The organism is Longimycelium tulufanense, assembly GCF_014645795.1.
Classification (GTDB): domain Bacteria; phylum Actinomycetota; class Actinomycetes; order Mycobacteriales; family Pseudonocardiaceae; genus Longimycelium; species Longimycelium tulufanense.
The window spans coordinates 103975-161645 of record NZ_BMMK01000011.1; the positions used below are offsets into that span (position 1 = coordinate 103975).

Annotated in this window: 53 protein-coding genes (1 of these 53 running past the window's edge); 17 read left to right on the forward strand and 36 right to left on the reverse strand. The window is 65.8% G+C overall.

Annotation, left to right across the window (positions count from 1 at the left end; translation table 11 throughout):
* Positions 1 to 15 precede the first annotated feature (15 nt).
* Together IEY55_RS13570 and IEY55_RS13575 are read right to left on the reverse strand one after the other, a co-directional pair.
* Positions 16 to 207 (reverse strand): DUF397 domain-containing protein, encoded by a 192-nt coding sequence (locus tag IEY55_RS13570; protein WP_229686337.1) that lies wholly within the window; start codon positions 205 to 207, stop codon positions 16 to 18.
* 53 nt (positions 208 to 260) lie between these two features.
* Complete coding sequence (locus IEY55_RS13575; RefSeq protein WP_189057682.1) at positions 261 to 1100, reverse strand: helix-turn-helix domain-containing protein; 840 nt, start codon at positions 1098 to 1100, stop codon at positions 261 to 263.
* Positions 1101 to 1227: 127 nt separating this feature from the next.
* Here IEY55_RS13575 and IEY55_RS13580 point away from each other — a divergent pair, with 127 nt between their 5' ends.
* Complete coding sequence (locus tag IEY55_RS13580; RefSeq protein ID WP_189057684.1) at positions 1228 to 1617, forward strand: hypothetical protein; 390 nt, start codon at positions 1228 to 1230, stop codon at positions 1615 to 1617.
* Here IEY55_RS13580 and IEY55_RS13585 read toward each other — a convergent pair.
* Positions 1596 to 2621 (reverse strand): AraC family transcriptional regulator, encoded by a 1026-nt coding sequence (locus tag IEY55_RS13585; RefSeq protein ID WP_189057686.1) that lies wholly within the window; start codon positions 2619 to 2621, stop codon positions 1596 to 1598. The genes IEY55_RS13580 and IEY55_RS13585 overlap by 22 nt on opposite strands.
* A 178-nt stretch (positions 2622 to 2799) precedes the next feature.
* Here IEY55_RS13585 and IEY55_RS13590 point away from each other — a divergent pair, with 178 nt between their 5' ends.
* From IEY55_RS13590 to IEY55_RS13605, 4 genes are all read left to right on the forward strand, one after another.
* Positions 2800 to 3939: an acyl-CoA dehydrogenase family protein gene (locus IEY55_RS13590; protein WP_189057688.1), complete on the forward strand. Its 1140-nt coding sequence runs from the start codon at positions 2800 to 2802 to the stop codon at positions 3937 to 3939.
* Positions 3940 to 4093: 154 nt separating this feature from the next.
* On the forward strand, positions 4094 to 5236 hold the full coding sequence (locus tag IEY55_RS13595; RefSeq protein ID WP_229686339.1) for a CaiB/BaiF CoA transferase family protein: 1143 nt from the start codon (positions 4094 to 4096) through the stop codon (positions 5234 to 5236).
* 323 nt (positions 5237 to 5559) lie between these two features.
* A complete protein-coding gene (gene dxs / locus IEY55_RS13600) occupies positions 5560 to 7482 on the forward strand; it encodes a 1-deoxy-D-xylulose-5-phosphate synthase (RefSeq protein ID WP_189057692.1) in 1923 nt (640 codons plus the stop codon).
* Between the two features lie 340 nt (positions 7483 to 7822).
* Complete coding sequence (locus IEY55_RS13605) at positions 7823 to 8467, forward strand: slipin family protein (protein ID WP_189057694.1); 645 nt, start codon at positions 7823 to 7825, stop codon at positions 8465 to 8467.
* 95 nt (positions 8468 to 8562) lie between these two features.
* On the opposite strand, the gene IEY55_RS13610 is transcribed toward IEY55_RS13605, so the two are convergent.
* Positions 8563 to 8973, reverse strand: a complete 411-nt coding sequence (locus IEY55_RS13610) for a hypothetical protein (RefSeq protein WP_189057696.1) — start codon at positions 8971 to 8973, stop codon at positions 8563 to 8565.
* A 217-nt stretch (positions 8974 to 9190) separates the two neighbouring features.
* On the opposite strand from IEY55_RS13610, the gene IEY55_RS13615 reads away from it, so the two are divergent.
* The gene (locus IEY55_RS13615; protein ID WP_189057698.1) at positions 9191 to 9871 is read left to right on the forward strand and encodes a response regulator transcription factor; all 681 of its coding nucleotides are present in this window, start codon (positions 9191 to 9193) and stop codon (positions 9869 to 9871) included.
* A 34-nt stretch (positions 9872 to 9905) separates the two neighbouring features.
* Entirely contained in the window at positions 9906 to 11033 is a 1128-nt protein-coding gene (locus tag IEY55_RS13620) for a sensor histidine kinase (protein ID WP_229686363.1), read from the forward strand.
* Positions 11034 to 11145: 112 nt separating this feature from the next.
* Here the strand turns inward: IEY55_RS13620 and IEY55_RS13625 are convergent, their stop codons facing one another.
* The 6 genes from IEY55_RS13625 to IEY55_RS13650 all read right to left on the reverse strand — a co-directional run bounded on the left by IEY55_RS13625 (position 11146) and on the right by IEY55_RS13650 (position 18898).
* The gene (locus tag IEY55_RS13625; protein WP_189057700.1) at positions 11146 to 12213 is read right to left on the reverse strand and encodes a DUF72 domain-containing protein; all 1068 of its coding nucleotides are present in this window, start codon (positions 12211 to 12213) and stop codon (positions 11146 to 11148) included.
* Positions 12161 to 12877, reverse strand: a complete 717-nt coding sequence (locus IEY55_RS13630) for a hypothetical protein (protein ID WP_189057702.1) — start codon at positions 12875 to 12877, stop codon at positions 12161 to 12163. The genes IEY55_RS13625 and IEY55_RS13630 overlap by 53 nt, the downstream gene beginning before the upstream one ends.
* A gap of 297 nt (positions 12878 to 13174) precedes the next feature.
* Complete coding sequence (locus tag IEY55_RS13635; protein ID WP_229686341.1) at positions 13175 to 15292, reverse strand: 3-hydroxyacyl-CoA dehydrogenase NAD-binding domain-containing protein; 2118 nt, start codon at positions 15290 to 15292, stop codon at positions 13175 to 13177.
* On the reverse strand, positions 15289 to 16530 hold the full coding sequence (locus IEY55_RS13640) for a thiolase family protein (RefSeq protein ID WP_189057704.1): 1242 nt from the start codon (positions 16528 to 16530) through the stop codon (positions 15289 to 15291). The genes IEY55_RS13635 and IEY55_RS13640 overlap by 4 nt, the downstream gene beginning before the upstream one ends.
* 258 nt (positions 16531 to 16788) lie before the next feature.
* The gene (locus tag IEY55_RS13645) at positions 16789 to 18033 is read right to left on the reverse strand and encodes an HRDC domain-containing protein (protein WP_229686343.1); all 1245 of its coding nucleotides are present in this window, start codon (positions 18031 to 18033) and stop codon (positions 16789 to 16791) included.
* Positions 18034 to 18181: 148 nt separating this feature from the next.
* The gene (locus IEY55_RS13650; protein WP_073485702.1) at positions 18182 to 18898 is read right to left on the reverse strand and encodes a response regulator; all 717 of its coding nucleotides are present in this window, start codon (positions 18896 to 18898) and stop codon (positions 18182 to 18184) included.
* A gap of 255 nt (positions 18899 to 19153) precedes the next feature.
* Here IEY55_RS13650 and IEY55_RS13655 point away from each other — a divergent pair, with 255 nt between their 5' ends.
* The gene (locus IEY55_RS13655) at positions 19154 to 20296 is read left to right on the forward strand and encodes a dipeptidase (RefSeq protein ID WP_189057705.1); all 1143 of its coding nucleotides are present in this window, start codon (positions 19154 to 19156) and stop codon (positions 20294 to 20296) included.
* A gap of 283 nt (positions 20297 to 20579) precedes the next feature.
* The gene (locus IEY55_RS13660) at positions 20580 to 21035 is read left to right on the forward strand and encodes a hypothetical protein (RefSeq protein WP_189057707.1); all 456 of its coding nucleotides are present in this window, start codon (positions 20580 to 20582) and stop codon (positions 21033 to 21035) included.
* Positions 21036 to 21325: 290 nt separating this feature from the next.
* On the opposite strand, the gene IEY55_RS13665 is transcribed toward IEY55_RS13660, so the two are convergent.
* Positions 21326 to 21889, reverse strand: coding sequence for a DUF3000 domain-containing protein (locus IEY55_RS13665; protein ID WP_189057709.1), 564 nt, complete (start codon positions 21887 to 21889; stop codon positions 21326 to 21328).
* A 112-nt stretch (positions 21890 to 22001) separates the two neighbouring features.
* On the opposite strand from IEY55_RS13665, the gene hemE reads away from it, so the two are divergent.
* From hemE to hemQ, 3 genes are read left to right on the forward strand one after another with little or no spacing between them, the layout of a single operon-like run.
* The gene (gene hemE / locus IEY55_RS13670) at positions 22002 to 23087 is read left to right on the forward strand and encodes a uroporphyrinogen decarboxylase (RefSeq protein WP_373290009.1); all 1086 of its coding nucleotides are present in this window, start codon (positions 22002 to 22004) and stop codon (positions 23085 to 23087) included.
* Positions 23087 to 24520, forward strand: coding sequence for a protoporphyrinogen oxidase (hemG, locus tag IEY55_RS13675; RefSeq protein ID WP_189057711.1), 1434 nt, complete (start codon positions 23087 to 23089; stop codon positions 24518 to 24520). Before hemE ends, hemG begins: the two co-directional genes overlap by 1 nt.
* Before the next feature lie 17 nt (positions 24521 to 24537).
* Entirely contained in the window at positions 24538 to 25230 is a 693-nt protein-coding gene (gene hemQ / locus IEY55_RS13680; protein ID WP_189057713.1) for a hydrogen peroxide-dependent heme synthase, read from the forward strand.
* Positions 25231 to 25353: 123 nt separating this feature from the next.
* Here the strand turns inward: hemQ and IEY55_RS13685 are convergent, their stop codons facing one another.
* From IEY55_RS13685 to IEY55_RS13705, 5 genes are all read right to left on the reverse strand, one after another.
* Positions 25354 to 25707: an SCO6045 C-terminal-like domain-containing protein gene (locus IEY55_RS13685; RefSeq protein ID WP_189057715.1), complete on the reverse strand. Its 354-nt coding sequence runs from the start codon at positions 25705 to 25707 to the stop codon at positions 25354 to 25356.
* Positions 25704 to 26510 carry an MbnB/TglH/ChrH family RiPP precursor modification enzyme gene (locus IEY55_RS13690; protein ID WP_189057887.1) on the reverse strand — a complete coding sequence of 269 codons (807 nt, stop codon included), beginning with the start codon at positions 26508 to 26510 and terminating at the stop codon, positions 25704 to 25706. Before IEY55_RS13690 ends, IEY55_RS13685 begins: the two co-directional genes overlap by 4 nt.
* A 22-nt stretch (positions 26511 to 26532) precedes the next feature.
* Positions 26533 to 27348, reverse strand: a complete 816-nt coding sequence (locus tag IEY55_RS13695) for a TIGR04222 domain-containing membrane protein (protein WP_189057717.1) — start codon at positions 27346 to 27348, stop codon at positions 26533 to 26535.
* Between the two features lie 79 nt (positions 27349 to 27427).
* Positions 27428 to 28339 (reverse strand): TIGR04222 domain-containing membrane protein, encoded by a 912-nt coding sequence (locus IEY55_RS13700; protein WP_189057719.1) that lies wholly within the window; start codon positions 28337 to 28339, stop codon positions 27428 to 27430.
* A gap of 35 nt (positions 28340 to 28374) precedes the next feature.
* Entirely contained in the window at positions 28375 to 29274 is a 900-nt protein-coding gene (locus IEY55_RS13705) for a TIGR04222 domain-containing membrane protein (RefSeq protein WP_189057721.1), read from the reverse strand.
* 335 nt (positions 29275 to 29609) lie between these two features.
* On the opposite strand from IEY55_RS13705, the gene IEY55_RS13710 reads away from it, so the two are divergent.
* The 3 genes from IEY55_RS13710 (at position 29610) to IEY55_RS13720 (ending at position 31505) form a co-directional block, all read left to right on the forward strand.
* Positions 29610 to 30629 (forward strand): tyrosine-type recombinase/integrase, encoded by a 1020-nt coding sequence (locus IEY55_RS13710; protein ID WP_189057723.1) that lies wholly within the window; start codon positions 29610 to 29612, stop codon positions 30627 to 30629.
* A 71-nt stretch (positions 30630 to 30700) separates the two neighbouring features.
* Entirely contained in the window at positions 30701 to 31111 is a 411-nt protein-coding gene (locus tag IEY55_RS13715; RefSeq protein WP_189057725.1) for a hypothetical protein, read from the forward strand.
* 64 nt (positions 31112 to 31175) lie between these two features.
* Entirely contained in the window at positions 31176 to 31505 is a 330-nt protein-coding gene (locus IEY55_RS13720; protein ID WP_189057727.1) for a hypothetical protein, read from the forward strand.
* Between the two features lie 1632 nt (positions 31506 to 33137).
* Here the strand turns inward: IEY55_RS13720 and IEY55_RS13725 are convergent.
* Positions 33138 to 33320, reverse strand: a complete 183-nt coding sequence (locus IEY55_RS13725; protein WP_189057729.1) for a DUF397 domain-containing protein — start codon at positions 33318 to 33320, stop codon at positions 33138 to 33140.
* Positions 33320 to 34168: a helix-turn-helix domain-containing protein gene (locus IEY55_RS13730; RefSeq protein WP_189057731.1), complete on the reverse strand. Its 849-nt coding sequence runs from the start codon at positions 34166 to 34168 to the stop codon at positions 33320 to 33322. The genes IEY55_RS13725 and IEY55_RS13730 overlap by 1 nt, the downstream gene beginning before the upstream one ends.
* Before the next feature lie 145 nt (positions 34169 to 34313).
* Here IEY55_RS13730 and IEY55_RS13735 point away from each other — a divergent pair, with 145 nt between their 5' ends.
* On the forward strand, positions 34314 to 34676 hold the full coding sequence (locus IEY55_RS13735) for a hypothetical protein (protein WP_189057733.1): 363 nt from the start codon (positions 34314 to 34316) through the stop codon (positions 34674 to 34676).
* Positions 34673 to 34855, forward strand: a complete 183-nt coding sequence (locus IEY55_RS13740) for a hypothetical protein (protein ID WP_189057735.1) — start codon at positions 34673 to 34675, stop codon at positions 34853 to 34855. Before IEY55_RS13735 ends, IEY55_RS13740 begins: the two co-directional genes overlap by 4 nt.
* Before the next feature lie 688 nt (positions 34856 to 35543).
* On the opposite strand, the gene IEY55_RS13745 is transcribed toward IEY55_RS13740, so the two are convergent.
* From IEY55_RS13745 to IEY55_RS13830, 18 genes are all read right to left on the reverse strand, one after another.
* On the reverse strand, positions 35544 to 35861 hold the full coding sequence (locus IEY55_RS13745; RefSeq protein WP_189057736.1) for a thermonuclease family protein: 318 nt from the start codon (positions 35859 to 35861) through the stop codon (positions 35544 to 35546).
* Position 35862: 1 nt separating this feature from the next.
* A complete protein-coding gene (locus IEY55_RS13750) occupies positions 35863 to 36708 on the reverse strand; it encodes an N-acetylmuramoyl-L-alanine amidase (protein ID WP_308424758.1) in 846 nt (281 codons plus the stop codon).
* Positions 36626 to 37912, reverse strand: a complete 1287-nt coding sequence (locus tag IEY55_RS13755; protein WP_189057741.1) for a DUF1906 domain-containing protein — start codon at positions 37910 to 37912, stop codon at positions 36626 to 36628. Before IEY55_RS13755 ends, IEY55_RS13750 begins: the two co-directional genes overlap by 83 nt.
* 229 nt (positions 37913 to 38141) lie before the next feature.
* Positions 38142 to 38996: a hypothetical protein gene (locus IEY55_RS13760; protein WP_189057743.1), complete on the reverse strand. Its 855-nt coding sequence runs from the start codon at positions 38994 to 38996 to the stop codon at positions 38142 to 38144.
* Positions 38996 to 40117 carry a DUF5047 domain-containing protein gene (locus tag IEY55_RS13765; protein ID WP_189057745.1) on the reverse strand — a complete coding sequence of 374 codons (1122 nt, stop codon included), beginning with the start codon at positions 40115 to 40117 and terminating at the stop codon, positions 38996 to 38998. Before IEY55_RS13765 ends, IEY55_RS13760 begins: the two co-directional genes overlap by 1 nt.
* Complete coding sequence (locus tag IEY55_RS13770) at positions 40117 to 44097, reverse strand: hypothetical protein (protein ID WP_189057747.1); 3981 nt, start codon at positions 44095 to 44097, stop codon at positions 40117 to 40119. Before IEY55_RS13770 ends, IEY55_RS13765 begins: the two co-directional genes overlap by 1 nt.
* Position 44098: 1 nt before the next feature.
* Positions 44099 to 45475, reverse strand: coding sequence for a lytic transglycosylase domain-containing protein (locus tag IEY55_RS13775; protein WP_189057749.1), 1377 nt, complete (start codon positions 45473 to 45475; stop codon positions 44099 to 44101).
* Positions 45476 to 45601: 126 nt separating this feature from the next.
* On the reverse strand, positions 45602 to 47278 hold the full coding sequence (locus IEY55_RS13780; protein ID WP_189057751.1) for a phage tail tape measure protein: 1677 nt from the start codon (positions 47276 to 47278) through the stop codon (positions 45602 to 45604).
* Positions 47279 to 47678: 400 nt separating this feature from the next.
* On the reverse strand, positions 47679 to 48083 hold the full coding sequence (locus tag IEY55_RS13785) for a hypothetical protein (RefSeq protein ID WP_189057753.1): 405 nt from the start codon (positions 48081 to 48083) through the stop codon (positions 47679 to 47681).
* A gap of 94 nt (positions 48084 to 48177) precedes the next feature.
* On the reverse strand, positions 48178 to 48675 hold the full coding sequence (locus IEY55_RS13790) for a hypothetical protein (protein ID WP_189057755.1): 498 nt from the start codon (positions 48673 to 48675) through the stop codon (positions 48178 to 48180).
* A 2-nt stretch (positions 48676 to 48677) separates the two neighbouring features.
* The gene (locus tag IEY55_RS13795) at positions 48678 to 49094 is read right to left on the reverse strand and encodes a hypothetical protein (RefSeq protein ID WP_189057757.1); all 417 of its coding nucleotides are present in this window, start codon (positions 49092 to 49094) and stop codon (positions 48678 to 48680) included.
* 620 nt (positions 49095 to 49714) lie between these two features.
* Positions 49715 to 50152: a hypothetical protein gene (locus IEY55_RS13800; RefSeq protein ID WP_189057759.1), complete on the reverse strand. Its 438-nt coding sequence runs from the start codon at positions 50150 to 50152 to the stop codon at positions 49715 to 49717.
* Positions 50152 to 50763 (reverse strand): hypothetical protein, encoded by a 612-nt coding sequence (locus IEY55_RS13805; protein ID WP_189057761.1) that lies wholly within the window; start codon positions 50761 to 50763, stop codon positions 50152 to 50154. The genes IEY55_RS13800 and IEY55_RS13805 overlap by 1 nt, the downstream gene beginning before the upstream one ends.
* Positions 50764 to 50765: 2 nt before the next feature.
* Positions 50766 to 51176 (reverse strand): hypothetical protein, encoded by a 411-nt coding sequence (locus IEY55_RS13810; protein WP_189057763.1) that lies wholly within the window; start codon positions 51174 to 51176, stop codon positions 50766 to 50768.
* A 293-nt stretch (positions 51177 to 51469) separates the two neighbouring features.
* On the reverse strand, positions 51470 to 51859 hold the full coding sequence (locus IEY55_RS13815; RefSeq protein WP_189057765.1) for a hypothetical protein: 390 nt from the start codon (positions 51857 to 51859) through the stop codon (positions 51470 to 51472).
* A 151-nt stretch (positions 51860 to 52010) separates the two neighbouring features.
* Positions 52011 to 54572, reverse strand: a complete 2562-nt coding sequence (locus tag IEY55_RS13820) for a phage major capsid protein (RefSeq protein ID WP_189057767.1) — start codon at positions 54570 to 54572, stop codon at positions 52011 to 52013.
* A gap of 22 nt (positions 54573 to 54594) precedes the next feature.
* The gene (locus IEY55_RS13825) at positions 54595 to 56049 is read right to left on the reverse strand and encodes a phage portal protein (protein WP_189057769.1); all 1455 of its coding nucleotides are present in this window, start codon (positions 56047 to 56049) and stop codon (positions 54595 to 54597) included.
* A gap of 313 nt (positions 56050 to 56362) precedes the next feature.
* Positions 56363 to 57671 carry the 3' portion of a terminase large subunit domain-containing protein gene (locus IEY55_RS13830; protein WP_229686349.1) on the reverse strand. 167 nt of this gene lie beyond the right edge of the window, so only the last 1309 of its 1476 coding nucleotides appear in the window; its start codon lies off the right edge, out of view; it ends in the stop codon at positions 56363 to 56365.

Below are 57671 nucleotides of genomic sequence, written 5' to 3' on the forward strand. Positions count from 1 at the left end.
TGGGTATTGCAGAGGTCAGGCCCGGTCGAGTCGGCCGGACTTGGCGGCGGACATCAGGGCGGAGAAGGCTGGCTGTTGGAAGGTCAGGACGGGGCCGGTCGGGTTCTTGCTGTCCCGGACCGCGGCTCCGCTGGATAAGCAGCCGACCTCGACACAGTCGGAGATCTGCGTGCTGCGGCTGCTCTTGCACCACCTTAAGCCAGCCACTTCAACGCATGCTTGACTTTGGCTGATTCGACTCTTGCGCCACTTTGTAGCGATCACAGTGACTCCAGGTAGGTGACTTGGTTGGAGATGAAGCCCAGTGAGTCCGCTGGGCTCAAGGTCACATCCAGGATCTTTGTAGCCGCCTGTTCGTAAGCGGCGACGTCCTGTGGGCGGTGCAAGAACAAGCCTGAGAGCCTGTTCTCCAGATACACGACCGGGCTTGAGTCAGGGAACCTCAACAAAAAGAAGGGTCCTTCCGTCGCTGGATTCCAGTCAACTTGCAGCGGGATTACACGTAGATCGACACTCGGCCACTGCGCTGCCTTGAGGAGGAACCGGAGCTGGTCGGCCATCACCCGTGTCCCACCTACGGTCGCCCGTAGGGCTGCCTCGCCTACGATGGTGGTGAGGCGCAAAGTCTCAGCATGTAGCACATCGCGGCGGCCTATACGGATCGCTACCCGAGTTTCTATTTTCTCTGCCGGGGCGCCACCTTGCCTCATGATGGTGCGCGTGTAATCCGCTGTTTGCAGTAGCCCTGGCACAATGTTTGGCGTCACATCGAAGATCTCAGTGGCCATCCGCTCGAGCTCGAGCAGTGCAGTGAGCTGTTGCCTTAGATCTGGCATGCCAATGGAGAGCCAATGCGGCCCATCGGAAGCGCGAAAGAGCTCGATGATCTCTTCGCGCTCGGAGCCTTGGACGCCGATGATGGTGAGATAGTTCGCGAGGTCCTCCAGCTTCGGCGAGCGTTCGCCGGTCTCCCAGCGGGTGACCGTGACCTCGCTGGTGCCGATCACCTCGGCTACCTGCCGGGCGCTCATGCCGGCGCGCTTCCGTGCTGCTCGAAGACGGGCGCCCACGGCGCGGGACCGAGGTGTCTTACCAGGCATGGCAAGGAGCGTAGCCACCGCTGGAGGCGCGACTGAGATCCCTCGATCAAGCGATGGCGAGAGACTTACCGGTAGGGCATGTTCTTGCCGGTAAGTGTGATCCGGCTGTCCGAGAGATGTGATCTTGATGGAGCCTCTCAATCCGCATCGTTTGGTCTACACGCGCATCGTCCAGGGGAGGCGGGTGCGCCTTGGCGTGGAGACCGTCGACGACTACGGCTTCTACCTGGCCCTCAGGCGCGGTCAGGATCCCGCCGAGACCGCGGGTCCTTATGCCTTCTCGCTGACCGAGGACCGGCTTCTTCGGCACCCCGAACTTCGGCCTGCCGCACGGGAAAGGTGGTTCGTCACGGTCGATCGGGTCGAGCCCGACGGCTCGTCCCACCGGCTGTGCGAGATCGAAGTGATTGTGGGACCTGGTCCGACCGCCCAGTCCTGGCGGCCGGTCCCGGCTCATCAGCCCAACACCAGCAGGTGTGGGAGGCGCAAGGAGCTTCAGCGGGCGTTGGAGCGGTAGGAGCCGGGGCTGGCGCCGGTCCAACGCCGGAACGCGCGGTGGAAGGCACTGGCCTCCGAAAAGCCCAGCCGTACCGCCAAGCCCTCGATCGACTCCCGCCCGGCCACCAGGCCAGCAACAGCCGCGTCCCGCCGCACCTGGTCCTTGATCCGGCTGAACGCCGTACCTTCTTCGCGTAGCTGCCGGCGCAGCGTCTGCGGGCTCACCGCGAACCGCGCCGCAACTTCCTCCAGGCCCGGCAATCCCGGTCCGTTCGCTCGCGCGGCACCAGCGTGTACCGCTCTCGCCAACAGGTTGTGTACCCGGGCGCTCACCGTGCTCCCGTAGTCCCGGCGGGACAGCAGATCCGCCGGGGAGGTGCGGAGAAACTCGTTGAGGCTCGCCTCATCCCGTAGTACCGGTAGCTTGAGATACGTTGCGTCGAATGAGATCGCGGTGCGAGGGGTGTCGAACTGCAAGGGGCACCCATAAAGCAGGTCGTACTCGGCCCGGTGCGGTGGGGCCGGGTAGTCGAATTCGGCGAGTCGCAAGGGAATCTTCGTGCGCACCAGCCAGTTCGCGAACCGGTGGCACAGCACGAGCAGTGACTCGGCCAGGAAGTGTTCGGGGTCGTCGGCCCCGACTAGGTCGAGGGTGAGCCGGGCGGTGTCGTCGAACAGTTCCAGGTGTAGCGGCGGGTGGTCGGCGAACAGGGCGTAGAAGGTCGTGGCGCGCTGCAGGGCCGCACCCAGGTCGGGGCTGTGCACCGCCAGCAGGCCCATCGTCGCGAACGTGCCGCGGCGGCTGCGGACCGGGCCGAAGCCGAGGAACTCGTCATCCATCGCCGCCCAGAGCTCCTGGACGAGCCGCGCGTACTGCTCGGGCGTCACCCTGGCCCTCGGCTGCTCCAGCAGCACGGGGGAGATGCCCGCCTTGGTGAGCAGCGGCGTCACGTCGATGCCACTGCGTCGCGCGCCCAGCAGCGCGGCGGCCACGTGGTGCATCGCGATGGTGCGGGTTGTCACGGCCTCGTCATGGTCCCGTCGTCGGTCGAGCGCTCCGTCGCAGTTTGGGAGCGGTGTGCGGGCCCTGGACCGGGGGAGGGCCGCCTGACCACTGCGGTCACCCGGATCGAGCGGCGCCGCCATGGGCAGCCGTGCCCGCGCCTCCTAGCGTGCCAGAACGGCTACGGAGGTGAAGCGAGTGCAGCGCCACCACTACGCACCCGAACACGAGGAGTACCGCGAGGCATTCCGCGGGTTCCTCCGCCGCGAGGTCGTCCCGAACCAGCAGCAGTGGCTGGACCAGGGCATTGTTGATCGCGACGTGTGGCGCTCGGCCGGGAAGCACGGCTTCCTGCTGCCGTGGGCCGACGAGCGGTACGGCGGCCTGGGACTGGCGGGCTTCCGCTACGAGCAGGTGCTCATCGAAGAGCTGGCCGCGATCGGGGAGAGCGGGCTGGCCATCCCGCTGCACTCCGCCGTCGTCGCCCCCTACCTGCAGCACTTCGGCACCGAGGAGCAGCGCCAGGTGTGGCTGCCCGCCGCAATCAGCGGCGACGTCGTGCTCGCGGTGGCCATCACCGAGCCCGGCACCGGCTCGGACGTGGCCGGCCTGACCACCCGCGCCGAGCGGGACGGCGACGACTGGATCATCACCGGCTCGAAGGTCTTCATCTCCAACGGCATCCACGCCGACCTGGTCGTCGTCGCGGCCCGGACCGACCCCGACGAGCGGCACGCGGTCGGGCTGTTCCTGGTCGAGGCCGGCGCCCCCGGCTTCGAGCGGGGCCGCAAGCTGGACAAGCTCGGCATGCGCTCCCAGGACACCGCCGAGCTGTTCTTCGACGGCGTCCGGGTCGGCCCGGACGCCCTGCTCGGCGAGCCCGCCGACGGCTTCAAGGCGATCATGAGCATGTTCGCCCAGGAACGCCTGACCGTCGCCGTGGGCAGCGCCGCCGGCGCCGAGGCCGCCCTGGACCTGACGCTCCAGCACACCAAGGAGCGGGCGGCGTTCGGCCGGCCGCTGGCCCGCTTCCAGGACATTCGGTTCCGGCTGGCGCAGATGCGCACCGAGGTCGACGTCACCCGCACCTTCGTCGACCGGTGCGTCATCGCCCACGAGGCCGGCGACCTCAGCCCGGTCGACGCCGCCGAGGCCAAGCTGTTCGCCAGTGAGGTCCTCGGCCGCGTGGTCGACGAGGCCGTCCAGCTGCACGGCGGCATGGGCTACATGTGGGAGCACCCGATCTGCCGGGCCTTCGCCGACGCCCGTGTCCAGCGCATCTACGCGGGCACCTCGGAGATCATGAAGGAGATCATCGGACGCTCCCTCACCAGCTGACCGGGCACCCGGTAGGCCCGCCTGCGCCCGGCCGGGAAGGCAGGCAGGAGGCCGGCCGGGCTCGTTCCACATGCCGCGAGACCCGCCCGCCGACACCCTGGGTGCAGCTTCCCCCGGTCCGAGCACCGGGGGACCGGAGTCGATAGGAGATCTGGTGACCGGACCTCTCCAAGGCCTGCGTGTGCTGGAGATCGCGAGCCTGGCCCCCGTGCCGTTCGCCGCGACCGTGCTGTCCGACCTCGGCGCGGAGGTGCTCCGGGTGGACCGGGCCGCCCAGGTCCCGGCCGCACCGGCCGACCCGCCGCCGGACCCGCTGACCCGCGGCCGTCGCTCGGTCGCGGTCGACCTCAAGAACCCCGAGGCCGTGACCGCCCTACTCCGGCTCGTCGAGCGGGCCGACGTGCTCCTCGAAGGCTTCCGGCCGGGCGTGTGCGAGCGCCTCGGCATCGGGCCCGACGCCTGCCTGGAACGCAACCCCCGGCTCGTCTACGGCCGGCTGAGCGGCTTCGGGCAGGACGGCCCGCTCGCCCCGGTCGCCGGTCACGACATCACCTACCTCGCGCTCTCCGGCGCGCTGTGGCCCGTCGGGCCCGCAGACCGCCCGCCGACGCCCCCGATCAACTACGTCGCCGACTTCGGCGGTGGCGCGTTGGTCCTGGTGGCCGGGGTGCTTGCCGCGCTGTGGGAGCGGGAGCGGTCCGGCCGTGGACAGGTGATCGACGCCGCGATGACCGAGGGCGCCGCCCTGCTCACCAGCATCCTGTACGGCCTGCGCAGCACGGGCCTGTGGCGGGACGAGCGCGGGGTGAACCTCCTGGACGGCGGCGCTCCCTTCTACCGCTGCTACGAGTGCGCCGACGGCCGCTACGTCGCGGTCGGGGCGCTGGAGCAGCAGTTCTACGCCGCTCTGATCGCCGGGCTCGGTGCTGCCGCCGAGGACCTGCCCCCGCGTGAGGACCCGGCCAACTGGCCGGAGCTGCACGAACGGTTCGCCGCGATCTTCGCGAGCCGGGACCGGGACGCGTGGGCCGAGGCATTCGCGGAGAGTGACGCCTGCGTCGCGCCGGTGCTGAGCCCGGCCGAGGCCGCAGACCACCCGCACAACGTCGCGCGTGGGGCCTTCGTCGAGGTGGCAGGACTCCGCCAGCCCGCCCCGGCACCGCGGCTCTCCCGCACCCCCGGCGCGGTCGCCGGCCCACCTCCGTACCCGGGACAACACACCGAAGAAGCGTTGCGGGACTGGGGCTTCTCCGGTGACGACATGGCGACTCTCCGCGCGTCCGGCGCGATCCGGTAGCCCTTTCCGGACAGCGGATCGGCCGGAAACGTTGCACCCGTGACGCCTGCCTGAGATCGACGTCACTTTGCCCGTTGCGCCCGTTCCTGCCGGCAGCGCGGGGAAATTGTCTCGTCACGCGTCGTTACCAGGCGGTAGCGGCTGGGCGGATGGCCGTAGGATCTTGCAACCATGGCGCACGCAGGTACCCCCTGCTCGGCAACAGTCGATCGACCGGTCTCCGTAGACTGGCCGAAAGCCGCCCGGGCGGGCGGCGGGGCCAACGGCGGGCGCGAGGGATGTGTGCCGCTGAGCGGCGGCCCGGCGACGAGCGAGGTGGAACGGTGACGCTGCTGGATTCCGTGCAGAGCCCGGCCGATCTCAAGCGGCTCGAGCACACCGAGCTGATCCAGCTCGTCGGGGAGATCCGCCAGTTTCTGGTGGACCGGGTCTCCCGTACCGGCGGCCACCTCGGCCCGAACCTCGGCGCGATCGAGCTGACTCTTGCCATCCACCGGGTCTTCGACTCCCCGCGCGACGCGATCGTCTTCGACACCGGTCACCAGGCATACGTGCACAAGATCGTCACCGGCCGGGCTGGCGACTTCGACCGGCTGCGCAAGAAGGGCGGTCTCTCCGGTTACCCGTCGCGCGCCGAGAGCGAGCACGACCTCGTCGAGAACAGCCACGCTTCCACCGCCCTGTCGTATGTCGACGGCTTGTCCCGCGCATTCAAGCTGCGTGAGGAGCAGCGACACGCAGTCGCGGTGGTCGGTGACGGCGCGCTCACCGGCGGGATGTGCTGGGAGGCGTTGAACAACATCGCCGCCGACCGTGACCGGTCGGTGGTGATCGTGGTGAACGACAACGGCCGTTCCTACGCGCCGACCATCGGTGGCTTCGCCGACCATCTTGCGTCCCTGCGCCTGCTGCCCGGCTACGAGAAGGCCCTGGAAAGCGGGAAGCGGGCCCTCCAACACACCCCTGTAGTCGGGAAGCCGCTCTACACCGCGCTGCACGCCGCCAAGCGCGGGATCAAGGACGCGCTGAGCCCGCAGATCATGTTCGAGGACCTGGGCCTGAAGTACCTGGGCCCGGTCGACGGGCACGACCTGCGCGCGCTCGAGGGAGCCCTGCAGCGGGCCAAGGCGTTCGGCGGGCCGGTGATCGTGCATGCGGTGACCCGTAAGGGCAACGGCTACGCCCCGGCCGAGAACCACGAGGCCGACCAGATGCACCAGGTGAAGGTGATCGACCCGGAGACCGGGTTGCCCGTGGCGCCGGCACCGAAGAGCTGGACCTCGGTGTTCACCGACGAGCTGGTGAGGCTGGGCGCCGAGCGTCCGGACCTGGTCGCGATCACGGCCGCCATGCTCGGCCCGACGGGCCTGCAGAAGTTCGCCGACCACTACCCGGAGCGTTGCTACGACGTCGGGATCGCCGAACAGCACGCGATGACCTCGGCGGCGGGTATGGCCATGGGCGGGCTGCACCCCGTGGTCGCGGTCTACTCCACGTTCCTCAACCGTGCGTTCGACCAGCTCCTCATGGACGTGGCCCTGCACAAGCAGGCTGTCACGGTGGTCTTGGACCGCAGCGGCATCACCGGCGACGATGGCGCCAGCCACAACGGCATGTGGGACATGTCCGTGCTCGGGATCATCCCGGGTATCCGGGTCGCCGCGCCGCGCGATGCGGTGACCCTGCGCGAGGAGCTGCGCGAGGCGGTCACGGTCGACGATGGTCCGACCGTGGTGCGGTTCGCCAAGGGCGCGGTGATCGACGAGGTGCCGGCCGTTGAGCGGGTCGGCCAGGTCGACGTGTTGCGTCGTGGCGAGTCCAAGGACGTTCTGCTCGTGGCGGTCGGCACATTTGGTGAGCTTGGTGTGGCCGCGGCGGAGCGGTTGGCCGACCAAGGCATTGGCGTCACCGTAGTGGATCCGCGGTGGGTTACCCCGGTTCCGGAGGAACTGGTGGGCCTCGCGGCCCGGCACCGGCTCGTCGTCACCGTCGAGGACGGGGGGCGGCACGGTGGCTTCGGCTGGGCGCTGGCCGCCGCGTTGCGTGATGCCGATGTGGACGTGCCGCTTCGTGATCTTGCTGTGCCGCAACAATTTTTGGACCACGCCTCGCGCGACGAGGTTCTCGCCCGGCTCGGACTCACCGCGCAGGACGTCGCGCGCCGGGTGACCGGGTGGGCGGCGGGCCTGCTCGGGGAACTGCCCGTGGACGAACCGCTGCACGCGAAGGACCGGGAGCGCGGCTGACCTGCGCCGGGTTGCGAAAAACAGCCCCGGGGAACGAGTCCGGAACCTGACGGCGCCGGGAATTCGGCTGCGCAGGATCGCGCGGGCCGCTACCGTCTCCTCGTCCCGGTGAGCGGCCCGGCCCGGCGATGCCGGCGTCGGGTTCCGCGATTCCAGCCGCGACACTCCTGGTACGCCGCTGTCGCAAGTGGGTTCGAGTCCCATCACGAGCCGTGGTGCCGGCCCGGAACCGGGCGTACGGCCTTGCGGACGCTAGGTTCCCCCGGTGGTCCCCGCCGTTCGTTCGTGGACCGGCGCCACGGTTCCGTTCCAGGGCAAGGAACTGACGAGGGGGACGGTCGTGAAAGAAACGCTGATGCCGTGGGAGCGCGGCCTGGTTTTCCGCCGTGGTGAACTGTGCCGCGAGATCGGGCCGGGTGAGCACCGCATCCGCCGGCACGAGCGGCTGGAGCGGGTGGACACCCGCGTGCGGTCCGAGGCCCAGGCGGCGCAGGATGTTCCCGCCTCCGACGGCGTGCTGCTGCGGGTCACCCTCGTGCTGCGGTGGTCGGTCGTGGACGCCACCGCATACGTGGTCACGGCTGAGAATCCGTACGGGGAGATCTACCTGGCCACCCAGGTCGCCTTGCGGCGCGCGGTGGCCACCCGTACGCACGACCGGGTCGACGCGGAGCGCGATGCCGTCGCCGCCGAGGTGCTCGCCGGGACCAAGCCGGTCGCCGGCCGGGTCGGCGTCGAGATCTCCGAGGTTTCGGTGCGCGATGTGGTGTTGCCGGCCGAGCTGCGGCGCGCTGCCGTTGCGGAGCTGGTCGCCCGCGCCGAGGGCCGGGCGGCACTGGAGCGGGCCCGGGCCGAGACCGCGGCGCTGCGCTCGCTGCTCAACGCCGCGCGCCTGGCCGAGGAGCACCCCGCCCTGCTTCGGTTGCGCACCCTGCAGGTGGCGGGGGAGGGCGGCGGCACGGTGGTGCTCGAACGACCCGCGTGACCGGCGCGCCGAGCCCCTCCACCAGCAAGATCGACCGATCGTGTGGCACGGTGGAGCGTCCCGGCCACGCGCAGGGAGACCATCCGGGGACAGCGCTAGGACATGTTCCCGGTGGCCTGGTGTTCCCGGTCGTCATGCCGGGAGCTGGCGAGGAGAAGGCACAGGAGGGCGAGCGGGAGCTCGGCACCGAGGGCCAGGGTGACCGCGCAGGCCAGCTCCCCGCCGAGACTGGCCGTGCAGACGTCGAACCAGGCGTCGGCGATGAGCAGGGTGCCCGTCGCCACGGCGGCCAGCCGCGTCCGCTCGTCTCGATACCTCGCCAGCCAGGCGGTGGTCGCGAGGCCGACCGCGATGAGGCCATCCAGGCCGAGCCAGGCGAGGGTCCAGTTCCGGGGGACGTCGACGGCCTTCGGCAGTTCGACGGCGAGCACCACCATCCAGGGCAGCAGGACCACAGCCGAGGCACCGAGAACGAGCGCGGCGTGACGGTAAAGAAGCGGCGGCATACCTTCGACCGTGCCGTCGCGCGTCACGAGGTGAAATCGGGAAGAACCCCAGTCCCTGCCCTGGCACATCCCCTAGCGGCCGGCTCCGAGGGTCTCTGGCGCCGGGGCCTGATCACGACCGGGTGCGGCGGCACGGTGGTGCTCGAACGACCCGCGTGACCGGCGCGCCGAGCCCCTCCACCAGCAAGATCGACCGATCGTGTGGCACGGTGGAGAGGTGCGCATCCTGGTAGTGGAGGACGAGCAGCCCCTGGCCGACGCGGTCGCCCGGGGCCTGCGTCGGGAGGGTATGGCCGTCGACGTCGCCTACGACGGGGACTCCGGCCACGAGAAGGTGTCGGTGACCCGCTACGACGTGGTCGTCCTGGACCGGGACCTGCCCGGCATGTCCGGCGACAAGCTGTGCCAGGAGATCGTGTCCTCCGGCTCGCTGACCCGGGTGCTCATGCTCACCGCCAGCGGCAGCGTGGAGGACCGGGTGGCCGGGTTGTCCCTCGGCGCCGACGACTACCTCGGCAAGCCGTTCGCCTTCGCCGAGCTGGTCGCCCGGGTGCGGGCGCTGGGGCGGCGCGCGACGCCGCCGACCCCGCCGGTGCTCACCGCCGGGGACGTCGTCCTCGACCCGGCACGACGCACGGTCACCCGGCGCGGCCAGCACCTCGATCTCACCCGCAAGGAGTTCGGCGTGCTGGAGGTCCTGCTCGCCGCCGCCGGTGCCGTGGTCAGCAGCGAGGAGCTGCTGGAGCGGGTGTGGGACGAGAACGCCGACCCGTTCACCACGACCGTCCGGGTCACCGTGATGACCCTGCGCAAGAAGCTCGGCGAGCCGGGCATCATCGAGACGGTCGTCGGTTCCGGCTACCGGGTGCCCGCCGCCAGTGCACAGCACGTGGGGTGAGCTGGCCCGGCCGGCGCCGCCGACCGGCGCGGGGGTGCGCCGTCGCCGCGGTCCCGGGCTGCGCCTGCGACTGACCCTGCTGGCCACCGGGCTGGTGGCGGGCGCGAGCGCACTGCTGTTGTGGCTGGGCTGGTTGCTGGTCGGTGGCGTGGTCGCGGCGGTGCCGCGGCTGCCGGTGGGTAGCTGGGTGTGGGTCGACGACGTCGCCGTGCCGGCCGAGCGACTCGGTCGGGTATTGCAGGAGGCCGCGCGGTCGCAGGTGTTGCGGACCGGGACCGTGGCGTTCCTGTGCGTGGTCGCCGCGACGGCGTTGCTGGCGTGGGTCATCACCGGTCGGGTGCTGCTACCCGTGCACGAGGTCACCGAGACCGCGCGCCGGCTGTCGGCGGAGTCGCTGGCGGAGCGAATCCGGCTGGAAGGGCCGCGCGACGAGGTCGCTGACCTTGCGGACACCTTCGACAACATGCTCGACCGGCTGCAGGGCACCTTCGACGCACAGCGGCGATTCGTCGCCAACGCCAGCCACGAGCTGCGCACCCCGCTCGCCGTCATCCGCACCGAGCTGGACGTGACCCTGTCCGACCCGGACGCCGACGCCGAGGAGCTGAGGCGGATGGCGGGCGTGGTCCGGGACGCCGCCGGGCGGGCGGAGCGACTGGTGGAGTCGTTGCTGCTGCTGGCCCGCACCGACGGCGCGGGGCTTGCCGTCCGGGAGCCGGTCGACCTGTCCGCGGTGGTGTCCAGCGCCTGGCGCGGAGTGCGGGCCGAGGCGGAACAGCGCGGCATTCGCACCACGTTCCCGACCGAGCCGGTGCTGGTGGTCGGTGATCCCGCGTTGCTGGAGCGGGTGGCGGGCAACCTGCTGGAGAACGCCGTGCGGCACAACGTCGACGGCGGGTGGATCACCGCGCGGACCGAGAGCCGGCAGGGCTGGAGCCGGCTGGAGGTGGCCTCCTCCGGGCCCGAGGTGCCGCCCGAGCGGCTGGCGGAGCTGTTCGAGCCGTTCCGACGTGGGGGAGTGGCCCGCACCGGGCCGAACGGAGCCGGGCTGGGCCTGTCGATCGTGCAGGCGGCGGTCCGGGCGCACGGCGGGCGCCTGCACGCCGCCCCGGTGCCCGGTGGCGGGCTGGCCATCGCCGTCGAGCTTCCTTCCGCTCCCTGAGCGGCGTTGACTGACACCGAAGACCTGCGGCTCAACGCCTACCAAACGCATAGCGAGCTGCTCTGGGCCAAGGCAGTCAACATCGGGTTGAGCGCGATCAGCGGCGCTGTCATCACCTTGCTCGCGTACGCCGTGATCTTCCAGGCGGTTCGACTGGGGCGTCGTGTCCTTCGGCCTCGACCGGCGCAGGAGGAGCCACGCCCAACCGTCGAGACAGGTTGATGGCATCGAACGGGGCGTGGACCTTCACGTCGTTGTCGAAGTACACGTAGACGTCACGTCCCCCGGGACGTAGCGGGGCGGGCGCACCGACCGTGTGCTCGCCCCGCGGATCCTCACCGGCCCGCCACCGTCCAATCCGCTCAGCCCAATGATCGAGCGCCTGGTCCGTGTAGCCGCTGGCGTACAGTTCCTCGGCACCGTGGAGCCGGACGTAGACGAAGTCCGCCGTCACGTCCTCCAGGTAGGGCCAGGTGCCGGCGGTGTCCGCCACGACGAGCGCGATGTCGTGCTGCCGCAACAGATCCACGAACTCAGGATCGCGGAAGCTCGGATGCCGCACCTCCAGCGCGTGCCGCAGCGGCTGATCAACCTCAGCCTCCGTCCAGGCTCGTCCTTCGAGTCGGTTGTCGTGGTTTCGGGCCAAAGCCGCCGCTTCCACCGTCGTCCGTGGCAGGAGCTCGAAAAACGCCGCCAGGCGCTCCGGCTCGAACGGGAGTACGGGTGGAAGCTGCCACAACACCGGGCCAAGCTTCGGTCCGAGTGCCAGCACCCCGGACGCGAAGAAGTTGGCCAGCGGCGCCTCCACCCCATGCAGCTTCTTCATGTGCGTGATGAAACGTCCACCCTTGACTGCGAACACGAAGTCCTCGGGCGTGTGCTCCCGCCACGCCTGGTAGCTCTCCGGCCGCTGCAGCGAGTAGAAGGACCCGTTGATCTCGACCGAGGTCATCCGCTGGGACAGGTAGTCCAGCTCCAGCCGGTGCGCCAGCCCCCGCGGATAGAACTCCCCGCGCCACGGCGGATACACCCACCCCGACGTTCCAACCCGAACCCTGGCCTCCTTCGGCCCGGACGCACGCCTCGCCACATCCCTGTCATACCCCGCGTGGAGCCTGTTCGCCCGCTCAGGAGACTTCGGGTAGTCGCAGCTCGACCTGAAGCCCACGCTGGCCCTCATGACGGACGTAGCCCTCGCACAGCACTGGCCCGTCCATGGCCCATTGCTTGACCCAGCGGGCGTACCGCCCGGTCATCGCGTAGGTGAGCTCGCCACACCGGCGTCCGTCGAGGCGCACCTCGACGGCTTGTTCACCGCGATACGTGCCCTTACTGATCTCACAGAAGCCAAGCTCCAGCCGGACCGGGACAATGTCTCCCGGCACCTTCGGCTGGTAAGGCAGAAGCACGTCCTGGTGTGCCTCTTCCCTGGTGACTACGACCGTGCGCTCGGCCGGGAGCACCCGTGGCGGCTCGGCGTCCACGTCAGTCTCCGGTCCGAGAAGACTTGCCGGAGCTGCCAGGTGAAGGTGGACCCCGTAGTAGCGGTCACCACCGCCCATGATTCGTGCCGGGCAGCTCCCGATCTCTCCACGGTGCTGCAGGGCCAGCAACACCGGCTGATAGCGCGCCGCATCTGGACGTGCGAGGTACCCGACCGTCACCGCCCGGCCAAAAGAGGTCAACAGATCCACCCGGACCGCGCGCCGGTCGTACGGGTTGTGCGGTTCGGGAACGAGCAACGCCTCCGCGGGAATGGCCTCCTTGAGGTTCGAGCCCGTAACCCGGCCATCGGCGACCAGAGCCAGGGCTGGCTGATAATGCGATTCGCCAACGACCTGCATCCGTCCGTCCGTTGGGAGCGGACGGACGGTGCCCCGCACTGGTCTCTGCCTGGGGCCGAAGAGCCACGACCAGAATCCCGTTCCGAGGCCCATCGCCAGAACTCCTCTCCGCGGTCGACGCGTCCCGCCAGATATCTTGATCTTCGTGGGGGCCGCGGAGGATGTTTCAGTATTCGCTGAGCCAAACGGGGGAAATCAGTCTCGGCCGGGTAGCCAGTCCGACTCAGGCGTTGGCCCGGAAAGGCGTCGGGCCGGCCATCCGCAACGGAGGATGGCCGGCCCGAACGACGTTGCCGGTCAGGCGGTGGGCACCGAGGCCACTCCCGGGGCCAGGAACCGCTTCCCGGTCACCTTCTCCGAGATGCCGGCCCGGTCCAGGTACGGGGTGATGCCGCCGAGCCAGAACGGCCAGCCGGCGCCGAGGATCATGCACAGGTCGATGTCCTGCGCCTCGGCCACCACGCCCTCGTCCAGCATCAGCCGGATCTCCTCGGCCAGGACGGCCAGCGCGCGCTCCCGCACCTGCTCCTCGGTCTGCGCCGTGTCACCCTGCTGCCACAGCTCGGCGACCTCCGGGTCGACCTGCTGGTTGCCCTGCTCGTCCCAGGCCCAGACCGCGGTCTTGCCGGCCGCGACGAACCGCTTCATGTTCTCGCTGGCGCCGAACCGCTCCGGGAACGCGCCGTGCAGCGTCTCCGCGACGTGCAGCGCCACCGCCGGCCCGACCAGCTGCAGCAGCACCAGCGGGCTCATCGGCAGCCCCAGCGGCGCCACCGCCCGGTCCGCCACCTCGAACGGGGTGCCCTCGTCGATCGAGGCGAGCACCTCGGTCAGGAACCGGGTGAGCAGCCGGTTGACCACGAACGCCGGCGCGTCCTTGACCAGCACGCAGGATTTCTTCAGCTCCTTGCCCACCGCGAACGCCGTCGCCAGCGACGCGTCGTCGGTCCGTTCTCCACGCACGATCTCCAGCAGCGGCAGCACCGCCACCGGGTTGAAGAAGTGGAACCCGACGACCCGCTCCGGGTGCTGGAGCTTGCCGGCCATTTCGGTGACCGACAGCGAGGAGGTGTTGGTCGCCAGCACGCACTCGGGCGTGACGTGCTGCTCCAACTCGGCGAACACCTGCTGCTTGACCGACATCTCCTCGAACACGGCCTCGATGACGAAGTCCGCGTCGGCGAAGGCCGCCTTGTCCAGCGAGCCGGACACCAGCGCCTTGAGCCGGTTCGCCTCGTCGGGCGAGACCCGGCCCCTGCCCAGCAGCTTGTCGATCTCGGCGTGCACGTAACCCACGCCCTTGTCGATCCGGCCCTGGTCGATGTCGGTGAGCACCACCGGTACCTTCAGCCGCCGCACGAACAACAACGCCAGCTGGCTGGCCATCAGGCCGGCGCCGACGATGCCGACCTTGGCCACCGGCCGCGCCAAACCCTTGTCCGGCGCACCGGCCGGCCGCTTGGCCCGCTTCTGCACCAGGTTGAACGAGTACAGGCCGGCCCGCAGCTCGTCGGTCATGAGCAGGTCCGCCAGTGCCTCGTCCTCGGCGGCGAAGCCGCGGTCGAGGTCGTTCTCGCGGGCCAGCTCCAGCAGCTGCAGCGCGCGCAGCGGACCGGGCGCCGAACCGTGCGTCCTGCCCTCGACGACCGCCCGGCCGCGGGCGATCGCGGCGTCCCACGCCGCACCGCGGTCGATCTCCGGTCGCGCCGGGCTGATCTCGCCCCGGATCACCTTGGCCGCCCACAGCAGCGACTGCTCCAGGAAGTCCGCCCCGTGCAGCAGCTCGTCGAAGATGCCGAGCTGGTGCGCCTGCGCCGGCTTGAGCATCTTGTTCTGGTTGAGGGCGTTCTCCAGGACCACCGTCACCGCGGCGTCCGCGCCGATCAGGTTCGGCAGCAGCTGTGTGCCGCCCCAGCCCGGCACCAGGCCCAAAAAGCACTCCGGCAACGCGATCGCGGCCACGTTGGCCGCCACGGTCCGGTAGCGGCAGTGCAGCGCGACCTCCAGGCCACCGCCCATCGCCGCACCGTTGACGAAGGCGAAGGTCGGGACCTCGGAGTCGCGCAGCCGGCGGAACACGGTGTGGCCGGCCTGGCCGATGGCCAGCGCCTGGTCCCGCTCGGTGATCTTGCCGACGCCGGTGAGGTCGGCGCCCACGGCGAAGATGAACGGCTTGCCGGTGACGGCGATGGCCACCGGGTTACCGGCGAACGCCTCGTCCAGCGCCGTGTTCAGGCTGGCCAGCCCGCCCGGGCCGAAGGTGTTCGGCTTGGTGTGGTCGTGCCCGTTGTCCAGGGTGACCAGCGCGATCTTGCCGTCCAGGCCGGGCACCTCGACGAACCGGGTGCTGGCCAAGGTGACGACCTCGTCCGGGAAGACCGCGCTGAAGTCCACGCGGGTGAGTGCCTCGGTCACTTGTCGCCCCCGTTCCAGTGCGGGTTCTCCCAGATCACGGTGCCGCCCATGCCGATCCCGATGCACATCGTGGTCATGCCGTAGCGCACGTCCGGGCGCTCGGCAAAGTGCCGCGACAGCTGCGTCATGAGCCGGACGCCGGAGGAGGCCAGCGGGTGGCCGCACGCGATCGCGCCGCCCCACGGGTTCACCCGCGGGTCGTCGTCGGCGAGGCCGAAGTGGTCCAGGAACGCCAGGACCTGCACGGCGAACGCCTCGTTGATCTCGAACAGGCCGATGTCGTCGATGGACAGGCCGGTGCGAGCGAGCACCTTCTCGGTGGCCGGCACCGGGCCGACGCCCATGACCTCCGGGTCCACGCCGGCGAAGGCGTAGCCCACCAGCCTCATCGCGACCGGCAGGCCCAGCTCGGCCGCGGTGTCGGAGTCGGCCAGGATGCAGCCGGTGGCGCCGTCGTTGAGACCGGCGGCGTTGCCCGGGGTGACCCGGCCGTGCGGGCGGAACGGCGTCTTCAGGCCGGCCAGCGTCTCCAGCGTGGTGCCCGGCCGCGGCGGCTCGTCGGCGGTGGCCAGGCCCCAGCCGTTCGCCGCGGAGCGGGTGGCCACCGGGACCAGGTCGGCGCCGATCCTGCCGGCCTTGGCCGCGGCGTCGTACTTGGCCTGCGAGGCCACCGCGTACGCGTCGGCGCGCTCCTTGGTCAGGTGCGGGAACCGGTCGTGCAGGTTCTCCGCGGTCTGGCCCATCACCAGTGCCGAGGGGTCGACCAGCTTGTCGGCCAGGAACCGCGGGTTGGGGTCGACGCCCTCACCCATCGGGTGGCGACCCATGTGCTCGACACCGCCGGCGATCACCACGTCGTAGGCACCGAAGGCGATACCGCTCGCGCTGGTGGTCACCGCCGTCATGGCGCCGGCGCACATCCGGTCGATCGCGTAGCCGGGCACCGACTTCGGCAGCCCGGCCAGGATGGCGGCGGTACGGCCGATCGTCAGGCCCTGATCGCCGATCTGGGTGGTGGCGGCGACGGCCACCTCGTCAACGCGCTGCGGCGGCAGCTCGGGATGCCGCCGCAGCAACTCGCGGATGACCTTGACGACCAGGTCGTCGGCGCGGGTCTCGGCGTAGATGCCCTTCGGGCCGGCCTTGCCGAACGGCGTGCGGACGCCGTCGACGAAAACCACGTTCCGAACGGCGCGCGCACTGGTGCCGGACGATGCCGGCGCAGCGGGTGCGGCCACGGCGTGCTCCTCCACAGGTACGGGCAACAACATGCGGCTCCAGCGGACGCACGGAATGGCCGCGCGCCATCGCTACTGGCCGGTAACCGGCACTCTAGCCGTCGTTACTGGCGGGTAACCACAGGTGTCGCTCTGTTGGGTCGCTCACACCAGCTTGCCCTCGGTGCACACACCCACCGAGCCCCGAGCACATTGACGCCGGAACCGCAGGTCCTCCCTATTACTACGAGTAGCACCCTGTTCGGTCGTCGCCGCGAGTCACGCCGGGGTGGCGTGCATCGCCTCGCTCAACGCCTCCGCCGTCATGTCGATCTGCCAGTTCCGCGCACCCCCGGTCCGCAGGGCCGCGGCCACTCCCGCAGGGGACACGTCCGCCGGTGGCTGCCAGCAGGTGCGGCGCACCAGATCCGGGCTGAGCAGGTTCTCCACCGGCAACCGGTGCTGCGAGGCGATTCCGGTCAACACCGCCCGGGCCGCCGTGAGCCGCGCCGCCGCGACCGGGTCGCGGTCCGCCCACCGGTTGGGCGGGGGAGGGCCGTCGTGGGCCGGCGACGGGTCCGGCAGCTCCTTCTTGGGCAACCGGCGGGCCCGCTCCAACGCACCCATCCAGACCCCGGCCAGCTTGCGTTGCGCCCGGCCCCGGTACACCGGCAGCTTCAACAGCTCGGCGATGCCCTCCGGGTTCGCGCCCACCGCGTCGACGATCGCGCTGTCCGGCAACACCCGGCCCGGGGCGATGTCCCGCTCCCGGGCGATGGCGTCCCTGGCCTCCCACAACGCACGAACCGCCGCAAGCTGGCGCGGCGAGCGCAGCTTGTGGATGCCCGAGGTACGCCGCCACGGCTCCGCGCGCGGCTGCGGGGGCGGCGCGGTGCGCACCGCCTCGAACTCCTCCAACGCCCACGCGAGCTTGCCCTGCGCGGTCAGCTCCTCCTCCAACGCCGCACGCAGCGGGATCAGCAGCTCGACGTCCAGCGCCGCATAGGTGAGCCAGTCGGCCGGCAGCGGGCGGCGGGACCAGTCGGCGGCGCCGTGCCCCTTCTCCAACCGGTAACCCAGCATGCGCTCGACCAGGGCACCCAACGCCACCCGATCGAAGCCGGCCAGCCGGCCGGCCAGCTCGGTGTCGAACAACGTCTCCGGCCGCAGGCCCAGCTCGGCCAGGCACGGCAGGTCCTGGGAGGCGGCGTGCACCACCCACTCCGTGCCGGCCAACGACTCCACCAGCGGATCCAGCCGGCCGCCCAGGGCGATCGGGTCCACCAGCACGGTGCCCGCGCCGTCCCGGCGCAGCTGCACCAGGTAGGCCCGCTGCGAGTAGCGATAACCAGAGGCACGCTCGGTGTCCACCGCGACCGGTCCGCCGGCCGCGGCCAGGTTCCGGGCGACGCGCCGTAGCGCGGCCGGGTCGGCCACCACGGGCGGCACCCCGCCGGCGGGCTCCGTCAGCGGCACCGGCTCGGGGTCACCGGATCCGGCGGTGTCGGCGTAGGGAACTTCCACGGCGGCAGACCCTACGACGAAACGGGCCCTCCGTGCCGGCGTTTCCGACCGGAGGTCCGTCGGGTGGCGGCATGCGCAGGGCCACCCGACGGCCCCGGGACGCGCCGTCCCGGGGCCGTCGGGCCAACGCCCGTGCCGGGCGGCCGTGCTACCGGATCACACCGGCCCGCATGGCCAGCGCGACCATCTGCGCACGGTCGCCGGTGCCCAGCTTGCGCCCGATCCGCGACAGGTGACTCTTCACCGTGAGCGCGGACAGGTTGAGCGCTTCCCCGATCTCCTTGTTGGACCGGCCATCAGCCACCAGCTGCAGCACCTCCACCTCGCGCGCGGAAAGCTCCCGCGGCGTGTTGTCGGTGCCGGGCACCCTGGTGCCGGCGGCCAGTACCGGAGCGACGCTCGGATCGGCGTACACGCCGCCGTCGAGGACCCGCCGCACGCCGTCCGTGACCACCATCGGCGAGGCGGACTTCAGCAGGTACGCCTGGGCGCCTGCCTGGAAGGCCGCCCGGACCGCATACGGGTCGTCGGACGAGGCGAGGACCACGATCCGCGGCCAGCCCTGGGCACGGAGCTCCGTGACCAGGTCGATGCCGCTCCCGTCCGGGAGACCGAGGTCGAGGATGGCGAGGTCGCACGGGCCCGTCGCCAGGGCACGCGCCCTGGCCTCGGCCACCGATGCGGCCTCGTGTACGGTGCCCGCGCCCATCTGCTGCAGCCGGGCGGCGATGGCCTCCCGCAGCAGTGGATGGTCGTCGACCACCAACACCGAAAACAGCTCTTCCCGCGGGTGCGGGACCATGTTCGCCGGCAACGAGCCGGCTGGCGTGGTTCGAACGGCCTGACCTAAGCCGACGGCAGCCACGTCACTACCTCCCTGGAGTCGGTCGTGCCCCCCGACCGGCACCGGGACTCTCGACCGATCAGCCGCGCCACTGATCGACCGAAAGTGGTGTCGACGTCAGGCAGCGTAGCCGCCCGAGGGGTTCTGCGGGACGATCAATCGGGTATCTATCCCGATCGAGTTGTGACGGGGGCCCTCCCGGATAGCACGATCGTGGGAACCAACCGCACCTCGCTAACGACGCAGCGCTGTCCGACGACTAACTGGAGTTGTCTAGTGCCGACGGAAGACGCTCTCGCGTGTGCCCGGGCCCTGCTCCGTGACGCACCCCTGGTGGACGGTCACAACGACCTTCCCTGGGCGCTGCGCGAGGGCGTCGGCGGTGACCTGGACCGGATCGATCTGGCCCGGGAACAGCCGAGCTTCCACACCGACCTGGCCCGGCTCCGCCGCGGGGGAGTAGGGGTGCAGTTCTGGTCCGTCTGGGTGCCCGGCCAGCTCGCCGGCGACGCCGCCGTCACCACCACCCTGGAGCAGGTCGAGCTGGTCCACGAGCTGATTCGCCGCTACCCCGAACGCCTCGGCTTCGCCGGGTCCGCGGCCGAGGCCGAGCGCCTCGCCGCGGGTGGCCGGGTCGCGTCCCTGCTCGGCGCCGAGGGCGGGCACTGCATCGGCGGCTCGTTGGGCGCGCTCCGGGCGCTGTACCGGCTCGGCGTGCGGTACCTGACGCTCACCCACAACCAGAACGTGCCCTGGGCCGACTCCGCCACCGACGTGCCGGCCGCCGGCGGGTTGACCGGTTTCGGCCGCGAGGTGGTCCGGGAGATGAACCGCCTGGGCATGCTGGTCGACCTCTCCCACGTGGCCGAGACGACCATGCACGACGCGTTGGACGTCTCCGCGGCGCCGGTGTTGTTCAGCCACTCGTCCTGCCGGGCGGTCGCCGAGCACCCCCGCAACGTGCCGGACGACGTCCTCACCCGGTTGGCCGACAACGGCGGGGTGTGCATGATCACGTTCGTGCCGGCATTCGTCTCGCCCGAGCTGGCCGCCTGGCACGCCGAGCTGCGGGCGGAGATGGAACGGGCCGGCGAGGACTACCGCGACCTCACCGCCCGGGACGTGGCCGCCCACCGGCGTGCCGAACGGCACCCACGGCCCGGGGCGACCCTCGAGCAGGTGGTCGAGCACGTCGAGCACGCCCGCGAGGTTGCCGGCATCGACCACATCGGCCTCGGTGGCGACTACGACGGTGCCGGTGAGTTCCCACCCGGCCTGTCGGACGTGACCGGCTACCCGCGCCTGGTCGTCGCCCTGCTGGACCGCGGCTGGAGCGAGGACGACTGTACGAAGCTGGCCGGCCGCAACGCCCTGCGCGTCCTCCGCGACGCCGAGGACGTCGCCGCGAAGCTCCGTTGAGCACGTCGGCCCGTCCGACGGCGGCCGGCACGTCACGCCGGGAGACGTCCCGAAGGCCCGCGTCCGCCCCCGGCGCGACCCCGCCCGGCACGAAGAGCATTTCGTGTCGTAGATATGTTGCCGCCTGAACAAGTTGTCGGGCGCGCATCAAATTGCGTCCAGATGGGTAGCTTTTTTATGTTTCTTTCCGTGGTGTGGATCACCGCGATGACCACTCATTCTCGACTATTGTGGAAATTGGAGGTCCGTTCAACTGTCACGCAGGGAATGGAGAATGGGTCACATGTTCGCAATTGTTCGACGACTCGCGGTGGTCGGTGCCGCACTGGGTGTGGGCGCGTGCGTGGCCACCGCGGGCGCCGGTGTCGCGATGGCGCAGCAGGTCACGTCCGGCCAGGCGGGGGTGCAGATGGCGCCGCTGTCCGTCCGACACGAGGCAGGGCACTCGGTCATCAGCGTCACCAACGGCGGGGGATACGTCCTTCGCGCCTATGTCGACTACACGCAGAATGGTACAAAGCACGAGTTGTTCGACGCCAAGAGCCTGGGGTTCACGGCGGATTTCGATGTTCCGGACGACGCAACCGACGTGACCATGCGGCTGGACGTGTACGGAGCGCTTTTCCCCGACCACACGTTCTACACGAAGCACTGGGATTCGTTGGCCGAAGGCCAGCACAGGTGCTTCAAAACCTGGGGAACCGCATTTGACGGCTACGCCGCCGAAGTAGCGTGCTGAGCACGCCGGTCAACATCGGCTGAGTTCGGCTGGCGGGTTCGAGGGACGGGCTTCCACGGCCACCTGCCCCAGGTTCGCCGCTCTCGGTGGTCGCTCGTGGGCAGGTTCGGCGGCTTCGGCTGCCGAACCTGCCCACGCCCGCGTCCCGGGCGGGGCCGCGCCGTCCGTCGACCCGCGCGACCGGCCCCGTGGGGCGGAGCGGCTCGCTGGCACCCAGGCGCCAAGGCGGCCCGCCCGGGCGGGCCTGGGGCTGGCTCGGTCGCGCGGTGCCCGGCGGCCGTCCCGGCGGTTCAGCCGCTCTGCCGCTGGCCGAGGTAGGCGACGCCCACCGGCGGCAGGCCGGCCGCGTTGGCCAACAGCTCGCAGAACGCCTCGCCGTGCGGTGCCAGGTCGGTGTCCAGCGCGGTCCACGACCCCCGCAGCTCCAGGTCGTGGGTGTGCGGGGGGCCGGAGATGTGGCCGAAGCGGGCCGAGGAGGTCAGCGTGATCGTGCCGCCCAGGGCCACGTGCTCGGCCCCGCAGCCCTCCAGCGCCTCGGTGAGCCACGACCAGCCCACGTCCGGCAGCAGCGGGTCGGTCACCACCTCGGGGTCGAGCTCGGCCCGCGCGTAGACGACCAGCCGTAACACCCCGCCCCACGCCTCGTCGCCGTCCGGGTCGTGCAGCAGCACGAGCCGGCCGGTGGCCAGCTCGCCGGCCGGCCCGTCGACCTCGGCGGCGAGCGCGAACGTCCAGGGGGCGAGCCGCTGCGGCGGGCGCACCTCGTCCAGCTCCACCTCGGGCCGCGGCCGCACCGAACGCAACGCCGCCACCGCCCGTCGGAAAACCTCGGGCACTCCCGACAACCCGGTCACGGGGCTGACTGTATGCCCGGACCCCGGTCCAGGGCGGCCAGACGCGCCGACCCTGACGTGGTCGTGAAGGCGAGGCGGGTCAGCCCGGTGCTGCCGCGGCACCCGTGCGACGATGGGCGGCGAGATGACGAACGGCGAGAAGAACGTAGCGCCGGTCTCGGGCCGCCGGGACCTCACCAACGCTCCCCTCCTGGTCGCCGCGCGCGGTGGAACGCCGGCGCGGATCCCGGTGTGGTTCATGCGCCAGGCCGGCCGCTCGCTGCCGGAGTACCGGGCGGTGCGCAGGGGCATCCCGATGCTGGAAGCCTGTTTCACCCCGGACCTGGCCTGCGAGATCACCCTGCAGCCGGTGCGGCGGCACGGGGTGGACGCCGCGATCCTGTTCAGCGACATCGTGGTGCCGTTGGTGGCCGCCGGGGTGCAGTTGGACATCGTGGCCGGGGTCGGGCCGGTGGTGCCCTTCCCGGTGCGGTCCACCGCCGATGTGGCCGGGTTGCCGAAGCTGGAGCCGGAGCAGGTGGAGCCGGTCGCACAGACCGTGCGCCTGCTCGTCGGCGAGCTGGGCGACACCCCGTTGATCGGGTTCGCCGGGGCCCCCTTCACGCTGGCCTCCTACCTCGTCGAGGGTGGCCCCAGCCGACACCACGAGCGCACCAAGGCCCTCATGCACTCCGACCCGCAGACCTGGCACGAGCTGCTGGACCGGCTGGCCGAGATCACCCTGGAGTTCCTGCGGGTGCAGGTGGCGGCCGGCGTGGACGCCGTCCAGCTCTTCGACTCCTGGGCCGGGGCGCTGCCGGCGGCCGACTACCGGCGGTTCGTGTTGCCGCACTCGCGACGGGTGCTGGCCGGACTGGCCGACGCGGGGATTCCGCGCATCCACTTCGGCGTGGGTACCGGGGAGCTGCTCGGCGCCATGCGCGAGGCGGGCGCGGACGTCGTCGGCGTCGACTGGCGGGTGCCGCTCGACGCGGCGGCGGGTCGGGTCCCCGGGGCCGCGCTGCAGGGCAACCTCGACCCGGCACTGCTGTTCGCCGGCGCGGAGGTGGTCGAGACGGAGGTACGGCGGGTCGTAACGCAGGGCCGCGCCGCCACCGGGCACATCTTCAACCTGGGGCACGGCGTCCTGCCCGAGACCGACCCGGACGTGTTGACCCGCGTGGTCGAGCTGGTGCACTCGCTGGAGCCGGCCGGGTGATGACCGGACCGCGGGTGCTCGTTGTCGGCGGGGGCGTCACCGGGCTCGCCGCGGCCCACCGGCTGCGCGTGCTGCTCGGTGACGAGGCCCGGATCGTCGTCGTCGAGCAGTCCGACCGGCTGGGCGGCAAGCTGCGCACGGTCGACCTGGCCGGGGTTGCCTACGACGTGGGCGCGGAGGCGTTCCTGGTCCGCCGTCCCGAGATGGTGGACCTGGTCACCGAGGTGCGCCTGGCCGACCAGCTGGTGCACCCGGCGCTCGCCGCGGCCACGGTGCACGCGGGTGACCACACCGTCCCCCTCCCGAGGGGCACCGTGATGGGCGTTCCGGCCTCCGCCGACGCCGTACGCGAGGTGCTGTCCCCTGCGGCGGTGGCGCGCGTCGCCGGCGAACCCGAACTCCCGCCGCTCGACCTGCGGGGCGCCGACGTGTCGGTCGGCCGGCTCCTGCGGGAGCGGCTGGGGGATGAGGTGGTGGACCGCCTGGTCGACCCGCTGCTGGGTGGGGTTTACGCCGGTCGTGCCGACGAGCTGGGCCTGCGCGCCACCATGCCGCAGCTGGCGGCGGCGCTCGAGCGCGGTGCCGGCTCGCTGCTGCGTGCCGCCGCCGAGGTGGTCTCGGCACCGGACCCGCGGGCATCGTCACGGCCGGACGCGGCAGGGCCACCGGTGTTCGGCACGTTGCGCGGCGGGCTGGGCACGCTGGTGACCCGGTTGGTGGAGACCTCGCGTGCGGACATCCGGCTCGGGTTGCCGGTCCGTGCGCTGGACCGGCACGACCACGGTTGGCGGGTCGAGATCGGCGTCGCGTCGTGGCCGGAGGTCCTCGACGTCGACGTCGTGGTGCTGGCCGTGCCCGCGCCGGCGGCCCGCCGGCTGTTGGCCAGGGTCGTGCCCGCGGCCGCGGCGGCGTTCACCCGCGTCGAGGTGGCCTCGATGGCGGTCGTCGCGATGGCGTTGCCCGCCAAGGCGCGGCTGCCCGAGTCCAGCGGGGTGCTGCTCGCCGAAGGGGAGTGGCACGCCGACGGGACGCCGTTCACGGCAAAGGCGTTCACCTTCTCCAGCCGGAAGTGGGAACACTTCGGGGAGCCGGTGCTGGTGCGTGGCTCCGTTGGGCGGTTCGGCGAGGCGTCGGCCCTGCGTCGCAGCGACACCGAACTCGTGCAGGCGGTGCGCGCCGATCTCGCCGAGCTGACCGGGGTGCGCGCCAAGCCGCTGGACGTTCGGGTGGTGCGCTGGGGCGGTGGGCTCCCGCAGTACGGCGTGGGCCATACCGCGACCGTGGCCGAAATCGAGCGCTCGGTGGCGGAGATTCCCGGCCTGGCAGTCGCCGGTGCCGCGCTGCACGGCGTGGGCCTGCCCGCGTGCGTGGCCACCGCGGACGCGGCCGCGCACCGTGTCGCCGCCCACCTCTCGGCCACGGTTTCCCACTGAAGTGGGACGATGAGGGCATGGCCCGCCTCAACTACGCCGAGCTGAACAACACCATTCGGTACACGATGTGGTCGGTCTTCCGCATCCAGCCGGGTGCGTTGCCCGCCGACCGCGAGCCCGCCGCCCGCGAGGCACAGGAATACCTGGACGCGTTGGAGGGCAAGGGTGTCGTGGTCCGCGGCGTCTACGACGTTGCCGGGCTGCGGGCCGACGCCGACTACATGATCTGGTGGCACGGCGAGGAGATCGAGCAGGTGCAGGCCGCCTACACCGGCTTCCGCCGCACCGCCCTGGGCCGCGCATCCACGCCGGTCTGGAGCAATGTCGCGCTGCACCGGCCCGCCGAGTTCAACAAGAGCCACATCCCGGCGTTCCTGGCGGGCGAGGAGCCGCGCAAGTACCTGTGCGTCTACCCGTTCGTCCGGTCCTACGAGTGGTACCTGCTCCCGGACGAGGAGCGGCGCAGGATGCTGGCCGAGCACGGCCGGGAGGCCCGGGACTATCCGGATGTGCGGGCGAACACGGTGGCCTCGTTCGCGCTCGGCGACTACGAGTGGATCCTCGCCTTCGAGGCTGACGAGCTGCACCGCATCGTGGACCTGATGCGGCACCTGCGCGGCACCGACGCCCGTCGGCACGTACGCGAGGAGATCCCCTTCTTCACCGGCACCCGCCTCCCGGTGGGCGACCTCGTCATCAACCTGCCCTGATGCTGGCCCGGTTACCGCGGGCCGCGGTCGCCCTCGTGTGGCTCTACGAGGGCCTGTGGGCGAAGGACCGCGGCGGGGGATGGATGTTCGTACCGCCCAGCCGCGGCGGGTGCTCGCCGGTCCTTAGCTGCGAAACCGGTGCCACCAGCGGCTGGGGGAGCGGGGAACGTCGTCCCGGTGGGCCAGCCAGCGGGCGAAGGCATCGGCGTCGTCCCGTGCCGTCGTGCCGGTTCGCCTGGGGTGCTGGCGCGCATAGCTGTCGAACAGGGTGGCAAACCGGTCGCCGAGCTGGTCGAGTAGTTCCGGGCGCAGGTTCGCGACGACCCGCCGCCGCTTGCGCCGCAGCGCTTCCGCCTGTGCCCGCAGCCGTTCCGGCGCGAACCCGGGCGGAGCTTCAGCGTTCTCCAGGAGAGCGCGGAGCAGGGCCACCTGTGCCGCCGCGAGCCGCTCGCGAGCCCCCTCGGGGGGCCCACTCACGCCGCGGGTTCCACGACGGCGCGGATCGATGCGATCTCCGCCGCCAGTTCGGCGTCGGCCGGATAGCGGTCGTCGCGTTCCAACAACACACCCGGTGGTTCGACCCGATGACGCAGCTCCCCAAGTAGTTCCAACACCGGCTGCGGCACGGGATGCGCGTGCGTGTCGTGGTAGAGCCCCTGGTGGTCCTGCCCACCCGCCACGTGCACGTACGCCAGCTGCTCCAGCGGCACGGTGTCGAGGAACTCCCGCGGGTCGTGGCCGAGGTTGCGCGCATTGACGTACAGGTTGTGTACGTCGACCAGCAACCAGCATCCGGTCCGCTCGACCAGCTCCGCCAAGAACTGCCCCTCGGTCAACTCGGCGTCGGGCCACTCCACCAGCGCGGCCACGTTCTCCAACGCCAGCGGTACGGGAAGCTCCGCCTGTGCGTCCAACACGTTGGCCACCAACACATCCAACGTGTCGCGGGTGCGGGGAATGGGCAGCAGGTGCCCCGCCTCCATCCCACCCCCTCGCACGAAGGCGATGTGGTCGCTCACCAGTGGCGCGCCGAGGGCATCGGCCGCTGCGGCAAGGTGCGCAACGCGGGAACGGTCCACCGGGTCCGCCCCACCCAGCGAGAGCGACACGGCGTGCGGCAGCACCGGAATGCCGCGTTCCATCAGAAGCCGCAACGACTCCGGAAGCGACCAGCCACGCACGTTCTCCGCGATCACCTCGACGAACTCCACACCGGGCAACCGTTCCACGGTGAGGTCGATCTCCGGGCGCCAACCGATGCCGACACCCAGCCGAGGCAGCACGGACACCACAACACCTCCACTACGACGAGGAGCACGACGAAGACGAGGGCCAGCACCAGGCCCAGGCGCGCTCACCGCGCCGGGAGAGCGCGCGGCGCAGCGGCGAGTCCGGATGCGCGGCCAGGCCGCCGACCGCCACCTGGCCCGCGGCACCGGCCATGGCCGCGGCCAGCTGGGGCGGCGGGGCGGCACCGGTGCGCCGTGCCTCCTCGACGTCGTGGAGCACACGCTGGCCCAGGGGAGTTGCGACGCCGGGAGGGAACTGGTGCAGCAGTACGGCGAAAAGCTCTGTGACGAGGACCAGACCGGCAAGGCCGGGTCGATGCGCGCCGACACCCAGGACCAGGTGGAGGCCCATGGCCGCGGCCAAGCCGTGGAGCGGCGTCGTGGACAACCAGCGGGCCCGGCGCACGTCTGCCGGCGGCGCGGCGAGCCCGCGCTCGACCAGCCAGCGGCCCAGGAAGTCGACGGCGGGGGAGGCGGCCAGGCAGGTCACGAGCCGATCCGCCGGCACTCCACCCGGGACGGCGGTGAGCGCCAGCAGGTGAGCGTCCACCGCATCGACCTGGCCGGTCGGATCGGTGACGACCCGGCCGGTCGCATGGACGCGGCCGTGCCGGGACACCCGCAACGCATCATGGTCCACCAGGCGGGTCAGCGCCGTGTCCGCCACCCGCCGCGGGCCGCCGGAAAGGTAGGCGACCTCATAGAGGTCGAGCGGACGTTCCAACGGCAACCAGTCCCGGGGCCGGGTGACGTGTTGCCGGAGCCAGCACCCCCAGACGGTTCCGCCAACAAGAAGAAGGGCGTACCACACCAGGCTCGTCGCGTTCATTGCGTTTCCCCCATGGTTGTTTCCGGTGGGGCCACGCGCGCCGGGGAGACACCCGCTCCCCGGCGCGCAACCCCCGGGGTCAGCCTCCGCAACCTCCTCCACCGCAACCGCCGCTGTCGCCCCCACCTCCACCGCTGTCACCGGTGAAGAGGCTGAAACCGCCATCTCCGTCACCGGAGGAAGTTCCCCCGCTGCCGCCCGACGAACCGGTGTTGCTGAGTAACGCCGACAGCTCGGGGCTGTCCGGCATAGCGGCAATTCCAGCCAGCGCAACGGCGGTCAGGACCGCCGTACTGGCACCGTCCCCGGACCGGTTTTCGGCCACAGCCGGCTTGATCTCCTTCACTGTCGGACGCACACGCGCCAGCAACGCGTCACCGCGGGTGGTCCGCAACGGCGTCCCATGTGCCAGCCCGAGAAACACCAGCAACACGGTCAGTGCAAGCAGAACCGTCAACCAGCCCACCGGTCGTTCCGAGGCGAGCCCGTTGATCCACCGGAACAGTCCGACGATTCCCAACGCGAGCATGGGCAGCACCGCTTGCAGTTTCACCGGCCATACCCGGCGCGGATCAACCAGCAGGTCCAAGGAGACCAATCGCTCGAGCGGCAGACGTACCGCCTCCAGCCGAACACCCCTCGCGCGCACCGCGGCGAGCTGGCGACCCGATCCATCGGACAGCAAACCCAACACCGCGGCATCGAGCGGGTGGGACGCCGTCGCACCGGTCACCGCCCGCAGCCTTCCCGCCCGGCAAACCCGCACCGCCCCCGTGTCGATCAACCGGCTCACCGCCACATCGATGACCCGGGCCGGTCCGCCGGCCAGGTAAGCCAGCTCCTCCGCGGACAGCTGGGTGCGGGCGACATCGCTGGCGTCGCTTCGGCGCAACCGGCCGCGGACCCGGATCATCCACAACGACGCGAGCAGGACACCCACGCCGTACAGGCCGAGAAACTCCGGGCCGGAAAACCCCCACGGCTCGTTCATCGCTACCCCCACTCCACGAGCCCCTGCCAGACGTCCTAACTCCCGCAGCCCGGGTTCCCGGCAGCGGAGGCACCCGTCCCGCCCGGACGACGCCACCCCAGGAACCTGTTGGGCAGGCGGGGAAAAGCGGTCGCAACCCGGTTCCTGGGACGCGCCACGTCCGCGAGTGCCGTCGCGACCGTCCGGTCGGGATGAGCGACCAGACCGTCGACCGCGACCAGTCCGGTCACGCCGGACAGGCACAGGAGAACGGGATCCATGGCCGGACCGGCCACCACCGCGAGCCGTCCATCCCGCTGCAACATCCGGGCACGGTCGACGATCCGTTCCCCGGCCAGGGTCAGCCGGCGGCTCCTGCCGCGGTGGAGCCCGGCCGCGGCGGTGACCGTCACCCCCAGTAGGACGGTCGCCACGCCGGAAGGACGCCCGTTGAGCATCGCCGCGCACCACCGGAGCAGGCCGAGGCCGCTCAACGCGAACAAGGGGAGCGCGGAGATGGCGCGCACCCGTCCCACCGCTGCCGGGTCGACCACCAGACCCCACGCCACGAGACGCTCGCCGATCGCCCTGACGGACGGGTCCCGGGCGAGGTCGTCACGTAACGAGCGCGCCGGCCGGCCGGGCGGCGGCACACCGTGCAGCACCTTCCAGTCGAGATCACCGCTGCCGGGCACGCCCGTCGCACGCAGCCAGCCCCCGGGACCCAGGCGCACCGTGCCGATCTCGAACTGACGGGTGAGCAGGGTGTCGGCGACGCGCCGTGGACCACCGCTGAGGTGGGCCAGCTCGAGCACGTCCAACGGGCGGGGGTTCCCGCCGGCCGACGGCCGGCGCAACGTCGCGTGGACCAGGTTGGCCCACAGCATGGCCACCACGAGTCCCGCGCCGTACAGGGCGAGGAACTTCGGGTCGGAAACGCCCCAAGGCTCGTCCATGTCCGCCCCCTTCCCCCGACGGAGAGATCATCGTGTGTCCGGGATCACGGGGCGGCCAAGAGGACTTGACCAAGGTTTAGGGTTCTTGGGAAAGACTTAGGGTCGCCGATCGGTCACCTGGAGTACGGGCGGCGTTGCTCCGGCCGAGGGCACGGGCCACCGGTGCCCGTTGACTGGCGGGTTTGTTCGTTGGCGCAGCGGATGCGTCCGTTCCTACCCCTCCGAGTCCTCCACCGGCTCGAGCCGCAGCGAGATCGAGTTGATGCATCTCTGCTGCTCCGACTGGGTGGCTCGGACGCTGTCTCTGCGACGGAGCGTAGTACGGGTGGCCGTCCATGCGTAGCATCGTTCACCCGAACGTGTCAACCGTCACCCGAACGGTTGACAGTGGCGTGCGTCACGCACACCCTGGGCGCAACCCCAGCCGCAAGGTAGTTGAAAAGCAAACTACTATGGACGATCTGCCAGGAGGGTCGTACCGAACAGAAAAGATCAGCTACCTCGAAGAACACCTACGCTGGTGCCGCAAAATAGGACGCAGCGACGACACACTGTTTCGTCGTCGGCAAGTGCTAACCTGGTTGGCTGAATTTCTCGGTCACGACCCCATTACCGCCACGCGGGACGAACTGGAGAGGTGGCAGGACAGCCTCCCCTCCCTGGCCAACGTGCGCTGGAAAACGGCACTCATTCGTCCGTACTACCAGTGGCTCCACCAACGCGGATACCGACCCGACAACCCATCGGCGCTCATCCCACTGCCACCGAACGCCAGACGGCTACCCCGACCGATCGATGAGGAAAAGCTCGCCCGAGCCATCGAGAACGCCCCGCGGCGCCTCCTTCCATGGCTCCTGCTTGCCGGGTGGTCGGGCATGCGGGCATCAGACATTGCCCAATTGCGCCGGGACTCATTCACGTGTGACCACAAAGGAAATGTGTGGGCTCGCGTGATCGGCAAGGGTAACGTCGAGCGCACGATCCCCATTCCCGGGTGGGTATGGTCGATCATCAATCCGATGATGTCGCCGTCAGGACCATGCTGGCGGCGCGAGCGTGGATTTGGTCCCGTCACCGCACAACATGTGTCCCAATACTCCAACCAGTATCTTCACAAGCTGGGTTTCACGGAGACCCTGCATACCTTGCGCCACCGTGCGGGCACCGTGGCCATGAAGAACACCAAAGACCTACTGATCGTCAAGAACCTCTTGGGCCATGTAGATATCCAGAGCACGACACTCTACACGCTGGTGGCGAATGATGATGTCGCTGCCGCGGCAGAAAACCTTCCTCGGCCCCGCTCCTACAGTGACGGACCACATCTGCATGTGGTCGGCGAGGACACACACTAAGGAGGTGATCCAACGCCGACGCCAGACGTCTGATCGACACAAGTATTGACACAAGGCAAGGAGAAGAACTGATGAGAAAGACCTTTTTCGCTGTCGCCGCTACGGTGGCGCTTCTGTTCGGGTTCGCCGGCACCGCCACCGCGTGGAGCCCGGACCAGGCTGCCGTGAACCGCTACGGCACCACGGTGTACGTGTCGGGCACGGCTGGCGCCGACACCATCAGCGTGCACGTCACCGAGGAGGATCGCGTGCGCGTCGAGGCCAGTGAGGGACTGCTCGTGGGCTACGGCGGGTGTCAGCGCTTGTCCGCCATCGCCGCGGACTGTGGTCCCGCCGAGGGGGTTACGACCCGAATCGGGCTGGGCGACGGTGACGATACTCTGGACGTCGAGAACGGGTTGAAGGACACGGTTGACGCTGGCGCTGGCGTCGACAGCGTGAAGCGCGACCAGGGCGACACCGTGGTGAACGCGGAGACATGAGGTGAGCCGCTGCTCCCCGGAGACAAAGGGGCCTCCGGGGAGCAGCCAGCCGGAAGGGACTTCGATGGATACCCGCACTGTTCCCGACTCCCGAACCTCCGAAGCTGATTTCCGTACGGCAATGCCTAAAGTGGTAGATCATTTTCATATCCTCCACGTGGACGGATACCAGCCGGGAGGGCCAGACAGTCACCCAACCGCTATCGCGGTGACTCGACACCTGGACGACGATTTCAGCACCCATATGTTGATATGGGTGGATGAAGATGATTGGTGCCTGGATTTTGATACCGGAAACTACGGCTTCCTTACATTCCAAGATGCCCGCAAAGACGTTGAGTTCCGTGCGGAACAGCGCATCCTATTGTCGAAGGAGAGCACCCCGGCCGGGTGACACAGTTGATCCATCGGCGAGGACCCACTAGCGTCACCGCCAGCCCCGCTCCGGCGGGGGTGTACCAGGGTTAGGGCTTAGTCTGGTAGAGCACAAGCACGTGCCCCGCTTCGGCGGGGATGAACCAGGGTTAGGGCTCACTCTGGTAGGTCAATGCACAAGAAGCCCCGGGTTCAGGCCCGGGGCTTCTTGTTGTCTCTACTGCGCCGTCTGCCCAGTTCCGGGGCACTGACCCGGCTCGGCGTTCACAGTTTGTCCGCACGTCGGGCAGCTTCCCCACGAGGCCATCGTGATACCTCCTTGGCGTTGGCCTCTCTTCGCCTACCCTTCGGAAGGTTGGAGCCTGGTAGCTCCTCTGGACGCGGTAGGTGGGTACCTGCCGTACTCGGGAGTCTGGAAGTATGGGTCAGGTGACAGTGACTGAGCTGGATGACCTCATGGTGAAGCTCCTTGTGGAGTCCGGTCACCGTGAGATCGATACAATTGAGATAGTGCCAACGTCAGACAGGCCCGATAATCACACGAGGTTGGTAGTTCAGTTCGCCAACGGATCAAACGTGACGATAATGGTACGCCAGGTTGTTGACAACAGGGGACGGACCATCCCGGGAGATATGCTGTGAGGGTAGATCGTTTTAAAGAGTTGCTAATTGCGCTGCTGACCCAGTCCGGGCATCCGGGTATCAGGTCCATTGACTCATACGAAGTGCCCAGCGTTGTCAATCCTGTCGTGCGATGCTCAGACGGATCGGAAATCTATCTGGACATAGTTCGGTGTTCTCCTCCAAGTGGCGAAGACTTTTCACAACCGGAGAAGATCGTCGAACGACCAGAAGGAGTGGATATCAAAGTCGTACGACGGGCTGACAGCTAGATGCCGAGAACGGCGGAGAGTTGTGGCTCTCCGCCGTTCTGTTCTGCGGGTACACCAACTCAGACGTCTAGGCGCGTAACCTACGCCATCACTAGAGAGAACGGACCACCCTGGCCCGAGTCAGGTTTTTCACCGCTGCCGAGACAGAAATTGCACGTGTTCCCGCTTCGGGACTGACCACTGCCGTTACATACCGGGCACGCCTCTGACGGAGGACGAGGAACCGGTAACGCACTGTCCATGGCATCATCCCCTTCCGCGAATCTTTCGCAGCGACGGCTTCGGGTCAACACAGTCACACTCGTTTAGCGTGACAGCCTCACAGCAGAAGTCCAGTTGTTCAGCGGGTAGTCGCACCCCGGAATGCACGGTGTGCCCATGGGATGCTTCCGACAGGTTCACCCGGTACGAGTCCGAGAAGTCCCTGGGGTCTTTGGCGCGTTTCCCGGCCGCTGCCGCGTCCAGGTCTGCGGGCCTGGTAGCTCGCCGGGTGTGGTCATCGATCCAGTCCGCGACCGCGTCGGGGGTCTCTAGCACCGCGTCGGGGGTGCGTGACAGACGCGCCCGCCGATCCTCCATGTGCCGTCCTGAAGGGCGCCTGCCGGTGTAGGCGTGCCAGTGGACCCCCGCTGCCTTCCACGCATCGGATACTGGCCAGTCATCGTGTTGCATGGTCCCCAGTGTGACAGGCGCGCACAGGTGGTTCCAGACGCGCGAACGGCGGAAGACACGCAGTCCTCCGCCGCTCCGCTGTTACTTCAGTTCAGGTCGAGCTTGCCTTGCTTGGTGCTAGCCACGAACGCCGCGAACGCGGCACGGTCGAACCGCAGCATAGGTCCGGAACGGTTCTTACTGTCACGGACGGCCGCACCGGTAGGTAAACCGGCGACTTCAACGCAAGATGCTGTTTGAGTGCTCCGGGCACTCTTACGCCACTGCATTACAGGGACTCCAATCGGCTGATTTGATTCGAGATAAAACCCAGTGACTCGTCTGGGGTCAATGACACGTCCAGCATCACTTTTAGTGCTTCTTCGTACGCTGCGACATCGTGTGCTTGGTGCAGAAACTGCCCCGAAATTCGGTTTTCAAGGTGCACAACAGGATCAGCAGACTCGTATTTGAGCAACATAAACGACCCTTCAAGTGCAGGATGCCACCCTGTCCGCGTTGGCGTTACTCGGAGATCAACAGTCTCCCACTGTGCCGCTTTAAGCAGGAACCTTAGTTGGTCGATCATGACGTTTGTATCACCCATGGTCGACAAAATTGCCGGCTCGCCAATGATAGCCAACAAGCGAGTAGAGCCGCTACGGAGTACTTCCCTACGACCAATCCGTGTTGCGACGCGTGTCTCAATCTCCCGCTTTGGGATTCCCCCAGACGTCATCAAGGCACGGGCATAATCCGCCGTTTGGAGCAAGCCCGGCATGAGGGTATATATCACCTCGATTATCTGTGTCGCCGTCCGCTCCAATTCGATCAGTGCGGAAAGTTGCTGCTGTTGTGTCGGCATTCCGACTGAGAACCAGTGTGGGCCGTCAACATCCTGAGCCAGATCAACAAGCTCTTTCCGCTCGTTTTCCGAAGCTCCGGTAATCCTCCCGAACTGATCAACGCGATCTGACGAAGGCGAACGCTGTCCCGTCTCCCAGTGCCCAACGGCAGTATGGCTGACGTTGCCGAGTGCTTCGGCCATCTGTCGCAGGCTCAGGCCAGCGCGTTGTCGTGCCTCACGTAGGCGAGCCCCGAGTACCCGGGCACGAGGGGTGCCCCTGTCAACGGTCATGACTCGCAGCGTATATGCAGCTCAGCAGCCCAGAGGAAACACCTGATCGGAGGATGGACCTGGTGTCTACTTTACTAGAGTCTGGCAGCGTTGCCACCATCGGAGATCCGTCGCCGGGATCATCGGCCCCAAGGAAGTGATCTTGATGGAACCTCTGCACCCGCATCGGGTGAGCTACTACCGCATCGTGAAGGGCAGCCGTCACCTGGTCGCGACGGAAGACGTCGACGACTACGGCTTCTATCTGGGCTGGGAGCGTGGCGAGCCAGTTACCAGGCCGGCGAAGGACTACGCCTGTGGGCTCCTCGACGAACACCTCGACAGGGGCGTGTTGCTCCCTCGGCTGACGTCCGGCGAACGCTGGTACATCACGGTGCACCGCATCATGCCGGATGGCTCCCGACGGCTGCTGTGTGAGGTCGGGGCGAACGCTGTGGTCGACGACGGGGGCATCGTCTCGGTGTCGCCGAGTGGGCAGCCAGCTACCTCGCGCCGGAGGTCGGCGTGATCCATCTCTTGATGCTGGGGACGGTGCTGGCGTTGACCGGCGTCGTCTGGATCTACCTGTCGTATCACTACGCGTCGGGTTCGCCGTCCGGGCGGCACGCACCCGAGTCCGGACGGGTTCCGGCTCACCGGCTGATTCGTCGGTATGGACGGCGGTACGGACTTCGGGTGGTGGCGTGATTACCACCTGGGTGCTGCTGCTTGTATTCGCTGTTGTGTTGGCCGTTGTTGTAGGCGTGGTGATCGATGATGAATACGAAGACTGAACACGGAGGATCGATGTCTGAGCGTGTGGTGTACATGACGGAGGCACTGGGCGAGGGTTGGACGCTTACCCAGGATGCTATTGATCGGGAGCGGGGGCGTTGGACTGTTTGTCACGACGGGAACATGGTCGGGCTGATCACCCGGACCAGCGCCGACCGCGGGGTGCGAGGCTGGGAGGCTCGTCTGTACCACTGTGCCGGGCCGGTGATCCAACCGGGGTGGTCCCGTGGCAACCGTGGCTGGGTGCGGCTGTGGAGGACTCGCCTAGCTGCCGCTGAGAGCCTGGTTGTGGAGTTTAGGCGCGTCGGGATGGTGTAGGTACCCCAGACACAAGGCGGCCCCCGTAGCAGGTACCTACGGGGGCCGCCTTGTGTTTACCAGGCAGCGCCCGGACACGCCAAAGCAGCCCCCTCCGTCGCATGACGGAGGGGGCTGCTGGGTGCTTACTCGTCTGCGTCCACCACCCAGTGGCCGGTTCGGTGCTGGCAGTCGCATCCACGGCACGCGGCGTGGTACGCATCAATGGAGGCCCGCGTCGCTTCGTCGTCCTCGGCCAAGGCGGCCTCGTTGAGGTCTCCGGCCTGTCGACACGCTATGCAGATCACCATGTCTTCCAGTGGGCATGACCGGCGTCTACCAGTGCGGCGTTGACATGCTGCTCCCCGAGCCACATTTTGACGAGGTAGCGGCCGTACTTGTCGGCCTTCGTCGTCTTCACGCAAACCTCGGTGCCCGGTCGTAGCAGGTTCGCCAGCCACAACTTCGATGCCCGGCCTTCCGGTGTGTGTGCCTCTGGCGCGTCGATGCCCTCAAGGCGACACGACACGTCGTAGATGTGCACGTCCATTCCTAGGTCGATGTCGAGTCGTACCGTGTCGCCGTCGACTACGCGGACCACTGCGGCGCGGTACTCGTACATGTCAGTCCTTCTTGCTCATCCGCTGCACGAGTATGTCAGCCGCTTTCTCGGCCACTGTGTCAAGTTGCTCATCAGTCACAGCCGGAGATGACACCTTGTCGTGCAGTTCGCGCACTGCAACGAGTACTTCCTTAAGGATTTCGTGCACTGTGCGCGAGTGCCACTCGGTGTAGCTTGCGTTCTCCCAAGCTTGAATCTTCTTGTCGGTGTAGTAGTTGCCGTCGTCCGACACCACAGGGATCGGGTAGTTCCACGACATATCGTTGCCTTCCTGGGCACGCTGGTTGATCTCCGGGATAGCTGCGAGAGCGTTACGTCCTGGGCACGCGGTATCAGCGTTGCCGGGGGCCTGCCGATGTCCGCCAGTGATGCGCTGTTGTCTCCACCAGCCTGCCTGATAGCCATGTCGTAGCAGGGCTGCAACGGCGCGTTTCTGGGCTGCGGTGGGGATGTCGGTCTCGTAGTTACCCACCAGGACGATGGCGCGGCCGATGCTGTTGCGGCCAGAGGTGTGTGTGCCCTGGCGGTCAACCGAGTGTCCCTCGAAGACCCGTCCGGACGGTGTCACGACAAACGTGTAGCTGATCCCACTGCCGAAGCGGTCTTCGCCGATCTGCTCGATGTGTTGCACTGCGGAAGCATCCGTCGCGAACGAAGCGTTGATCGACGGGGCCGGGGTCACCGAATGATGCAACCAAATCTCTGATGCCGGTAGTGGCGCCGGCCCGTCTCCGTTGTCGTAGCGGGCACCCCACTGGGCGCGGCTAACGATCTCCACGTAGTTCCGCCTCGATGGCTTCAAGCTCGTCGGCAATCTGTTGGGCGAGAGCATGACTGTTGCGGGCATGCCACTTCTTGTAGGCGGCGTTCTCCCACGCTGCGATGGTGCGGTTGTCGTAGTCTTGGCCGTCCGCGCGCACAACTGGGAACCGGTATGCCCAGTCAGGCCCACTCAAAGCTGAGGACGATGATGCGTCCCACTGACCGAAGTCGAACCCGAAGCTCAGGTTGTAGTCGACTGCGTGCCCTCGGAAGCGGATGGGGTTCACCACGGTGTCGACGTCGGTTTGTGCCATGCTGATCCGCGTGTCCCAACTGCCTGCGGACCAGGATCGTGTTTGCCACGCCTTAGCCACGAACCGCTTGCGTGACGGGTTGTCCCCCAGCAAGTACTCACAGACGCGATACGACCCGTAGACGCCGGTCTTACCAACACCAATGACCGACGCGATGCCGTCGAACGTGGATGCCACCTGCGAACCATGGCCGTCGAAGTCAACCGCGAAGTAGATGAATGGGTCCTGTGGACTGCCTGCCTGGCGGGAGAAGCGCAACGCGTTCTCGGCGGCGGCTCGACCGGCGTTGTAGCCACCCTTGGCCCAGTCCGCGGTCGTCTGGTACACGACAACGATGGATAGGCCAGCCGCCTTCAACGCATCCGCCTCGCGCGCCGTCAACTCCTTACCGGTGGTTCCGGAGTTGGTCACGTAGCGGACGGCGAAGGTATAGCCGGCCTGACGAAGCTCGTGAGGATCGGGGCGCCCCCACGAGTAGTCCACACCGCGCCGACGAAGCTCGGGCGCCACGGCAGCGATGTCAGACACGTTGGCGGCAAGGTGGATGTGGTCGCGGTGGCCGGCGACGGCGTACGGTCCGACGCGCTGCTTGTTCTTGACGTAGTAGCCTCCGCCGTCAGACCGAGTGTGAATCAGTTCCAGGTACTGGTCGGAGTGGTCATAGAGCCGGCGAGCCATCTCGGACATGGAGGCCCAGTCGCTCGGGTATGCGGTAGCGACGTCCACTGCCTTGCCGGCACCGTGGTAGCTGCCCGGTTCGTTGCGGTAGCCGGAGGTGAAGTACCACCGGAATTCAGCGCCCGGTGGCCCGCACAGCTTGGCGATCCAGTCCAAGAGGACGTTCTGGTTGCCTTCCAGGTCTGCGTTGAAGCCACCACCGGCCTGAGCGTTGCGGTAGAACCAGGGAATCAGTCCATGCTTCAGGTCACGGCGTCGAACCTCGGGCGCGCGTGAGTTGCGGGCGAGAAGGGCCATTAGTCGTCGTTGACCTTCGACAGGTCTAGGCCCAACTCTTCAGGCGGTTTCGGTGGTGTGAGTCCTGCGCTGGCCATCAGGTACACCAGGCTCCCGATGTAGTGGAGCGCGGCGACGCGAAACGAGCGAAGCTCTTCGATCTCACGGCGCAACTGACGTTGACGTGTTGCTACGTATCCCGCGACGACCGTTCCCAGCGGTCCGAAAACGGAAAGTAGAAGTTCTGGTGTCATGGGTTTGCCCCCCCGTCGCCCAAGTGAACTACGTTAAAGGCGTGTCCGGCATGCATCGTCGCGGTTCCGCCGTTCACGTCATCTTGACGGCTGACCTCGATAGAGAAGATGGTTGAGCCGTCGACGGCTTGCACGATGCCCGTGAAATTAGCTGGCAACTTCAGATCGTTAACACCGAGATGAACCGTATGCCCGTCCTTGACGACTCCGTCAACCAGCACATTGAAATCAGCATCAGCGCCACTGCCACCCGCACCGGAAATACTCGCCAGGCCGCGCAGGCTAACCGCATAGTAGTGGTTCGCAACAGTGTTTTTCGTAACGGACCACAGTTGCACCGGAGTGGTCCCGAAAGTCGTGCTTGCACCGTCTTTGGCCTGGTGAACCAAACCGCGGCTGATTTCATTGCCGTGCGTGTGATCCATGTCTCCCAGGTTGGTCACTCCCGACGTGTGCCGGTGGTGACCGGTTGTGGCAAACCTGGCAGATCCTGTCGACGTCGCCTTGACGTGATGCTCGGCCTCGATGGTCTCCGGTGCAACGGTCAACTGCTGTGGAGCATGCTTACCCGTCACCAGCAGACTGTTGCCCTGCTTCACGCACGTCACGATGTCGTTCACGCTCGGTACATATGAATAGTCATAGGCCACGCCAGCGATGTTCACCGTGTCGTCGCCGGACAGTTGGATCGTCAAACTCGGCGGCGGTCCGGCGTCAATCGCTACTACCTTGGCTTTGCGTAGAGCGGGGGGCTTCTGCAAGCCTGCGACGATCAGGTTGATCTGTGTAGCCAGGTCACGCAGTACAGCGTCACGCTGCGCTTGTCGACGCTGCTCCTCCTCGCGAGACATTACGCTCGCCTCCGCTTCGACCTGATCTGTAGCGTCTGCGTGTCAGTGCCAAGCAGGGGCACCTTGAATGAGTCAATCGTGAACAGATCGTCTACCTTGGAGCGCTTGCGTTGCACAAGAACCACGTCACCGGCCTCCAGCGCTGGGTTCACCACGGATGTGATGGACAGTTGCGCGACGAATCCCAACAGTTCGTTGAGTCTCTTCTTCGCGGCCACCACAGCGTCAAAGGTGCTTTTGATGTTCGAGTCACGGATGATGAGCGGCACTTCACCGTACGGGCCGTGCCGATAGGTTGGGGAGGTTGGTTCCTCGTCCCACGCCTCCGCCCTCACGGGCGGCTTATCGTCACCCGGAGACTCGCCGATGATGACGACACCGTTGAAGCCGGGTTCGTCGCTCAGCGTCGATGACAACGACGTCAGAGTGCAGCCTGGTCCTTCGATGTAGGTGAACTCCGGGGCAGGATTCGCGTCCACATCGTTCGGTGGTGCGATGACCACGCGACCGACGGTACTGAAGTAGATTTCTGCGCCCATGGAGTCGGCCAGCTCAGTGACGGCCTCCCACGCGTCATCCCCAGCGTCGTACACGATCGTCTGTGTCGTCACCATCGGCGACGGGACGATGTCGTACTCCAGGTTGGGGTAGGTGCGCGCGAGAATGCGCTGGATGACAGCAATGATCGGCGTACCAGGGGCGATCGTGTAAGGTCGGATGAACTTGTCGCGAATCACCCTCCGCGACGGGTCAAACGCCTCGACCTTGATTTCTTGCTCGCCGCTGGACGATTCGGACGGATCAACCTTCGCCAGGTGGAACACGCCGAGCGGCGCCAGCTCCGTGGTGCCGTCGCTGTAGCGGACACCCCGGAAGGGGCGCAGTTCAGTGCCGTATGGGGTGAGCAGGCCGCGAGTCTTATCCGGCACCAGCGCCCCGGTGGTATCCACAACCGTGACGTTCAAGGACCGCCTGGGGGAGGCTGTCCGGTCCACGGACACGTCACCGGACTTCACCGTGAGGCGAACCACTTCGCCGTTGATGCCCTTAGCTTCCACGAACGCCAGCGGATGATGTGAGCGGCGTATTTCCGTGTAGAAGCGGTCTGACTGCCTGGGCATTATAGCTCCGGCTCTACCTCAACGAACGTGATGGTGTAGTCCCGAATGGGCATGGTGCGCCTGTCAGCAGTGGGCAGCGTCGTCTTCTTCACGGATCCTTCAACGCGCACCCACCACGCGTCGTCAACGTCGCTTTGCAAGTACAGTGTCCTGTTGCTGAGGATCAGTCTTTCTAGTTTGGCCTTTGCGTCGCGGTCCAAGATCGCGATTACAGCGAAGCGATCGGATCGGAAACCATCGGTTTGGACGATCGGAAACTTGCTGCCCAACACTTGATGTGTTGCTGTCGAGTTGTCTGTTTCGACATCGAACGGGCCGAATCGAACGTTCAACGTCATGTTTTGCGCCGGGTCGTGGATGTCCTTGAGCCACCAGTGCGCGGCCGTGATCCTCACAGGGTCACTGTCCGGCCCAAAGCTCGACTCGAACACGTCACCCTGAAGGCCGTAGGATCGCGCCTTGGCCCGGTACTTCCGTGTCACCAGCGGGGTAACCGTGTGGTCGATAAACGTTGCTTCGCCCGTGATGGGGCTGAACGCAATCAGGTTGGAGTCCTGGCCAGCGAGGCGCTGCCAGTCCCCGTATCCTGTCCCCTCGTCCTCGGCGAATTCAATGCGCGGAACGACCAAGATGGGGTGAGCGTCGTTGGCGGTGCCGGAGCGCCAAGGGAAGTCGTCAAAGCTGTCTGGTTCGCCGAGCATGACTCCGCAGCGGTCGAACGAGACCGTGTCAGCCACAACTCGATCGGTCGCATACAGGTGCAACTGGAGTCGGGTCGTTCCCTCGGGCATGGTGAATGTGGCGACACTTTTACGCCACGTGGTGTCATTAAAGGACTTGCCTTGCGCAACTTGGGTGTCGATGACGCGGTTGCCGCGGTAGAACCGTATCTTGAGGAACGGTGTGCCACCTGTCGACCCCAGGAACGAGGCGGTAGCGGTGACTCTGCGACTTGTGGCATTCAACGCCGCGGCGGGAACATCATCCAACCGGACGGTGGTGTCGGTGCGAACCTCCGGCTGTCCCTCGAACGCCGACGATTCCGGCCTGATCAGTCCGATCCAGCTCACCGACGACAGCGGGGTGTCGTTGCTGAAGTCCGCGGTGACGGACATATCACCGGTATCTACGGTTCCGTTCGAGTCGAACACACCCAATGACATGAACGGCGAGACTCCGCCGAATGTGTTGTCCACCCGAGACGTCTCGTTGGGCGGGGGTGCTGGCGCTGTGTCCTCGGACGCGATAATCGCGATCCACGACACGGCGGCGAAGTACGACCGAGACAGAGTACCCGTGCGCGAGTAGTCGCCCGTCGGCACAACCCCATCGGAATCGAAGAGGGCGTTGGTGATCCCAAAGCACTCCTCGAAGGGGAATCCCTGGCAGAAGCCGTCGTCGCCTTCAGTGCGCTTCTTCGTCTCGGACGATGACCACGTCGACGGGCTAGTTTGGGTCGCAGCGTAACCACAGATGCGCCACGAGTTGCTGTTAGTGTTGGTGACGGTAGCTGTGGTGATCGTGTCGCCGCTCGGGCTGGTCGAGCCGTTCTCGGCGATGAACTGCAAAGTGGCGTCTTTGGCATTCTTGTAGGCAACCGCCGTCACAACGATGGGTTTGGTTGACGACGAAAGCGTTCCACTCCACTGGCTCGGCTCTGAGACGCCAGCGGTCTTCTTGAGGATGAAGACAGTACAGGGCGAGTCGTTATCGTCCTGGAAGATGCGCCGTTCCTGGGTCCAACCTGTGGGTAGCGTGGTAATCGAAGTGATGTTGTTCCGGCACGCCACCTGGGCGATCATCAAATCGCCTTCCTGGACTCCAGATGGCTTGTTGATGCGAAACGTATCAGTACTACTGGTCCCGACCGTCCACGGCGTAGCGGAACCGCGGAACGAGATCGCAAAGTCCGACGGGGGCTGAGTGTTCGCAGTCATGGTCCCAGCGGACACGTCATCGCGAAAACCGAATCCACAGATGCGCCATGCGTTAGGGTCGGTGTTCGACACGACCTGTGTCGTGTGTTTGTCGCTGCCCGAGAGATCAGCCTTGACCTGGTTGGCGATGAACTGGTCATCGAGGTGCGCCGCTCCGTCGTATGCGACCACGACGGCCTGACGTCGGTTGGCTGCCTCATCGATGAATCCATCCGTCCAGGACGACGGTTCCGACGCCCCGGCGGTACGAGCCAACACCCACAGCGACTGCTCGGTGTCGCTCCCAGAAACAGGCACCGAGTCGATGAGCGTCCAGCCCGCCGGGGGCGTGATACCCGTAGATTTATCCGCCTGAATGAACGCAATCATCAAGTCATCAGTGACCACGCCGGTCGGCTTGTTCAACGTGAAGGACGTGCCGCTCGATGTGGACGAGAAGATCGCCCCGGTTGCTCGGTGGGCAATGGTCGGGCTGATGCCGTTGTAGGTCATCTGGAACGCCTTGGCACCATCCGCGCCCGTGCCGGTAGCAGTCACAACGGCCACCGACGTCGCCGAGTTAGCCGCTTCCCACACGCCTGTGGCTGGCGCAGTCCCCTCAGCAGTGGACAGGAAGTTACTCAGCATGTTCCTACCAGAGTGACCGCCGTCCGACCACGCCACGTTGGTTCCGTAGTGCAACCCGACCCGGTCAACGTGGTGCACCTCGGCGGCGTCCGGCACGGCTACCGTGGCCAACACGCGCGCGTACACGGCACCGTCAGGCACGGTGCCGCTCGCCACGTATGACGTCCAGGAGCTGACAACGTTGGTTTTCGTCTGCGAGATCGCCGTTCCAGTCACGGCGAACGAGGCGTCATAGAACTCGGCTTTCACGGTGACGCTACGAGCTGTCGTGGCCGCGCGCACCTGTGCCCGCACGGTGATCGGAGCTTTCGCCGAGACCTCAACGAAACTCGACGTAGCAGACATGTCAGCGGCAGTGGTGGCCGCGAGTTTCAGCGACGCGGTTCCTGTCTCAAACCCAACGCTGGTGTCCCGGCTGAGAGTGCAGTTCGATGCCGTGTACTCAAGAGGATCGTTCTGATCTTCAAAGTCCGCGGCCTGATACGACAGCAGGTTAGACGAATCACGCACAGTGATGACGGTCGCAGAGTGAAGATTGTCTTCGACGACCGTGATAGTGCCCGCGCCAGCGGAGGAAGCATCTCCTGTGCCTGGGATGCCAGGCTGTACGGCGCGACAGACAAACTGACGCAGAAACCACAGGCTACGCACGAAGAACAGGGACCAGACACGAACGGCGACCCAGTACACGCCTGGTTCTAGGGCTTCAGGTAGCCGGAATCTGGTGATGTCCTTGCTGATGGTTGTTGAGAAGACGTGCTCGGACCACTCGGGGTTGAAGTCAGGCGCGAACCGCACGGCATCGGTGAAGATTTTGATGTCGACGCGGGCCTGGTGGTCGCCGTCAACTTGGATGTAGTCCCAACGAATCTCCGGGGCAGCAGTGATGATCGTGCCGGAGGGTGCGCGTAGCCTCAGCGACGGCCGCACACGATACGAGACACGGGCAAACACGCGGTAGATGCGGAGGGCATCGGCAACGGATTCGTACGAGAAGGCGCGGAACAGGAGCTGATTGATTCGGTGCATGTCCCATGGCTGGCCCTGCGGGTCGCGTTCCAGCGTCAGAGACGGGTCTGCGTCACCGCCGATGGTGCCGCCCGGGTAGATGGTGCGCGACACGAACACAGACGTGTCGTCTCTGCTGGACAGCTCCAGCGTCAACGGTGGTGCTTCACCAGTGATTTTGTTGGCGCGCACATGGATGGACACCGAGGTGATGACCGCACCCTCGGGTAGGGTCTCGTCATCAACCGGAAACGTGACAGCGGCCCGACCCTTCGAGGCCGGAACCTTTGCATATTTGGTGTCGTCGGTGTTGTTCCACGCCTCGTGCAGCCTGGTGACACCAGTGCCCACCAGTGCCCATCCGTCGTTGAGCGCATCGGCAACGGGAGAAAGATCAAAGGTGGGCACGTCAGATCCTCCCACCCGTCTTAGTCTTGATATTCCTGGCCAGCTCGGTGAGGTCATCCATGAGCTTGTCCTCGACCTCGCGCGTCATCGACCCATGGACAGTGATCTGCGGGGCGAAGTTGATGTCGCCGCGTGGTTGGATATCCGCGGCGTTGAGCAACACCTCACGGCCACCGGTACCGTTGATGCCCATGAACAAGCCAGGATCAACCACACCGCCATGGTCAAAAACCTGGACCGGGCCACCATGGCGGTAGCCACCGGGCTTGTCCATGGCAAACTGGATGGACGGATACCGGTTCCGCGCGTAGTTCAATCCGGCATAGATGTTCGAGATCGGGTCAATCGACACCCCATGCATGTGGGGCGGGTTGTCGGGACCCTTGTACGTTTGGTAGGTGGGGCGGATCACCTGCATCAGGCCCACCGACGGGGTTCCTGCCACAGCGTTGGAATCCCACAAGTTCACCGCACGCGGATTACCGCCCGACTCCTGTTGCATCCGGCGCAGCACGTTCGGAACCAAGCTCAACGGCTCGTTCAGCATGCGCAGAACCTGCTCCACCTGGGGGCGCCACTGCGCCACGCCAGCGCCAGGCTGGAACCCCTCAAGGCTGGCCGTAGAAGCAAACTTCAGCTTCTCAACCATCCAGTCGATGGCCGTGTCGCCGCCCGCCTTCAAGGCGTCGCGGAAAGCTCCTCCTGTGGCAGGCAGCAGGCCCAGCGCGGATTTCGCGGCGTTCGCGAACATGTCAATAAGGGCGTTCCAGCCTTTCTGCGCCGCCTTGTCGACGGCAGCGAACGGGCTCGCCCCGGCAACGATGTCGATGACGTCGACTGGGCCACCCTCGGCAAAACGCGACGACGGGAACACTCCGCTACGTACAGCCTCGAAGAACCCCACCCCAAGGTCTCGAACACGCTGCGCCGGGATGACAAACTCGCCGGCCGACAACATGGCAGGAACCATGTCCGCAGTTGGCCCACCGGGGCCGGAAACAAAACCACCCGTTGCGAAGTTGACGCGCTTCTCGGGCAGCCGGAACTCTACGCCAAGCTTCTCGGCGACCGTGTTAAACAGCGGCCTGATGTTCTCGTCATAGACTGTGTTGACGATGAACCGAACCGGCGCCTTCGCTACCTCCTGAATAGCGTTCCAGGCTATCTCGATCGCCTTCTTCGCCAGGTCGAACGCATCGGCTACGAACCCAATTCCCGTTTTGATGGCGTCAAAGACTGGGCTCATGAAATCCCAGGCAGCCTGTGTCGCCGACTTGATGAAGTTCCAGACGGGCTGAACAATGTTGTCCCAGAGCCACTGGAACTTGTCTCCGACAAACTGAAGCCCCTGCTTCAAGATTTCCCAAGTCGCCTGCATCTGACTCCAGGCCACATTGATGGCAGCAACGATGAAGTTCCAGACGGGCTGAACAATGTTGTCCCAGAGCCACTGGAACTTGTCTCCGACGAATTGAAGTCCTTGCTTCAGAAGCTCCCACGTTGCCTACATTTGACTCCAGGCAATACTGATAGCAAGCTTAATCCCATCCCAGGCCGGTTCGACGAAATGCTTCCACAGGAACATGAAAGCATTTCCCAAAGCCTCTAGCATCGGCTTAATCCGTGTCTGCCAGCCAAATTCGAGGCCGGCGACAAGCCCCTTCCAGGCCAACATCAGTGGCGCAATAACCAGCGTGACGACCACTGCCAGCACAATCCGGAACGCCTGATCGATGGCGTGCAGAATGCTCTTGATGATGTTCGCTCCAGCCTGGAGGAACGCAACAAAGGCGTTCCAACCTGTCTGGATGGCGCTTACTGCTGTTCCGGCGGCGGACTTGATTCCCTCCCACACACCGATGAAGAAGTTGCGGAACCCATCAGACTTCTTGAAGAGGATTACGAACGCGGCAACCAGCAGACCGATGCCGACAACGATCGCCGCAATCGTGAGACCAATGGGGTTCGCGATGAAGGCAAGGCCCAGAGCGGTCCAAGCAATCTTAATAGCGTTGACGACGATGGGGATCGCTTTCAGCGCGATCTTCAGCTTGACGACGCCCTCCTGGATGGTTTTCACGATTATTATGCCGCCGAGGACTGCCTTCAAGGCGAGGAAGCCAGCAACAATTCCGGCAAGCACATCAGGCGGGATCGCCGCGACAATCTTCAACAGTGCGGTGGCGATCGCAAGCGACAATGGTGCCAATGTGCCCATCGTCGTCAGTAGATTCTTAATCACTGCGCCCAGGGCGCGGAGGAATTCGAGAACAGCGAGACCTTCGGCTTTCACCGTGTCCATGAATCTCGTGAATCCTCCCTCTTCGGCCCACTGCCTCAGTAGGCCGGTCCCCTGGGCAAGCACCCTCAATATCTCTTGCCCGAACGGCTGAAAATCTCGAAGCAGTCGGCCGAATACGGCACCCAGATCATTCGCAATCTGCAAGAACGACTCTGTGGCGGGTACGGCGTTTGCGGCCAGGAACGACACCCAATCGTCAAGGCGCGTGTCTACCCAACGCTGGAACGCATCCGCGACCCTATTCGCAACGGGCGCCATTGCCTCAACGAGCGGAACAAGCTTCGGGATGCTTGACGCCACCGTGTTCACGAACGACGTCACCGGTGGCAGAACAGATCCGGAGACCGTATCGCTGAACGTGTTCAGTGACGTCTTGGCATTCTCAACGGATGCAGTGAACTCGCGTTGCGCCGCGGTATGCTTGCCTTCCGCCTCGGCAAGCGCGAGCTTCGCCGCGGAGAGCTTGGCAACAGCATTACGGTAACTGTCGGTACCTGGTGTAGCGTTGTTAACCGCCTCCTGATACTTCTCGACCTCGGCTTGCGCCTCACTAACCGCTTCTGCGTTTTCCATTGCCTTCGTGGTCGTCAGAGCAATGGCACCACCGAACACTCCAACACCGGCGGCGGCAGCCGTCGACGCAGCAGCAATACCACCAGCGACAGCAAGCAGACTCTTCGACAGAGGAACCAAGGCAGGAGAGAACGCAATGATGCTCGTGCTCAGAACCTTGAACCTACGAGACAACACTTGGATGCTGCGCGCATGCTCGATAAACGTTTCATCAAGTTGCTTAATGTCACGCCGGGCGCGAACAGCGCCAGTACTGTCCCACTTGGAGAAGATATTGAAGCCGAGACTGGTGACAATGTTCGCCATCAGGTCACCAGCCGTTCAGACACAACGAAAGCGGGTGACGAACCACGTAGAGTCATGGCTCGTCACCCGCTTTCGTTCTTTGCTTCTCGCCGATCCAATGCGGCGTTCAGCGACTCAATGACTTCACTTTTCGTCTTCGCTGGTTCCGCTTCGTGGTTCCGTCGTCGTTCAGCCCACGAGACAGACTCGTGTGGCCTCGGGTAGCGCTTCGGCCTAGGAAGCTGAGCCTTCACCTGGGCACCAACGCAGTAGGCGATCTGTTGCAGAAGCTCGTGGATCTGCGCGAGGACTTCAGCGGTCCACATTTCCGATGGCCCGGCGTATCGCTCGTACGCGATCCACTCCGCCAGCTCATCGCTAGACAGCCGCTCAAGCAGTTCAGCTACGGGGATGCCCAGTTTCAATGCGAGTCTGAACAGGAAGGCTCGCTCTGGGCGTCGTCGAAACCCTGCTCAAGCTCCTTGATGTCCTCCGGCCGCAGCCCGGACAACTTGGCCGCTGCGTAGAACAGGCGGTTGATTGGTGTGGCCGCCTTGCCGCTCAAGTCGAGAAGGTCAGACGCAGACTTGAACATGCAGTTGCCGTCCTCGTCGACGGCCGACAGCGCAACCAGACGAGCCCGAACATTCTCGATCTTCGGAACAGCGACACCGTTCTTCATCTCGTGGCACGACGCTTCGTAGTCGTCACGCTCCTTGGCGGTCAGAGAACGCAGACGAACAGTCCCGCTCCACTCAGGGACATAAACATCAACGGTCTTACGGTCGTTGGCCTTGAGGATCTGTTCCTTCGAGAGCAACGTCATTGCTATCTCACCTTCAGTTGCGGGTACGGGTTTACGGGTGGAAAGGAGGGACGGCCAGGGCTACCCGCGAAACCCTGGCCGCCCCAGTCTTCGATTAGCGTCGACGGAGAATGATCGGTCCGCCGGCTCGGGCAACGGTTTTGGCGGCGTTATCCAAGACCTCTTGCAGCTCCTCGGCCACTTCGTCGCGGCCTTCGGCGATCTCTTCCCTGAACCACGAGCCGCCGGTCTTCTGCTGCACCCACACATTTTTGTCGCCGAACACCGGATGCCGCCACCCCGACTCGGTATCGAGACCACGCGGAATAACTGCCATGTTCTTTTGTGGCATACGCGTAGTGACTCGCACCAAGTTGCGCGTGCTGGTGCGGATACCGACGCCACGAGCAACCTTTTCACGAAGACCGGTAGTTTTGTCACCGTGTGTAGGGATGGCTCGCACGTTTGCCCTAGCCTGTTCCGCCAAGGGCTTCACCGCTTCACGCAACTGACGCCTCAACTGCTTCGGCAGAGACTTGTCAATCTCCTTCATCGCCGCCACTACGGTTTTGAACTCCTTGCCCGGAATGGCAACGATAGTGACTCGACCCACGATTACACCGTTGCTCTGGCAATACCAGACCTCTGGGCCGGGAACGTCACCGACGTCTCCGACAGGTCACCGGGGGAGCCAGAAAGCGCCTGATACTCCAGCAGGATGCACGTAGCACTATACTCCGGGTTACTCGTCGAGATCGCCGCGCTAGTGCCCCGAACCTTCACGGTGAACTCAGTCTTGTTGCTAAACAAGGGCCACAAGGTAGCGTCAACTTCTCCAACAGCGAAGTCCTGTTGAAAATTGAGTGTAAACGAGTCGTCACGCAGGCCAGCAAGACGTTCTCGACCACCACCGGAGAACGAGGTGACATCAACCTCATCATGCGACACGCTGACCTCTACCGAGCTGACGTGGTCGGAGAAGTTGACTCCGTTCACCTCGACGAAGACGTCCGTCAGAATGAACTTACCCATGGTTCCGTCGCTCTCTTTCCTCGCTCACGGCCGGACGGCGGTTCTCCACCGATTTGCGCTTAGGCTTGATGTGCCCGGCCTCAACCAGCGCCTTTTCCTGCTCGTCCGTTAGAGCAAGGACGACCGTTTCGCCCGCCTTCTTGCCGTTAACAAGACGCGGGCCAACAACCAAATACTGTCGCTCCTGTGGCGCGGGTTTCTCCTCGCGAGGAGCAGCGGGAGGAGCAAGACGTACATACTTAGGGTGCATCACCATTACGGGGTCCTCACGTATGCGACCGTGACACCCGCAATGGCATCGAGCGTGATAGTGACAAGCCCGCTAGCGTCTTGGTACGCAGGATGCAACGGAATCATCAGTTCACCGCTGGTAGCAGCCAAAGTGAACGAAGGGTCTGGGTTGGCCTGCTCGTAAGGCGTGTTGCCCGGTGCAGTGATTGTCACCGTGCGAGCAGCCGCGTTTGTGTTCTTGTACCACAAGAAGTGTGAATGCCCGTTGCCGGCGTCATTGACGGTGTCGGAGGTCGAGGCAGCCTCAAAGGTAGGGACAGCCCCGGTTGCATAGTCGAGAGTATTCAAAGTGAGAGCTGCCATCTCCGTACCCTTCTCATCAACCAGCGCTAACCGCTGGTCACCACGTACATCTGAAGCACCGCGCCGACACCTTGAATTCGTCCTAGTGCGGGCTCGCCTCCATACCCGTATGCGCCAGTGATGAACGCCTGGGTGTTGGTAAGTCCTAGACTTTGGTTGTTGAAAATGACCTCACGAACAGATCGCGGACCAGAACCCGTGAGGTAGTCGTCGAGAGTGTCCTGTGCCTCTTCGTCCAACGTGTTCGCGACAAGAAGCCACAGGTCAAGGTGGTATTCGTCGTGCCCCCTGGCCATTGCTTTGTTGAACTCAGCGAACGGACTACCCGGGCTACCGGGGCGAGGCATCACGATCAGCGCAGGCATAAGACCGTCGTCAGGCGAGTGCGCGAACACATGCAGATCAGGCAAGTTGGCGTCAAGGGTGCTTTTGATTGCCTTGCGTATGTCTTTCAGTGATGCCATTAGGCCACCATTACTTTGTCAATCTGGTAGTCCTCGACCATCCGCGCAATCTTCGGGTTCTCGCGAACGCGCACCGTGCCAAACTCGGTCATGCCCGCGACACCGAACGGCGCAAACTTCATCTTGAAGTTCTCCACAGCCAACGCCAGGGTTGCCTCTTTCACGGGTGCCGGCACAGCCGACCACCCCCACCGGGCGGTGACTTGTACGCTCGGACGCCTGGTGTTGAGAAACAGCTCGTCACCGACGAGTCGAATCATCCAGAACGGCCAGCCGGGTAGTCCGGCGTGAATGCCGTCCAACGGTTCGGCCTGGTACTCGGACGCGTCGATTGTGGTCGCGTATGTGCCGTCTTCGGCCGTATCAGACTTCACGACCAAGGTGGACAGCTCGTGAAAGTCGTCAACGAACACCAACCGGCTATGCAGCGGATAGTAGCGTCGCGCTGACGCTGTCACAGCGTCGTTGAACTGCCGTCCACCCAGGTGTTTTTCGATGCTGCGCGACGCAGACTCAAGAGCTAGTTTTAGCTCGTCGTCATGCGCAGGTTTGTCGGTGTTGAGGCGATCCTTCAACTCAGCCAGCGTCGCGTATGTGTCACCCAGTGCCATGACTACCCGGCCGGCATGGTGAACGTACCGGACGTGATCTCCACCGTGACGCCAGTTGAAATCGACGTCGTGTTGAGATTCAACTCAGCGCCAGACGTTGCTACAGCACCGTCAAAAACTGTAGCTCCAGCGCTATCGGCGCAACGAAACCAGCCAGCCGTACCGTCAGTGTCTCCCGTAGTGGTCAGCGGCGTCCCGGCAAGGGTGGCCGAACCACTTGCCGCAGCACCAAACGCCGGATCAGCCAGCGTGAACGTTGCCAGCAATGTAGACGTACCAATACCGTCATTTGCCGAGGCAGGTTGAGTACCGGTGTAAATCTTGATGGTTCCGGCAGCAGCCCCAGCGTCAACGAGGTCCACAATGGCGTCGCAGGCCGCGTTCTGTGCACCAGTAACAATCCTCGTTGACATTACGGCTCCTCGGACTCGGACTTAGCGCGTACGATGTTGCCGTTGTCGTCCCGCGGCAACGGAGGACGACCACGTCGACGCTTCTCGCCAGGATTGGCGGAAGCATCCTCGACACCGCGACGGGGAACGTCGTAGTCGTGATGCACACGCAACGGCTGAAACAGATACTCGCGGCCCTTCAACATAGGATGACCTGCGCGCACCGTCGTCACACCCGCGTGGATAACAACAGACTTCCCCTCGTACTGAAAGGCGCCCGAAACCTTCGCAACCAAAACGTCAGACATAACGCCTCAGCTCAACTCACCAGTCACAGAGAACGTGAACGACGGAGTCGTGCCACCCACAATTGAACGAGTACGCATGAACTCCATAGCGGGAAACACTCCCGTGGTGTCCGCAACCGCACTGAAAGCGGTCACCGACCCAACGGTGCCAACCCGGTAATCAGTCCCGATGCGGCCAACCTCAACCCAGTTGGTTTCATCCGAGGAACCCTCGACGACCACCACAAGAGTCGGCCCCGTACCAGACGCGGCCGTCACATCAACCTTCACGGCGGCAACGGTGTTCTTGCCGGTATGTACTGTGCTGTGTGTGGTGCTTGCCGTTTCGGCACCAGAAGTCTTAAACGTAGCTGGGGCACCACGCTTAAGACGATTCCCTACCCAGTAACGAGACATCTCTACTTCCTTCGAAACAAGAGAGGATGAGGATGTGAGGCAAGCTGACGCCATTGGTCGACCCAGCGAAGTCAGCTCTTTACCGTCGACTCGGCCAACACACCGGAAAGCACCTACCCCGCCCATGCGGGCGGATCAGCGCTTCAGGGAATTAGGCGGACGCCTCCAGAACGCGGAAAGCGTTGTCCACCAGAATCTTCGAGGAGTTACGCCACATCGCGTAGATGCCCCGCTTGCCCACCGGACGGCGGTTCACGCCGAACAGGTGCGGAACCAACTCGACCGACATACCAACACGGTCCACGATCAGGAACTGCTGGAAGTCGCCGAACAGCAGATACCGGCTACCCGCCGTAGACACATCGGTCGTCATCTCGGTGGACTCCAGCGCCGGATAGCCGATCAGCTCGCCAGGCTGGCCAGCGCCCAACCTGACCCACAAGTCCGCACCGCCCTGGGTGTCAAACTGGCGGATCTTGTTGTAGGTCGCCTTGTTAGCCAGGAACGCTGCCCGTGCACGGAACCGTGCACCCAGTGCCTCTTCCAGGGCGTAGAGGTCAGACACCGTGAACGCCGGACCGGCGGCAACCTCACTGGACGCGGCCAGTGTGTTCACGACACCACTCGGGTTCTCACCCAGGCCGTCACCGGTCACAAACGCGGCGGCCTCCTCCGTTTCCTTGGCGTCATTCAACATCATCGTCAGTTCGGACCGCAGCGCAGCCCAGTCCTGATCAATTTCTTGGGTCAGCTCAACGAAGGCGTGAACCTTCTTCGCGCGCACCGTAGGCTGGGCGATTGTCGGCGAATTATCGGTAGCCTCGGCACTTTCAGCGGCACGGGACACCGTGATGCCCGCGGACGTGATGCCCTGCCACTCCTTGCCGACGATCTGGACCTGGCGTGCCACGCGGCGAAGCGGGTTCACTACGCCGTCCGAAGTGAGAATCACACTCGGGTCCAGCATGAACGGAACAGCGAAACCGCCCTCTGCGTCCACACCAAGTGAGAGGGCACGGTCTTCCTCGGAGGTCAGGCCGCGTCCGCCGTTGCGGACGGCCTTGAAGAAGGCGCGCTCGTACTGCGGCGACCCGGTGGTGAGGATTCGGCGAGCCAGGTTGCCCTGTTCGTCATCCACGCTGCACAGCAAACGCTCAAGGCGTTCCTGCGCCTTCGCGCGGTCCACGCCGTTGCCGTAGCTCTTGACCTGCTCCGCGGCACGCATCGCGTTGTCGCGGTAGAGCTGGGCCACCTCATCCATCGACCGGGCCATGTTGCGGATCTCGGTCAGGTCATAGATGTTGTCCGGGCGCCTCACGCTCTTGCGGCCGGTGTCCGATCCGCGAAGGGTACGACCCTGCTCGCCGTCGCCCGCGAGCGAACGCAGGCGCTCACGGCGAACATTCGCCGCTTCGATGGCGCGCTCGTGCGCGTCAAACTCCTCGTCCAGTTCACCCCACTCGCGCTGGATGTCCTCGGGCAGCTCGGCGCCGCTGTATTCCTGGTCGATCTCAGCGAGCCGCGCCTTAATCTCGCTCTTGCGCGCCTCTCGCTCCTCGACCGTCATCCTGTCGTCAGCCATCGGTGGCTGTTCCTTTCGTGACGCCGGCTTGGCGGCCGGCTGCTTCTCGGGAGGTGCCGAGGTGCCCCGATGGGCGGCGTCGACGGATGCGGGTTCTGCGGGCGTGTTCTCCGAGGTGCCCCTTTCGGGAACGGCGTCGGAGGCTTCTTCTGGATCAGTGGACTTGGTGTCGTCAGACTTGGACGAGGACATGCCCGCCAGGGACAGCAGAGACTCCGGTGGATCCTCGTTCAAGTCATTCCGGTAGTGGCTCACTAGCTTGCGGGCCGCGGCGCGCACCTTCTCTGGCGATACGCCCTCAACCTGTCCTATGCGTTGGGCAGCGGCGTGCACACCATTGCGGTTCAAAGTGCCGTCCGGTTCGCGAACAGGAAGCTTGTAATCTTCCTTGTTGTCCGACTGCGAGCCCTTAACGGCGATGAGCGTCGCGCGGCGCCACTGCTCAATCGTGTAATCCGCCTGGCTAAACTGACTCCAAGGCTTGTCCGAAACCCGGGTCTCCTCGTCGGCCGCAGCGGTTCGGGCGTACTCGGCGGCAATCGCCTTGCGGTCCTCCTCGGTCAGCGACCGGACACCAACGGTGGTGCTGGTGTAGGCGGGATGAACTACAGGACCAAGCTCGAATAGTTGAACTTCCTTAATGGTGCGCTGCAATGGTCCTCGGTCACCTGGATGCCACAGAAGTTCGTCGATCTCGTTGCCCTTCAGCAACTTGCCGACATTGTCGCGCCACTCATCACGTGTAACGCGAAACCGGAAGGACATCCCCTTGATGGCCCTGCCCTCGATCGCCTGACGAATCGGTTCAACAACAGGGTTGTCGAACAAGCGAGCTTGAACGGAAAGCCCTCGATCGTCCTCGCTCAGCTTCTGAAACGAACCAATGGGCACAGTACCGGTTCTCGGGTCCTTACCGTGGTCAAACTGTAGAACCGGTTCGCCTTCACGCAGTGTCTTGCGGAACGCACCCCTGGCGATAGTCTCGACAAAGCGGCCTTCCCAGCTATCTATCTCCGTTGGCTCGTCAAAAACCGCAGCGTATCCTTCGAGCGTTCTACCGTCTCCGTGCTGCTTGTCATCTGTGGCTTCAAACTCGAAAGCCCGCGTGAGGAGTCGTGCAGGCGTAGACATACTTCCTCCTTGCGGGCGTTTCTTATTCGGCGTCGTCAACCGGAGACGCGTCGTCGGTACCCGCTTTGACCCGCAATCTGCTCAGGTCTCCCGACGTGACCGCGTCAACAATCGAGTCAAAGTCGTACTTGTCGCTGGATGCCAGCTTGCTGATCGCATCTGCATGCTTCGCCAAAATCTCAGCCGCGAAACCAGCCTTGTTGTCCTCGGCATCAACAGGAGGCCGCATCTGCACAGACACATTGTTTGTGTGCTTCCCGCGCAACCTAGCCAGATCGAAGTTCATGACCGCGTCGACTGAGGCGTCCGGTTCGTAGCCGGACATGATGCCCTGGTTGAGGGCACTCAACTGGGTGCGCAGAATCTCCGCGCGATCCGTCTCGTCCTCGCGCAGGAATGCGATATCAGATGTGTCGTACCACAGATGCGCGCCTTCCGGCGGTCGAACCAGAGTTTCGAGGCTCGCGGCAGCCATCCGCCACAACGGGCGGATCGTTCCGTCAGCGAACCGACGACGAGCGGCCGAGAAGTTCCCGGCGTTCAACGCCGATCCCTGAAGCCCCTCACTGAAACCCACCCAGCTCGACGGCACCCCAGCAGCAGCCGCGATCCTCGACTCACCCTTACCGATCGACTGCGTGAACTCTAGTTGCTTGAAATCGTGGGTTAGTGGCGTGACGTCAATACCGCCGTAGAGGAAGAGCGGCTGATAGGCGTTGAGTGCTCCCTTGTGTGTGGCGTTGAACTTCTCAACAAACTTGTTGAAGTCGTCTTTGCTGGTTTCTGGGCTGAACTTCACCGCCATGTTGGGAACTGCGGCGTTCTCCAGAAACTTCTTCTTGTGGATCGTAGACTGCGAGTCCGCCTCGATCTCCCTAGCCACAGGTGTCAACCACGACATGCCCACAAAGTTGAACTCTGGATCAGGAATCGGCGAGTAGTGGCACACCTCTTCCGGAAACAGAATCTCGCCTTCCGTCACGTCCGATACTTGCGGCCCAAGAAGGTTAGGTACCTGCAACCCCGTAGGGTTATAGACGTAGGCGAGGATGCGTGCACGCAAGTCGAACGGCGAAGACCGCTCGGATGGTGGCAAATCCTCTTCGCCGGGAACACCGACAACGATCGTGACCCAGTCTGGACGCAGACGCTTGATCTCGCCACCGCGGATCGTGAAGTACGCGTTGCCGGCAAGGCTTGCGTCCTGCTCCATGCGGGCCAGCAGTTCACCGGTGGTACCGTTACGCCAAGGCCGCTCCAGGATACGCAAGCTTTGGTTACCGAACAATTCAGTGGGTCGGCCACCCTCGAAGCGACGCCAACGAAACCGAGCCTCGCTGAACACCATTTGTCGCGCGGCGATACACGAAAAGATCGGCCCGTTGCCCTTGAACGCGCCATGCACATATGACAAGAAGTCTGTACTGATCAGCTCGCGGTCAGAGACGAGTGTGGGACCGGTGAACAGATCCCACAAGGATGTTGTGAACCCTCGTGCCTCAGTATTATGAGAGTATGTGCGGACAGGTCGGCCTTGTGAGATGAACACGACTCACCTCACGTTCCCGTCCGCTGAATGTAGTCGACGTCCTTAATAAGGACGATGAGCTCTCCGTCAAGCTTGGGTGGATCACTATCGACGGTCTCGACGTGCAACGCCTCTACGTTGCGCAGAACCAGGGCGTGAGAATCTGCGTCCATGAGTACGCCGCGGAAGGTGGCCCGGGACTTGAGAGACACCACTACTGTCTCGCGAAGCCGGGCGCGCAACACTCGATTCAACAGGCTGCCTACCTTCCCATTGGGGCGCCCCACGCGAAATCAACTTCCGTCGGGGGATTCGTTACTGCCTTCATGGCGCCCCAGTACGCCAAGGTGGCGGCAACAAGAGGAGAAATGTCGACGTTGGTGTTGACGCGATCCCATGCCCACAGTCCGCCAACATGGCGCTTGTCGGCACCGGAAACCGCGCTCGTCAACGTCGCCTGGCCGAGATGTGCGAGCGTGGGAACTGGTCGGCGTGTGGCCGCGTAGAACGAGCCACAGGCTTGGGCGTAGTCACGCAACGTCGGTGTCAGTATCTTGATCTTCTTGGCTTCCAGCTCGTCAACAAACGATCCCGCAGGAGTGGCCTTGTCGATCGCCACGCCATGGGCTTGGTGCTGTTGACACAACTCAACCAGGCGCGGAATGACCCAATTGTCACCCCGTTTGTGGTCCACGGGTGGCCCGGTGATCTCGACGTGCACCACGGGTGGGCAGTCACATGCGCCAGGCCGGCAGTCGTCGGTGTGCGCCTGGTCCCCGTTGAGGCCAGCAACGACAATGCACGAATGTGAGCGGGACGGGGTAACGTCGGCAGCGAACACGACGGGGAACTGTGGGGCTGATACTTCGTTGAGGCACGACTGCCAGTGCTCCTCGCTGATGACGCGCCACGCCTCGCCCTCAACCGGCCAGTCACCGACGCCCAGCAACTCGCGCTTGAACGACTCCTCGTCCATAGAGGGGCGTTCAACTAGTTCGATGTGCTCGACGGTGACCCGATAGCCAAGTCCAGGATTGGCCTTAGCGTACGACTCGACGTCATACACAGGATCATGATCGGCACAGTCGGGCGGGCAAAAGTCCGTGCACGGATCGATTGACCATTCCGCGTACATCAGGCGTGGCTCGCCACCCTTGAGTGCGCGAGAACGTACCCGGCCAAACTGGACTGAATCCTTGTCGCCCGCGCTACCCGTGTAGACAAGCTGCGGATTGGGCGCCGCACGCATCGTGGGCATCGAGGCCCGCACCTGAATCGGCGACAGCACCATCGCCTCATCGAAGATCAGGCGGTCCACTTCAGCGAAACCACGAAGACCGCTCTTGGTGCGTGTCGCGAAACGGATCTTCTGTCCGTTGCGGAGGATGACACCCTCTTTGCCGTTGCCTTTGGGCGCCCGCAAAACCTTCTTCTTCAGCTCCGGATTGCTGTCGATCCTGCCGCACAGACGCTCAAAAGCTTCTTCGGCCGTTTTGAACTCGTGTGCAGTGTGAACGATGAACTTCTCACCCAGTAGGAACAGTCCCAACAGCTCCAACGCTTCGAGCACA

Coding starts and splice junctions, on each gene's coding strand:
- IEY55_RS13765 (WP_189057745.1), bottom strand. CDS start 40,117: ATGCCCAGGCAGTCAGACCGCTTCTACACGGAAATACGCCGCTCACAT.
- IEY55_RS13820 (WP_189057767.1), bottom strand. CDS start 54,572: ATGTCTACGCCTGCACGACTCCTCACGCGGGCTTTCGAGTTTGAAGCC.
- IEY55_RS13800 (WP_189057759.1), bottom strand. CDS start 50,152: ATGGCATCACTGAAAGACATACGCAAGGCAATCAAAAGCACCCTTGAC.
- IEY55_RS13715 (WP_189057725.1), top strand. CDS start 30,701: ATGAGAAAGACCTTTTTCGCTGTCGCCGCTACGGTGGCGCTTCTGTTC.
- IEY55_RS13760 (WP_189057743.1), bottom strand. CDS start 38,996: ATGTCTCGCGAGGAGGAGCAGCGTCGACAAGCGCAGCGTGACGCTGTA.
- IEY55_RS13775 (WP_189057749.1), bottom strand. CDS start 45,475: ATGCAGGCGACTTGGGAAATCTTGAAGCAGGGGCTTCAGTTTGTCGGA.
- IEY55_RS13720 (WP_189057727.1), top strand. CDS start 31,176: ATGGATACCCGCACTGTTCCCGACTCCCGAACCTCCGAAGCTGATTTC.
- IEY55_RS13755 (WP_189057741.1), bottom strand. CDS start 37,912: ATGGCCCTTCTCGCCCGCAACTCACGCGCGCCCGAGGTTCGACGCCGT.
- IEY55_RS13710 (WP_189057723.1), top strand. CDS start 29,610: ATGCGTAGCATCGTTCACCCGAACGTGTCAACCGTCACCCGAACGGTT.
- IEY55_RS13580 (WP_189057684.1), top strand. CDS start 1,228: ATGGAGCCTCTCAATCCGCATCGTTTGGTCTACACGCGCATCGTCCAG.
- IEY55_RS13725 (WP_189057729.1), bottom strand. CDS start 33,320: ATGCAGTGGCGTAAGAGTGCCCGGAGCACTCAAACAGCATCTTGCGTT.
- IEY55_RS13610 (WP_189057696.1), bottom strand. CDS start 8,973: ATGCCGCCGCTTCTTTACCGTCACGCCGCGCTCGTTCTCGGTGCCTCG.
- IEY55_RS13630 (WP_189057702.1), bottom strand. CDS start 12,877: ATGCAGGTCGTTGGCGAATCGCATTATCAGCCAGCCCTGGCTCTGGTC.
- IEY55_RS13750 (WP_308424758.1), bottom strand. CDS start 36,708: ATGCCCGCAACAGTCATGCTCTCGCCCAACAGATTGCCGACGAGCTTG.
- IEY55_RS13575 (WP_189057682.1), bottom strand. CDS start 1,100: ATGCCTGGTAAGACACCTCGGTCCCGCGCCGTGGGCGCCCGTCTTCGA.
- IEY55_RS13810 (WP_189057763.1), bottom strand. CDS start 51,176: ATGTCAACGAGGATTGTTACTGGTGCACAGAACGCGGCCTGCGACGCC.
- IEY55_RS13730 (WP_189057731.1), bottom strand. CDS start 34,168: ATGACCGTTGACAGGGGCACCCCTCGTGCCCGGGTACTCGGGGCTCGC.
- IEY55_RS13700 (WP_189057719.1), bottom strand. CDS start 28,339: ATGAACGAGCCGTGGGGGTTTTCCGGCCCGGAGTTTCTCGGCCTGTAC.
- hemG (WP_189057711.1), top strand. CDS start 23,087: ATGACCGGACCGCGGGTGCTCGTTGTCGGCGGGGGCGTCACCGGGCTC.
- IEY55_RS13735 (WP_189057733.1), top strand. CDS start 34,314: ATGGAACCTCTGCACCCGCATCGGGTGAGCTACTACCGCATCGTGAAG.
- IEY55_RS13785 (WP_189057753.1), bottom strand. CDS start 48,083: ATGACGTTGCTCTCGAAGGAACAGATCCTCAAGGCCAACGACCGTAAG.
- IEY55_RS13745 (WP_189057736.1), bottom strand. CDS start 35,861: ATGTACGAGTACCGCGCCGCAGTGGTCCGCGTAGTCGACGGCGACACG.
- IEY55_RS13705 (WP_189057721.1), bottom strand. CDS start 29,274: ATGGACGAGCCTTGGGGCGTTTCCGACCCGAAGTTCCTCGCCCTGTAC.
- IEY55_RS13780 (WP_189057751.1), bottom strand. CDS start 47,278: ATGGCGAACATTGTCACCAGTCTCGGCTTCAATATCTTCTCCAAGTGG.
- IEY55_RS13815 (WP_189057765.1), bottom strand. CDS start 51,859: ATGTCTCGTTACTGGGTAGGGAATCGTCTTAAGCGTGGTGCCCCAGCT.
- IEY55_RS13795 (WP_189057757.1), bottom strand. CDS start 49,094: ATGGGTAAGTTCATTCTGACGGACGTCTTCGTCGAGGTGAACGGAGTC.
- IEY55_RS13625 (WP_189057700.1), bottom strand. CDS start 12,213: ATGAGGGCCAGCGTGGGCTTCAGGTCGAGCTGCGACTACCCGAAGTCT.
- hemE (WP_373290009.1), top strand. CDS start 22,002: ATGGGCGGCGAGATGACGAACGGCGAGAAGAACGTAGCGCCGGTCTCG.
- hemQ (WP_189057713.1), top strand. CDS start 24,538: ATGGCCCGCCTCAACTACGCCGAGCTGAACAACACCATTCGGTACACG.
- IEY55_RS13695 (WP_189057717.1), bottom strand. CDS start 27,348: ATGAACGCGACGAGCCTGGTGTGGTACGCCCTTCTTCTTGTTGGCGGA.
- IEY55_RS13805 (WP_189057761.1), bottom strand. CDS start 50,763: ATGGCACTGGGTGACACATACGCGACGCTGGCTGAGTTGAAGGATCGC.
- IEY55_RS13660 (WP_189057707.1), top strand. CDS start 20,580: ATGTTCGCAATTGTTCGACGACTCGCGGTGGTCGGTGCCGCACTGGGT.